This window comes from Marimonas lutisalis, assembly GCF_005434965.1.
GTDB classification, from domain to species: Bacteria; Pseudomonadota; Alphaproteobacteria; order Rhodobacterales; family Rhodobacteraceae; genus Marimonas_A; species Marimonas_A lutisalis.
In genome coordinates this window covers 333,168-390,838 of sequence record NZ_SKCI01000004.1, presented here as the reverse complement: position 1 = coordinate 390,838, position 57,671 = coordinate 333,168, and the positions used below count along the sequence as shown (strand labels likewise).

Here is a 57,671-nt window from a genome sequence, read left to right as displayed (position 1 = left end):
GCCGGGAGGCGGGCGAGAGCGTGCGCGCGGCGGTGAAAGGGCTGGGCGAGGACGAGGTTTCGGCCGATCTGCCCTTCCTGAATATCCATTACGGCATTGCCGCGACGGTGATGCGGGGCGCGGACGTGGGCGGCGGGTTCGAATACCCGGGGCAGAGCTATGCCGGGCGGTTTGCCCATGTGCCAAGCGCCAGCAGCTGCACCGCCTGCCACGATCCGCATGACACGCAGGTCGCGCCCGAGCCCTGCATGGCCTGCCACCGCGGGGTGGAAGAGTTGAGCGATATCCGCATGCGGCCCGGGGATTACGATGGCGACGGGCAGAACGCGGGCGGCATCGCCGAGGAGATCCACGGCCTGCACGCGCGGCTGGACCGCGCGATCATGGTCTATGCCGCCGAGGTGACCGGCAAGCCCATCGGATATACCGCCGATGCCTATCCCTATTTCTTCAATGACAGCGATGGCAGCGGGGCAATCGAAGCCGCCGAGGCGGTGTATCCCAATGCCTACAAGAGCTGGACGCCGCGCCTGTTGAAAGCGGCCTATAACTTCCAGGCGGTGAAAAAGGACCCGGGGGCCTATGCCCACAACCCGGCCTATGCGCTGCAACTGCTGCATGACAGCCTGGTCAGCCTGGGCGAGCGGGTGAGTGTTGATCTGTCGGGGATTGCCCGGCCCTGAGGGGACGCCACCGGCAAATGCTTGATTGCCCGGGGTTTTGGGGGGAGACTGGCCGCAGATTCTGCGGAGCCGGGCGTCTGCCGGCAGGGCAACAGGGAGAAAACCATGTCTTGGATGAAACTTGGCGCGGCCAGCGCGCTGGCACTGATGGTGGCCGGCGGGGCCTGGGCGAAAACCGATATCGTGGTGGCGATGCAGCTGGAGCCGCCGCATCTGGACCCCACAAGCGCCGCGGCGGGGGCGATTGACAGCGTGCTTTATTCCAACGTGTTCGAGGGGCTGACGCGGTTTGCCTCGGACGGGTCGATCGTGCCGGGGCTGGCGAAAAGCTGGGACATTTCCGAGGACGGTCTGAGCTATACCTTCCACCTGGCCGAGGGGGTGACGTTTCACGATGGCACGACGATGGATGCCGAGGACGTGAAATTCAGCCTGGACCGGGCACGCGCCGAGGACAGCGCCAACGCGCAGAAGGCGCTGTTTGGGGCGATTTCGGAGGTCGAGGTGGTGGACCCGGCGACAGTGAAGGTGACGCTGAGCGAACCCAACGGCAATTTCCTTTTCAACATGGCGTGGGGCGATGCGGTGATCGTGGCGCCCGAGAGCATCGAGAACATCAAGCAGGCGCCGGTGGGCACCGGTGCGTTCAAGTTTTCCAACTGGGTGCAGGGCGACAACATCACGCTGGAGAAGAACCCCGATTACTGGGGCACGCCTGCGCAACTGGAGAACGTGACCTTCAAGTTCATTTCCGACCCGACCGCGGCCTTTGCCGCGGTGATGGCCGAGGACGTGGACGTGTTCGCCGGGTTCCCGGCGCCCGAGAACCTGCCGCAGTTCGAGGCCGATCCGCGCTTCCAGGTGATCGTGGGCAATACCGAGGGCGAAACCATCCTGTCGACCAACAACAAGATGCCGCCGCTGGACAATGAGAAGGTGCGTGAGGCGATTGCCCATGCGATCGACCGGCAGGCGATCATCGACGGCGCGATGTTTGGCCTGGGCACGCCGATTGGCACGCATTTCGCGCCGCACAATCCCGACTATCTGAATCTGACAGGCAATTCCGCCTACGACCCGGAGAAAGCCAAGGCGCTTCTGGCCGAGGCCGGGTTCCCGGACGGATTCAAGACCACGCTGAAACTGCCGCCGCCCTCTTACGCGCGGCGCGGCGGCGAGATCATCGCGGCGCAACTGCGTGCTGTGGGCATCGAGACTGAAATCTCGAACCTGGAATGGGCGCAGTGGCTGGAGCAGGTGTTCCGCGGCAAGGATTACGGGCTGACCATCGTCAGCCATACCGAGCCCTTCGATATCGGTATCTATGCCCGGCCCGACTATTACTTCCAGTATGACAATCCCGAGTTCCAGGCGCTGATGGAAGAGCTGAACCGCACCACCGATCCGGCCAAGCGGACCGAGATGCTGCACAAGGCGCAGACGATCATCAGCGAGGACTACGTGAACGGTTACCTGTTCCAGCTGGCGACGGCGACGGTGGCCAAGGCCGGCGTGCGCGGCCTGTGGAAGGACGCGCCCACGCAGGCGACCGACCTGACGGCGGTGTACTGGGAAGAATGACCTGCGGTGGCGCGCCGGGTCGGCGCGCCCCGAACATCCGGGGTAAGTGGTTTGAAGCAGATGTATTGGACTGTCGGAACTATGGCCCGCGTTTTCGCGGGCCTTCTCCTTTTGGCGGGCCTGGCTCCGACGGCGCGGGCCGAGGCGGTCTGGCCGGTCGAGACGGCGCGCGAGGTGTTCGATTTTTGTGTGACGCCGGAGTTGGGGCTTGAGGACCGGGATAATATCCTGCGCAATGCGGGATGGGTGCCGTTCGAGCCGGTTGCGCCGCACGAGCGGGGCAACGGGCCTTGGGATGCGCGCGATCCGGCCGATCTTGCCATCCTGGGCATCGTGGTGAGCTTTCCGTATCTGGGTTTTGACCATGATGAAAAGATGTTTCGCGAAGCCTTCGAGGCCCATGTCATGACCTCCGGAAGCATGAAATCATGGACGTTCAGATCGGATGCGCGGACCTATCTGCGCGATGGCCGGCTGTTGAGCCTGGGGCCGATGACGCGGTCGAACCGCAAGGCGAACGGGCGCTGGCGGGTTCAATGCCTGTTCATCGCACCGGCCGATGCAGACAGCACGGAATTGCGGGTTCTGCCCGGCAAACTGATCGATACACCCGGCACCCGGTTCTTGTTGGATATGCGCGAGGTCGAGGGGTTCAAGGGGCTGGCGGACGAGTTCATTGGTTCAGTCATCATCGCCAAGGGCAAGATGCTGAGCCGGTTCATGGAGAGCGACCTGCCCGATATCGTGACGTTCAAAACCAATCTCATCTTCGCAGAGTGAGAAGGGGGTTTTCATTGCGCTGGACCGGGGGCGGACCCTGTCCTAACGTCGGCGCATGCTGCGCTATGCTCTCAAACGCCTGGTCTCGCTGGCCCTGTCGCTGATCGTGGCGAGCGTGGTGATCTTTTCCATGGTCGAGGTCGTGCCGGGCGATCCGGCGGCTTACATGCTGGGCATCAACGCGACTGAGGACACGCTGGCGGCGCTGCGCGATCAGCTGGGACTGAACGGAACGCTGATCGAGCGCTACCTGTCCTGGGTGGGCGGCATGCTGAGGGGCGATTTCGGCACCTCCTATACCTATCGCACGCCCGTGGCCGAGATGATCGGCGAGCGGTTGTGGATTTCGCTGCCGCTCGCGCTTTATGCGCTGACGCTGTCGACGCTGATAGCCTTTCCGGCCGGCATCTGGGCGGCATCGCGGCGCGGCAAGCTGGCTGATGTGAGCGTGATGGGGATCACGCAGCTGGGTGTGGCGATCCCGAATTTCTGGTTCGCGATGCTGATGGTGCTGGTCTTTGCCATCAACCTGCGCTGGTTCAGCGCGGGCGGTTTTGCTGGCTGGGAGAAGGGGGTGTTCCCGGCGATGAAGAGCCTGACCCTGCCGGCGATCGCGCTGGCGCTGCCGCAGGCGAGTATCCTGGCGCGGGTCATGCGATCCTCGCTTCTGGACACGCTGGGCGAGGATTTCATCCGCACGGCGCGGGCCAAGGGGCTGTCGAAGCGGCAGGCGCTGTGGCGGCACGCGCTGCGAAATGCGCTGATCCCGGTTCTGACGATCATCGGGTTGCAGTTTTCGTTTCTGATGGCGGGGGCGATCATCATTGAGAACGTCTTTTTCCTGCCCGGGCTGGGGCGGCTGGTGTTCCAGTCGATCAGCGCGCGGGACCTGATCGTGGTGGAATCGGTGGTGATGCTGCTGGTTTTCGCCGTGGTGGTGGTGAATTTCGCCGTCGACCTGGCCTATGCGGTGGTTGATCCGCGGCTGAGGGTGCGGACATGACGGAAGAGGGCATCTGGCAGGCGGCGCTGCGGTCGCGCAACCTGGTGCTGGGGGCGTGCCTGACGCTGGTGTTCGTGGGTGCAGCGCTCTTGAGTTTTCTGTGGGTGCCCTATGACGTGACGGTGATGGATATCCCGAACAAGATGCAGGGCCCAGCGGGTGCGCACCCGCTGGGCACCGATCATTTCGGGCGCGATATCCTGAGCATGATCATGGTGGGCGCGCGGACCTCGATCGCGGTGGCGCTGGTGGCGGTGGGCATCGGCATGGGGCTGGGCGTGCCGCTGGGGCTGGCGGCGGCGGCGAAGAAAGGCAGCCTGCTGGACGAGGTGATCATGCGCGGCAATGACCTGGTCTTTGCCTTTCCGAGCCTGCTGATCGCGATCATGATCACGGCGGTGTTCGGGGCGAGCGCGCTGAACGCGATCATCGCCATCGGGATTTTCAACATCCCCGTTTTCGCGCGGCTGGTGAGGGGCGCGGCGCTGAGCCTGTGGACGCGCGATTATGTCATGGCGGCGCGGGTGGCGGGCAAGGGGGCAACGCGGATCAGTTTCGAGCATATCCTGCCCAACGTGACCAACCTGTTGATCGTGCAGGGCACGATCCAGTTCTCGCTGGGGATCCTGGCCGAGGCGGGGCTGAGTTATGTGGGGCTGGGCGCGCAGCCGCCGATCCCGAGCTGGGGCAGGATGCTGGCCGACAGCCAGACGATGATTTCCTTTGCGCCGCATATGGCGATGTTTCCGGGGCTGGCCATCCTGTTGACGGTGCTGGGGCTGAACCTGATGGGCGATGGGCTGCGCGATCTTTTCGATCCGCGGATCCGGAGGGGGACGCGATGAGCCGGCGGGTGTCCCCGGATTGCATGGGCGGGAGTGGGGGCCAGCCCCGTCGCCATTGGACACTCGGACCAATGGCGCATCCAATGGCTACCCCCCGGGATATTTGGGGCAAGATGAAGGAGCCGGACCTTGGTTGGGCCGAGAGGGGGCGTGCGCGATGAGCCTGCTGGAGATCGAGGGGCTGGACCTGGACATTCATGGAACGCCGATCCTGAAGGGTGTCTCGTTGAACGTGGCGCCGGGGCAGATCGTGGGGGTGATCGGCGAGAGCGGTAGTGGCAAGTCGATGACCGCGTTCGCGGTGATGCAGCTGTTGCCGGACGGATCGATGTGCCGGGGGCGGGTGGAGCTGAATGGCCATGACATGCTGGGCCTGCCCGAGCGCAGCCTGTGCCGGCTGAGGGGCAACGAGGTGGGCATGGTCTTCCAGGAGCCGATGACCGCGCTGAACCCGATCAAGACCATCGGCGAGCAGGTGGCCGAGACGATCCTGATCCACGAGGATGTATCGAGGCCCGAGGCGATGAAGCGGGCGCGCGAGGCGCTGAACCGCTGTGAACTGCCCGAGGCGCGTTTCCCGATGAGCCGCTATCCGCATGAGTTATCGGGCGGGCAGCGGCAGCGGGTGGTGATCGCGATGGCGATTGCGCTTCGGCCGAAGCTGCTGATCGCGGATGAGCCGACAACGGCGCTGGACGTGACCACGCAGGCGCAGATTCTGCGTCTGCTGAAACGGCTGGTGCAGGAGGATGGCATGGGCTGCATGCTGATCACCCATGACCTGGCGGTTGTCGCGGACATGGCCGACGAGATCGTCATCATGCGGCGCGGCGAGGTGGTGGAGGCGGGGCCGACGGCGCAGGTGTTCGCCGAGATGCGCCACCCCTATACCCGCGCGCTGTTCGAGGCGTCGGGGCACCAGCTGGAGCGCGGCGGCGCGGCGAAGGGCGCGCCGCTTCTGCAAGTGCGCGGGGTGGTGCGCGATTACGCGCTGCCACGCACGAAGCTCTTTGCGCCGCAGGCACATTTCCGCGCCGTGAACGGCGTGAGTTTCGAGATCGAGCGGGGCGAGAGCCTGGGACTGGTGGGCGAATCGGGCTGCGGGAAATCGACCCTGACCCGCGCCATCCTGGGGCTGGAAGAGGTGCAGGGCGGCGAGATCCTGCTGGATGGCGAGCCGGTTTTCACCGGGCACAAGCCCAACCGCGATGTGCGGCGGCGGATGCAGGTGGTGTTCCAGGACCCCTATGGCAGTTTCAACCCGCGCTGGAAGGTGGGCCGGCTGGTGGCCGAGCCGTTTCACCTGCTGGACGATGCGCCCGCGGGCGCCGCGCGGGAGGCGGCGATTGCCGAGGCGTTGGAAAGCGTGGGGTTATCTGCGCAGGACCGGTTGAAATACATTCACGAGTTCAGCGGCGGGCAGCGGCAGCGGATCGCGATCGCGCGGGCGCTGATCATCAAACCCGAGCTTATCATTCTTGACGAGGCGGTAAGCGCTCTGGATGTCAGCATCCGGGCGCAGATCCTGGACCTGCTGGCGGATCTGAGCGCACGGTTCGGGTTGACTTATCTGTTCATCAGCCATGATCTGAGCGTCGTGCGGTCGATCACCGACCGGGTGCTGGTGATGCGCGCCGGCCAAATCGTGGAAGAGGGGCCGACGGCGCAGGTCTTTGACAGCCCGCGGCATGACTATACCAAGACGTTGATCGCGGCGGCGCCGGTTCTGCCCGAGCGCGGCGCGGCATGAGGGAGGACAAGATGAGCCTGGATGACTTGTGGTTTGATCCGTCGAAATGCCTGATCGGGGGCGAGTGGATTGCCCCGGCGGGCGGTGAGACGCTGCCGTTGATGAACCCGTCGACCGGCGAACAGATCGGCGAGATCGCACGGGGGCGGCAGGCCGACGTGGATGCGGCGGTGGCGGCGGCGCGGAAAGCATACGATAGCGTATGGTCGCGCACGCCGGCGGCGGAACGGGGCCGCATCCTGATGCGGCTGCAACGGCTGGTCGAGGAGAAGGTGGACGCGCTGGCGCGGATCGAGGCGCTGGACGTGGGCAAGCCGCTGAAACAGGCGCGGGCCGACGCGGTGGCGCTGGCGCGATACATGGAATTCTATGGCGGGGCGGCGGACAAGCTGATGGGGGACACGATTCCCTATCTGGATGGTTATACCGTCTACACCCTGCGCGAGCCGCACGGGGTGACGGCGCATATCGTGCCGTGGAACTATCCGATGCAGATCATCGGGCGCAGCGTGGGCGCGGCGCTGGCCGCCGGAAACACCTGTGTTCTGAAACCGGCCGAGGACGCCTGCCTGACCGCGCTGGCCTTTGCCGATCTCGCCAAGGCGGCGGGGCTGCCGGACGGGGTGCTGAACGTGGTGCCGGGGCTGGGCAGCGAGGCCGGCGCGGCGCTGAGTGAGCATCCGGGCATCGACCATGTGAGCTTTACCGGGTCGGTCGCCACCGGCGCGATGATCCAGGCGGCGGCGGCCAAGAACGTGGTGCCGGTGACGCTGGAACTGGGCGGGAAAAGCCCGCAGGTGGTGTTCGATGACGCCGATATCGATGCGGCGCTGCCGTTCCTGGTGAATGCGGGCGTGCAGAACGCGGGGCAGACCTGCTCGGCCAGCTCGCGCATTCTGGTGCAGCGGGGCATCTATGACGAGGTGGTGGGCCGCATGGCCGAGCGCTATGGCCAGTTGCGCGTGGGCCCGGCGATGGATGACCTGGACGTGGGTCCGTTGATCAGCGCCAAGCAGAAGGGAATTGTCAGTGGCTTCCTGGGGCAGGGGGCGGACCTGGAGACGGCGGCGCAGGGGCAGCTGGTGGAGGCGCCGGAGGGTGGCAACTATGTGGTGCCGACGCTGTTTTCGGGGGTGCCGGCGGCGCATGCCCTGGCCCGGGACGAGATTTTCGGGCCTGTGCAGGTGGCTATCCCGTTCGACGAGGAGGAAGAGGCCATCGCGATTGCCAATGGCACCGATTACGGGCTGGTGGCGAGTGTCTGGAGCCAGAACGGCGCACGGCAGATGCGCATGGCCCGGGCAATCCGCGCGGGGCAGGTTTTCATCAATAACTACGGCGCGGGGGGCGGTGTGGAACTGCCCTTTGGCGGCATGGGCAAATCGGGCCACGGGCGCGAAAAGGGCTTCGAGGCGCTGTATGGCTTTACCGTGCTGAAAACGGTGGCGGCGTATCATGGGTAACGGGAGGACACGGCATGAGATTTGACGGACGGTTCAGCGGGCGGCGGGCAATCGTAACCGGGGGCGCCTCGGGCATCGGGATGGCCTGCGCGGCGCGGATGCGCGACGAGGGCGCCGAGGTGACGGTGTGGGACGTGGACCCGGCCGCGCTGGGCAAGGTCGCCGGGATGCGCGCCACGCAGGTGGACGTGACCGACCCGGCCGCGGTGGAGGCGGCGATGAAAGCCGATGCCGAGGCGATGGGCGGGCTGGACGTGCTGGTGTGTTCGGCGGGGATAACCGGGCCCAACGTGACCACGTGGGACTATCCGCTGGAGGAGTGGCGCCGGGTCTATGACGTGAACGTGCACGGGGTCTATTATTGCAACCGGGTCGCGGCGCCGATGATGAAGGCGGCGGGTTATGGCCGGATCGTCAATATCGCCTCGATCGCGGGGAAAGAAGGCAACCCCAACGCGCCGGCCTATTCCAGCAGCAAGGCGGCGGTGATCGCGCTGACCAAATCGCTGGGCAAGGAACTGGCGGATACGGCCGTGACGGTGAACTGCGTCGCGCCGGCGGCGGTGGAAAGCCCGATCTTTGACCAGATGACCGAGGAATTCATCGCCTACATGAAGTCGAAGATCCCGATGAACCGGTTCGGCACCACGGACGAGATCGCCGCGATGGTGACCTGGATCGCGAGCGAGGAGGCGGCGTTTTCCACCGGGGCCTGTTTCGACGTGAGCGGGGGAAGGGCCACCTATTGAGCGAGGCGGCGCAGAGACTGGAGGCGCTGGTGCGCGAGGTGCGCGCGTTTCTTGAGTCGCACTGGGCGGCGTGGCACCAGCACGCCGGAGCGCCCGAGGGGCGGCGGACGCTGTCGGAGGGCACCTGCGGGCGGTCGTCGATGTTCCTGGTGCAGGTGCTGCGCGATGCGGGGTTCCAGGCCGAGGCGGCCTTTGGATCACCGGTGGAAGGCGATTGCGGGTTTCGCACCGGCAAGGGCTGGAAAGGGCATGGCTGGGTCATCGTAAAGGCGCCGGCGCGGATCGTGGACATTACCGCGGATCAGTTCGGCGATTGCCCGGTGATCGTGACCGGGCCGGATGATCCGCGGTATTGCGCAGGCCAAGACGTGGCCGGGCAGGGCTGGATCGCCGAGCGGCAGCGGGTGGCGCGGGAGCTGATGCAGCTGTGGCGCGCCAGGGGGCTTGCCGCCGGGGGCGGTTCGGCGTCAGATGGCATGGATCAAGGATTGGGAGAGAGATGATGAGACTGGAAGGCAAGACGGCGATCGTGACCGGCGCGGCCAGCGGCTTTGGCGCTGGGATCGCGCGCAAGTTCGTGGCCGAGGGCGCGCAGGTGATGGTAGTGGATATCGATCATGACGGCGCGATGGACATGGCCGAGGAGCTGGGCCAGGGATCGTTCGGGCATGTCGCCAACGTGGCGCAGGGCGCCGAGGTGGACGCGCTGGTGGAAGAGGCGCGCCGCGTCTTCGGAGAGGTCGACATCCTGGTGAACAATGCCGGCGTGACCCATCTGCCCGCGCCGATGGAAGAGGTTTCGGAAGACGATTTCGATCGGGTCTTCGCGGTGAACTGCAAATCGATCTACCTGTTCGCCCGCGCGTTGGTGCCGCATATGAAGGCGCGCGGCGCGGGGGCGATTTTGAACGTTTCGTCCACGGCGGGGCTGTCGCCCCGGCCCAACCTGAACTGGTACAACTCGTCCAAGGGCTGGGTGAACACGGCCACCAAGGCGATGGCGGTGGAGCTGGCCCCCAAGGGCGTGCGGGTGAACGCGATCAACCCGGTGGCGGGCGAAACGCCGCTATTGGCCAGCTTCATGGGCGAGGATACGCCCGAGCGGCGCGCGGCGTTCCTGTCGACGATCCCGCTGGGCCGGTTTTCGACGCCCGAGGACATGGGCAACGCCGCGGCGTTCCTGTGCAGCGAAGAGGCCAGCATGATCACCGGCGTCTGCATGGAAGTGGACGGCGGGCGCTGTATCTGACCCTAGCGCCGGGGCAGGCCCCGCGCGCCGCGCAGACGTTTCTGCGCGGCGATGCGGAAGGGCGCGTTGGGCGCGCCGAAGCCCTGGTAGCCGGTCCCGCGCTGCACGATTTCGAAGAAGAGCCCGCCGGCGAAGGCGCGTGAGTAGCACTGGAAGAACGCCCCGGCATCGTCCTGGTCGTAAAGCACGTTGGCCGCGCGCATCTTGTCGATCAGGCCTTCGGGGAAATCAAAGCGCGCGGCGAGGTCATCGTAGTAGTTCGGTGAAATCGGCAGCGGCTCGAACCCGCGCGCGCTGAGCCGGTCGAGCGTGGCGAAGATATCGTCGGTGGCCAGCGCCACATGCTGGACCGAGCCGCCGAAGGAATCGGCCAGGAACGAGCCGGCCAGCGTGCGGTGACTGTCGGCGCCGTTGAGCGTGATCCGGAGCGCGCCGCCCGGCGCCTCGACCACCTGGCTGCGCACAAGCCCGTCGGGGTCGATCACGTCGACCATGGGCGATTTTTGCATGTCCAGAAGCGAGGTGTAGAACAGCGTCCAGCTGAGCATGTCGTCATAGCTCATCGTCTGGGCCAGGTGGTCGATATGGGTCAGGCCCGCGCCCGGGGGTGGCTGGGTGGCGTCGAATTCGATTTCCCAGACCTTGCCGAGGCCGGTCTGGTCATCGATGAAGTGCAGGACAGACCCGGAAAGGCCGCGAATGGCGGGAATGTCGATTTCGCCCGGGCCGAGCGGCTGCGAGAAGGGTTCGGCGCCAAGCTGCGTGGCGCGGGCGATCGTATCGCTGGCCGAGGCGACACGCAGGCCGATATCGCAGACGGTGGTGCCACGCGCGTTCCAGCTGTGCCCGGCATGGCCGGTGGTTTCGGAATTCACGACGATGCGGATATCGCCCTGCTGCCAGAGCGCGACGGATTTGTTGCGGTGCTGGCCCGTGCGGGTGAAGCCCAGCGAGGTGAGCAGCGTATCAAGCGCCTGCGCCTCGTCGCCCTGGCTCGCGAATTCGATGAAGGAGACGCCGTGTGTGGTGACGCGGGCGGGCATTTCGGGCAGGGCGACGGGCACCGTGGGCTCGGCCCGGCGCACATCGTCGAGCAATGCGACGAGTGAGCGGTAGCCATCGCGCGCAAGCGAGCGCGTGTTGCCGCCGCGGAACTGGTCGTTGAAAATTTCCAGGCTGACCGGCCCGGTATAGCCGGTGGCGAGAACGGCGCGCATGAAACCGGTGACATCGAGGTCGCCTTCGCCCGGCATGTTGCGGAAATGGCGGGACCAGTAGAGCAGGTCCATGTCGATCTGCGGCGCGTCGGCCAGTTGCACGAAAAAGATCCTGTCGCCGGGGATGCGGCGGATGGTGTCGGGGTCGATCCCGCGGCCCAGGGTGTGAAAGCTGTCGACGATGAGGCCGATACTGGGGTGATCGGCACGGCGCACGATTTCCCAGGCATCGCGGTGATCGTTGACATGACGGCCCCAGGCCAGCGCTTCGTAGCCCACGCGCAGGCCGCGTTTGGCGGCGCGTTCACCCAGTTCGTGCAGATCGCCGGCCGCACGGTCGATCCCGCCCAGGGCCTGCGGGTGCAGAGAGGAACAGATCAGAACAAGATCGGTGCCCAGGTCCTGCATCACGTCGAATTTGCGCTCGGCCCGGTCGAAGGCCTTGGCGCGGAGCGGTTCGGGCAGGCCTTCGAAATCTCGAAAGGGCTGAAACAGGGTGATATCGAGCCCATGATCGCGCACCATGTTGCCGACATCGCGGGGGCTGCCCGGATCGGCGATGAAATCCTGCTCGAAGATCTCGATCCCGTCGAAGCCCGCGGCGGCGATCGCTTCGAGCTTTTCGCGCAGGTTGCCCGAGATCGAGACGGTGGCGATCGAGGTTTTCATGAGCGGTCTTTCCCCTGGGCACCGGGTTCATCGAAGGCGGCGAAGCTGGCCTGCATCCGGGCGATATCGGGCGCGTGGCCGGTGAAGAGGTCGAACGCGCGCACGGCCTGGAAGACGGCCATGCCGGCGCCGCTGATGCAGGTGCAGCCACGCGCCCGCGCGGCGGCAAGCAGCGCGGTTTCCAGCGGGAAATAGACGATATCGGCAACCCAGTGGCGTGGTTGCAGGAGCGCGGTGTCGATGGCGGTGCCGGGCAGTTTGGCCATGCCCATCGGCGTGGCGTTGACGATGCCGTCGGCGGCCTCTGCGGCCTGCGCCAGATCGGTGCAGGGGGTTCCGCCCGTCGCGGTCGCGAGGGCCTGCGCGGAGGCCGGATCGGTGTCGGAGATCAGAAGCTGCCGGACGCCCAGCGATTTCAGCGCGTGTCCCACCGCGCCACCCGCCCCGCCCGCGCCGAGCAGCAGCACCGTGCCAAAGGGCCCGTTGGGAAGGGCGCGGCGCAGGCTTTCGGCGAAGCCCCAGAAATCGGTGTTATGGCCCATGCGACGGCCATTGCCGAACACCACGGTGTTGACGGCGCCGACGTTTTGCGCGGCCTCGGACAGCTCATCAAGGTGGGCCATTACCGCCTTTTTATAGGGGTAGGTGACGTTGAGCCCGGAAAAGCCGGCCGCCTCGATCCGGTCGAGCATCTCGGCAATGGAGGGTTCCGGTCCGTCCCAGAGCTCGGGGTCGAAACGCAGGTAGAGCATGTCGAGCCCCTGGGCGTGGGCCTCGTCCATGTGCATCGAGGGGGTGCGCGACAGCTGGATGCCCTTGCCGATGAGGCCGGTCAGGATCGTGCCCTTGCCGGCGCTGCGCAGGGCCTCGGCGATTTGGTCGGTCAGACTATGAAACACGCGATTCCGGGCCGGGATTGTTGAGGTGTCGCCGTGATACCACGTGGGTGGGGCGGAGTCATGGAAATTTGGTATACCATTTTTCGGAGAGATCGGGGCTTGCGCCCGTGCGGAACCCGTGCCACCCGGTTTTGCGGGAGGACGGAAATTGCGCGCCGATCTTATTCTACTGACATTCGCCTACGTTCTGAGCCAGTTCTACCGGATGTTCCTGGCGGTTCTGACCGAGGTGTTGGAACGCGATATCGGGGCGAGCGCCGAGGCACTGGCCACGGCCTCGGGCTTCTGGTTCCTGTCCTTTGCGCTGATGCAGATCCCGGTGGGCTGGGCGCTGGACCGGGTGGGGCCGCGCCTGACGGCGAGCGTGCTTTTGCTGATCGGCGGCGGGGGCGGCGCGGCGGTGTTCGCGCTGGCGCAGAGCCCGGCCCATGTGAGCGCGGCGATGCTGTTGATCGGGATCGGTTGCTCGCCGGTCCTTATGGCCTCTTACTATATTTTCGCGCGGGTGTATTCGCCGCATGTTTTCGCCACGCTGGCGGCGATGCTGCTGGGCGTGGGCTCGCTCGGAAACCTGGCGAGCGCGCTGCCCACCACGCTGGCGATCGAGGCGATCGGATGGCGTGCGATGATGTGGGGCATGGCCGGGGTAAGCGCGATCACCGCGCTGGGCCTTTATGCGATGGTGCAGGACCCCGAGAAGCTGGGCGGGAACGAAAAGGGCTCGGTTCTGGACCTGCTGAAGATGCCGGCGCTGTGGTTGATCCTGCCGCTGGCGTTCTTTCACTATGCCCCGTCCGCTGGGCTGCGGGGCCTTTGGATCGGGCCGTATTTCACCGACGTTTTTGCAGCAGATCCGGAAATGGTGGGCAACGTGACGCTGATCATGGGTGTCGCGATGATCGCCGGCACGTTCACCTATGGGCCGCTTGACCGGATCCTGGGCACGCGGAAATGGGTGATCTTCGCGGGTAGCCTGATCGGGGCGGGCTGTATGGCGATTCTGGCGATGCTGCCGCCGAGCGGGGTGTGGACGGCGGTGGCGATCTGTGCGGCGGCAGGGTTCTTCGGCGCGTCCTACCCGGTGCTGATGGCGCACGGGCGCAGTTTCTATCCCCCGCACCTTGTCGGGCGCGGCGTGACGCTGATGAACCTTTTCGCCATTGGCGGGGTGGGTGTGATTCAGATGGTGACCGGGCGGCTTTACACCGTGGCTGAGGCGGCGGAGCGGGGCGCTGCCTACCCCTACCAAGTGTTGTTCGGTTTCTTCGCGGTGACGGTTTTGGCGGGGCTGGTGATCTACCTGTTCTGCGAGGATCGGGTGGGATAGCACGAGCACGCTCTACGGCGCAGGCAGGTGGCGGCGCAGAAACCCCGACACCTCGGCCCGGAGCCGTTCGGAATGACCCAGCAACAGGTGTCCGCCCGAAGGCAGGGCGATGAACGTGGCCCCGGCGATCGACTGCGCGGTATGTTCGCCGATGGCAAACGGGTTGATCCCGTCGTCGCGGGCATGCACGACGAGGGTGGGCGCGGTGATTTTCGACAGGTCGTAGCGGGTGTCGCGATCAATCGCCGCGCCTTCGTTGCGCAACCCGTCCAGCCGCGCGGTGACCGGTAGGAAGGTTTCGGTGAGCCCGTTGACGAAGGCGAGATCCGCATCGCCGAGCGTGGCGCGGGTGCCCGGGGGGATATCGAAGAACGGATCGAGCAGCGATGGCGCGGCTTTGACGATGGCCCAGAACACGAAATCCGAGCCGAAGAGCCACTGGTAGAGCCAGGCGGGCAGGGCCCGGTCCGCATCGGGTGCGGTGAAGGGCGTGTACGGTGCCGAGGAGAGTAGCACCAGGGCCGCAGTACGTTCGGGGTAATGCTGGGCGAATTGCAGCGCGGGCGGCACACCGCCCGACATGGCAAGGATGCCAACCCGTTCGAGCCCGAGCCGGTCGAGCAGCTCGGCGAAGGCCCGGGCCTGGGCGGTGGTCGAGCCGTTGGCCGGCAGGGGCGAGTCGAGATAGCCAAAGCGCGATACGGAAATCCAGCGAACCCCCGGTTGTCCGAACGCTTGTGGCAGGAGCCGGCCCTGATCGAAGCCACCGCCGGCCCCGTGAATGACAAGCACTGCCGGACCGCTGCCCCAATCGGCATATTGCATCGGGCCCTGTGGCAGGGGGACAATACGCGATTGCGCATCGAGGCGGCTGTAGAGCTGCGCCATGTCACGCGAATAGAGCCAGTGGATGGCCAGCGCCGCGGCAACAAGGGCGGCGAGTGCAAGAAGCAGGAGACGGCACGCGGCCGAGTGGGTGCCGGACATGTCGGGCGAGCCTTGAACCGGATGGAAACCTGACCATGTGTAAGGCCGGCCGGGACCGCGCGAAATGACCGCTGTCAACGTGGGCGAAACGCGCCCGAGTCAGCGCAGCCCCTTTCAACCGCCTTCACGCTGCTGTATGACCCGCGACGTTGATTCAAAGGAGACCCCGCAATGGGCTATAATGTCGTCGTTGTCGGTGCCACAGGAAACGTGGGCCGCGAAATGCTGAACATCCTGGCGGAACGCGAGTTCCCGGTGGACAAGATCGCCGCGCTGGCCAGCCGGCGGAGCCTCGGGACCGAGGTGAGTTTCGGCGACAAGACCCTGACCACCGAGGACCTGGACCAGTTCGATTTTACCGGCTGGGACATGGCGCTGTTTGCCGTGGGATCGGAGGCGACGAAGATCTATGCGCCCAAGGCCGCCAAGGCGGGTTGCGTGGTGATCGATAACAGCTCGCTTTATCGCTATGACAACGACATTCCGTTGATCGTGCCGGAAGTGAACCCGCAGGCGATTCACGGCTACGCCAAGAAAAACATCATCGCGAATCCCAACTGCTCGACCGCGCAGATGGTGGTGGCGCTGAAGCCGCTGCACGACCGCGCCAGGATCAAGCGGGTGGTGGTGAGCACCTACCAGTCGGTCTCGGGCGCGGGCAAGGAAGGCATCGACGAGCTGTGGGATCAGACCAAGTCGATGTACAACCCCACCGACGAAAAGCCGCCGAAGAAGTTCACCAAGCAGATCGCCTTCAACGTGATCCCGCATATCGACGTCTTCATGGACTCGGGCGAGACCAAGGAAGAGTGGAAGATGGTGGCGGAGACCAAGAAGATCGTGGACCCCGCGATCAAGGTGACGGCGACCTGCGTGCGGGTGCCGGTTTTCGTCGGCCACTCGGAAGCGGTGAACATCGAGTTCGAAGAATTCCTGGACGAGGATGAAGCGCGCGACATCCTGCGCGAGAGCCCCGGCATCATGGTGATCGACAAGCGCGAGGATGGCGGATACGTCACCCCGGTGGAATGCGTGGGCGATTTCGCCACTTTCATCAGCCGCATCCGGCAGGATTCGACGATCGAGAACGGCCTGAACCTGTGGTGCGTGTCCGACAACCTGCGCAAGGGTGCGGCGCTGAACGCGGTGCAGATCGCCGAGCTCCTGGGCCGCGAGGTTCTGAAAAAGGGCTGAAACCCGCCCAAGGATTGATGAATGAGGGGCGTCCCAAGTGGGCGCCCCTTTTCATTGCAGGTGCGATGGGATTTGATCGGGCGCAGGATATGAGGAGATTTTCCATGCGTGCCCTTCCCCTGATTTTCGCCTTTTTCCCAAGCCTCGTGCTGGCGGATGAGATCAGCCTGACCAGCCGGGTCACCGATGTGACGCTGTTTCCCTATGGCGCCAGGATCGTGCGGCAGGTGCCGTTCGAGGCGCCCGCGGGCGAGCACGAGCTGCGCCTGATCGACCTGCCGCAGGGCACGCCCATGGAAACGCTGCGGGTGAAGGTGACGGGCGCGGTGATGGGCACCGTGTCGACGCGCGAGGATTTCGTGCCGCCGCGTGGCGACCGGGAAAGCGATGCCGTCAGGGCGGCGCGGGACGAGGTGGAGCGGCTCGAAGAGGCTGTGCGCGCCAAGGCCGACGAGGCCGAGGCGATCCGCGCGGCGCGCGAGGCGGCGGATACGCGTATCACCTTCCTGCGCCAGTTGGGCCAGGGTGATGCGCTGAGTGGCGCGACGCCCGAGAGCCTGCGCGAGGTTTCGCGCATGGTGGGCGAGGAGACGCTGGCCGCGCGCCAGGCGATGCTTGAGGCCGAGGGCCGCGCGCGGGTGGTGGACCGCGAGGTGAAGGAGCTGCGCGAGGATCTGGACGAAGCCCGCCAGGCGCTGGCGGCGCTGGTGCCCGAGGACGAGGCGCGCAACCTGGTCACCGTGGGGATCAGTGCCGAGGGCGACACCAAGGGCACGCTGGAGATCACCTATTACCACGACGCGGCGCATTGGCGCCCTGTCTACGATGCCTATCTGGACCGCGATGCCGGGCAGATCATGCTGAAACGCGCGGCACTGGTCAGCCAGGACACCGGCGAGAACTGGCAGGGGGTGGCGCTGACCCTGTCGACCAACGAGCCGAGCGGCGAAGTGGCGCCGGGTGAGCTGTGGCCCGATCTGCGGCGTATTACCGACCCCGAGGAGCCGCGCCCGGTGTTCAGGTCGCAGGCGGACGCCGCCGGTGCGGCGCTGAGCCCGCCGATGGTCGAGCCGATGGTGGCGGAAGAACAGGCCGTCGCCGATATCAGCGGACTGAGCGTGACCTATGGCTATCCCGGCGCGGTCGATCTGGCGACGGGCGCAGACGAGGTGCGGCTGGCGCTGGGCGATCTGAGCCTTGACGCCGAAGTGCTGGCCTGGGGTGTGCCCAAGCGCGACGAGACCGCGTTCCTGGTGGCGGAGTTCACCAATACGACGGGCGAGATGATCCTGCCCAGTGCGGCGACCCAGCTGTACCGCGATGGCGAATACGTGGGCGAGGCGCGCGGCGAGATGATCCCGGCCGGGGGCGAGGCGCGGTTGAGTTTCGGCCCGATCGAGGGTTTGCGCCTGAAACGGCTGGTCGAGCGCAACGAAGGCGACCGGGGCGTGTTGAGCCGGTCGACCGAGCTGAGCGAGCGGATCACGATCGAAGCCGAGAACCTGACCGGCGAGGCCTGGCCCCTGCGCGTGCTGGACCAGGTGCCCTATTCAGAGCAGGAGGACCTGGAGATTACCTGGAATGCCGCACCGCGCCCCACCGAGGTGGACGTGGACGACAAGACCGGTGTTCTTGGCTGGGACCTGCAGATCGGCGCGGGTGAGACGCAGGTGATCCGGCTGAATTACAGCCTGCAGTGGCCCGAGGGCAAAGTCCTGCGCTGAGCGGGAGCTGCGCCGCGCCGGTTTTCCGGCGCGGCGGCGCCATCATTCGATCCCGATGATGATGTTGTACTCGGCGGGCGCGTTGCCGCGGTTGATCACCTCGATCGCGTGATCGCCCGATTGCCAGAGCTGGCCGCGGTATTCCTGCGCCGGGTCCATGGCCTCGAGCAGGAAGCTGCGGTCGGGGTTGAAGATCTGGTAGGAGAGCCCCGGGCCACGCGCGGCGACGCGCACGTAGAGGAACTGGTTCTTGCCGGCCCCGATCAGGTAGCGGCGCGATTCGCCGGGCGCCAGCGCGCCGGTAAGCTCGGTCCCGGTGGTGCCAGCGGCGAAGCGGACGCGCACATCCGAAGAGCCGCCGGCCTGGCCTGCGGTGTGATGCTGGGTTTGCGCCGGCGCGCTGGCCTGGGCGCTGCCCTCGACCAGGAAGTCACCGGCAACCCAGCCTTCCGATCCCGGGTCGGCCAGGGTGGCGACGCGACACCAGCGGCGGCCTTCGGCCATGCGGCAGCCGAGATTGCGCAGGTTGGTGCCATTGGCCACCTGCGTGACCACGCCCGAGCCCGACGAAGGTGCCGCGCGCATGTTGAGGCCTCCGCCCGACGTGTTCACGCGCCAGTAATCGGGGCCGCCCTGAAGCCCGTCGGCGTAATCGGATTGCACGGTCGCGCCTGTGGCGCCGGTGATCGAGACGTCGAGCGTGTAATCGGACACCTCGTTCCGGCGCGCGGCCGAGCGCATCATGTAGACCGAGATCGTGTATTCGCCGGACGTGGGCAGCGTGCCTTCGTAGCGGTTGAGCACGGGCGTCATCGACCCGTTGGCAAGCGCCTGGTCGCCCGGGCCGCTGCCGGGGGCGTAGACGTTGAAATAGGTGGCGAGGTTGCTGGGGGCGAGCGAAACGCTCAGCGTCTGACCGGCCTCGGCGCCGAGCTTGTAGGAGACGGATTCATAACCGGTGATCCGATCCTTGATGCTGGTCCCGGACGCGCCGGCGGCAAAGCGCACGGTTTCGGTGCGGATTTCGTCCTGCGCCAGAGCGGGACTGGCTATGGCCAACATGGACAGGGCGGTGAGGGTATGTATCAGGGTTCTCATTGCGCAGTACTCCTTTGCGTATGTGAATTACCAGTCCCCTGAGAAAATCCTAGGAGGTCGACCCGATTCATGCAACTTCGGAAAACCGACGCCTTGACGCTGCGCGCAGCGCGGGCGTTCGTTTGGCGCGGAAATAAATTTAGAGAGTTCGTTCTCAGACCGGCTGGAAGGTCTTCTGATCGGGCAGGTATTGTTCAACCGTGCCTTCTCCGATGTCATTCCACAGGCCGTGAATGGACAGCCGGCCGCTTTCGACCTCGGATTTGACGAAAGGGAAGGTCATCAGGTTTTCGAGCGAGACCAGCACCGCCTGCTTTTCCAGCGCGCGGGCGCGTTCGGCCTCGGGCGAGGATTTCACCCGCTCGTAGCCCGGGCGCAGGATGTCCATCCAGCGGCCGACGAAGCTGGATTTCTCTTCCAGCTCGGGCGCGTTGCCCGAGCACATGTCGAGGCAGCCCTGCACGCCTCCGCAGTTGGAATGGCCCATGACGATGACATGGGCGACCTTGAGCGCGGTAACCGCGTATTCGACCGCCGCCGAGGTGCCGTGCTGGAGCCCGTCGGGTTTGTGCGGCGGCACCAGGTTGGCAATGTTGCGGTGAATGAAGAACTCGCCCTGGTCGGCACCGAAGATCGAGGTGACATGTACCCGGGAATCGCAGCACGAGATGATCATCGCGCGCGGATGCTGACCTTCGTCGGCGAGGCGACGATACCAGGCCTCGTTGTCCTTGTAGGTCGTCGCTTTCCAGCCGTGATAACGCTGGATCAGGTAGGACGGCAGCGGCTTGGCGTTTTGCAAATTGTCCCTCTTCGGTCTGGGCCGGTTTTCGGGATTGAATACCGGGTATTCGCCAAGAATTCGAGAGAAAACGCGCGCTCGGATAAACCTTTTGGGAAGGGCGCGGGGTGATAGTCCCGACACGCCGTGGGGGCGTGAAGCAATGAGGGTGAGATGTTGGAAGAGGTTGCCGTTCTGGCCCAGAACGAAGCGGTTGAGGTGGATGCCGGCAAGCTGGAAGACCTGTACCGGCAGTTGGGTGATTCCGCGGCCGAGGATGTCGTCTGCCGCGCGATGGAGGAGTTGGCCATCAGGCTTGCGCATACCGAGAAACTGTATCGTCAGCACCGGCGCGAAGAGATGCGCAAGAGTGCGCGGTCGATCGGGGCGATCGCCGAACAGGTGGGCATGCAGTTGCTGGCTGATGTCGCGCGCGACGTGATCGCCTGCCTGGATCATTGCGACGACATCGCGCTGGCCGCCGTTCTGGCGCGGCTGGTGCGGATCGGGGAACGCTCGCTGACGGAGATCTGGGATTTGCAGGATCTTTCGATCTGAGCCGCGTTGCAGGCTTGCAGGCGGCGCGGAAGGGGCTAGGCTGACGGCGGAACACCCAGCCAAGGAGAGCCGCCCGGATGCCGATGAGTTTTGCCCAAGCGAGCGCGGATGCCATTCCGCTTTACCTGGTTGAAAGCAGCGCGCTGGAGGAATGGATCGCCGATCAGCCGGAACGCGTGGCGGCCTGGGTGCGCGCCGCCGGTTTCGAGGCCAAGCTGGGTGAGGCGCTGATCCTGCCGAACGAGGCCGGAGGCATCGGCGCGGCGCTGGCGGGCTATGGCGATGCGGCGGCGCGGGCGCGCGGGCGGTTTCACCTGGCAGGCGCCGCGGCGAAGCTGCCCGAGGGGCGCTATCGCCTTGAGGCCGACCTGGATGAGGACACACTGAGCGCCGAGGCGCTGGGTTGGCTTCTGGGCACCTACACGTTCGACCGCTATGCCAAGGGCAACGGCATCAAGGCGCGGCTTGTGGCGCCCGAAGGCGTGGATGCGGGCCGGATCGAGACCATCGCCGAGGGCGAGGCCCTGACCCGCGACCTGATCAACACGCCGGCCAGCGATATGGGGCCGGTGGCGCTGGAAGCGGCCTGTGTTGACCTGGCGGGCAAGCATGGCGCGCAGATCGAGGTGATCCGGGGCGAGGCCCTGCTGGAACAGAATTTCCCGATGATCCACGCGGTGGGCCGCGCCAGTGACCAGGCGCCGCGATTGATCGACATGCGCTGGGGCGATGCGGGGCCGAAGCTGACCCTTGTCGGCAAGGGCGTGTGTTTCGACACCGGGGGGCTGAACCTGAAGCCGGGCGCGTCGATGGGGCTGATGAAGAAGGACATGGGCGGCGCGGCCACGGTGATGGGGCTGGCGCAGATGATCATGGCGCAGGCGCTGCCGGTGCAGCTGCGCGTGCTGATCCCGGCGGTGGAAAATTCGGTGAGTGGCAACGCATTTCGCCCCGGCGATATCCTGACCAGCCGCAAGGGGTTGACGGTTGAGATCAACAACACCGATGCCGAGGGGCGGCTGGTGCTGGCCGACGCGCTGACGCTGGGCGCCGAGGAGGCGCCGGACCTGATGATTTCCATGGCGACGCTGACAGGCGCGGCGCGGGTGGCCGTGGGGCCCGACCTGTCGCCCTACTACAGTGATGACGCCGGTGTGGTTGCCGCGCTCGAGGCCGGCGCGGCCAAGGTGGCCGACCCGATCTGGCGGATGCCGTTCTGGGCGCCCTATGAAAAGATGATCGAACCCGGGATCGCCGATCTGGACAACGCGCCCAAGGGCGGTTTTGCAGGGTCGATCACCGCGGCGCTGTTCCTGCGCCGCTTTGCCGGCGACACCACGCGCTATACCCATTTCGACATCTATGGCTGGAACCCGACGGCGGCCCCCGGCCGGCCCAAGGGCGGCGTCGGCATGGGCGCGCGCGCGCTGTTCGAGGCGCTGCCGCAGGCGCTGGATCTGTGAGCGACCGCCGCCTCACCCCGGCCAATGGCCGCGTGGCCGCGGCGCATTTGCGCGGGCGGGTCGAGGCCGCGCAGTATGTTAGGGGTGAGGCGCGACAGGTGGACGTGCCAGTGGCCGACCTGCTGGACGCCCCCGGCGGACGCAGGGAACGGCAGCTGGTGGCGGGCGCGGACGTGACGGTTTACGAGACGCGGCAGGGCTGGGCCTTTGTGCAGGCCGCGGCGGATGGATATGTGGGCTATCTGCCAGACGCGGCGCTGCGCGCGCCCGAGGCGGTGACCCACCGCGTTGCCGTGCGCAGCACGCATCTTTACCCCAAGCCCGATTTCAAGACGCACGAGACAGGCACGCTGAGCCTTGGCAGCCGGCTGCAGGTGGTGGGCGAGTTCGGCCGGTTCCTGGAAACCACGCGGGGTTTCGTGCCCAAGGTGCACCTGGCGCCGGTGGACCGGCGCGAAACCGATCCGGTGGACGTGGCCGAGCGCTTCCTGGGCACGCCCTATCTGTGGGGCGGCAATTCGGGCTTTGGCATCGATTGTTCGGGGCTGGTGCAGGTGGCCTGCCTGGCCTGCGGTATCGCCTGCCCCGGGGACAGCGACATGCAGGAGGCCGGACTGGGCCGGACGCTTGCCCCCGACGCACCCTTACAACGCGGCGACCTGCTCTTCTGGAAGGGGCATGTGGCCTGGGTTGTCGATCACGTGATGATCCTGCACGCCAATGCCCATCACATGGCGGTGGCTTTTGAGGGGCTGGAGGAGGCCATTGCGCGGATCGCGGCGCAGGGCGACGGGCCGGTCACCGCGCGCAAACGATTGGAGGATTGGCCATGAGCGACGCGTTTTTTCACCCGGTGAGCGGGTTCGACCTGCCCCGCTTTGCCGGTGTGCCGGCGTTCATGCGGCTGCCCTATGTGCCGCCCGGTCACGAAAGGTTTTCCGAGGTGGACATCGGCCTGATCGGCGTGCCGTGGGATTCGGGCACGACCAATCGCCCCGGTCCGCGCCACGGACCGCGGCAACTGCGCGATGCCTCGACCATGATCCGGGCCGAGCACCCGGTGAGCGGCGTGCGCCCCTTCGAGGCGATGAACTGCGCCGATCTGGGTGACGTGGGTCCGAACCCGGCCGACATCGCCGATTCGATGGAGCGGATCACGGAATTCTACGCGCGGGTCATCGGCGCGGGCATCCGGCCGCTGACGGCCGGGGGCGATCACCTGTCATCGCTGCCGATCCTGCGCGCCGTGGCGGCGGGTGGCCCCGTGGGCATGGTGCATTTCGACAGCCATACCGACCTTTACCATTCGTATTTCGGCGGCACGATGTACACCCATGGCACACCGTTCCGCCGCGCGGTCGAGGAAGGCCTGCTGGATCCGAAACGTGTGGTGCAGATTGGCATCCGTGGCACGCAATATGACAGCGAGGACCGCGATTTCGCCCGATCAGAGGGTATCCGCATCATCCCGATCGAAGAGTTCCATGCCCGCGGACCCGAGGACGTGATGGCCGAGGCGCGCGACATCGTGGGAGACTTGGACACCTATGTTTCCTACGACATCGATTTCGTAGATCCCACCTTTGCCCCCGGCACCGGCACACCCGAGGTCGGCGGCCCCAACTCCTACCAGGCGCTGCAGGTGGTGCGCGGGCTTGAGGGTGTCCGGATCGTCGGCGCCGACATGGTCGAGGTGTCGCCCCCGTTCGACCCGTCGGGTGGCACAGCCTTCCTGGGCGTGTCGATCATGTTCGAACTGCTCTGCCAGATGGTGACGGGGGCGCCAGATTGATACCGCGCCCGCCCGGCGGAACGCCCACCCACCCGCCCCGTTCCGCCGGGCGACGCGCGTATGCGCGGCGCAAAACCTGATATGTCGCAATCGGGCTGACATTTGCCGGACGCCGAGGTTAGGCTCACCACAGTCCAGACCATCAGCCGGGAGCCCTGTGCCCATGTCGACCGATCCCCTGTTGCAGCCCTACCGGCTCAAGCACCTCACGCTGAGAAACCGGATCATGACCACCGCGCACGAGCCGGCCTATCCGGAAGAGGGCATGCCCAAGGACCGTTACAGGGCTTATCACGAGGCAAGGGCGAAGGGCGGTGTCGCGCTTGCGCTGACCGCCGGGTCCGCGGCGGTGTCGAAGGATAGCCCGCCGGCCTTCAACAATGTTCTCGCCTACAAGGACGAGGTCGTACCCTGGATCCGGCGCCTGACCGATGCGCTGCGCGAACACGGCTGCGCGGCGATGATCCAGCTGACCCATCTTGGCCGGAGAACGGGCTGGGACAAGGGCGACTGGCTGCCTTCGGTCAGCTCGACCCATGACCGCGAACCGGCGCACCGGTCCTTTCCGAAGCGCGCCGAGCCGTGGGATATCGAGCGCATCATCGGCGATTTCGCCGATGCGGCCGAGCGGATGAAAGCGGGCGGCATGGACGGGGTCGAGATCATTGCCCACGGGCACCTGCTGGACCAGTTCATGTCACCACTGACCAACCGGCTGGAGGGGCCTTATGGTGGCGAAGCGCTGGAAGACAGGTTGCGGCTGACCCTGGACGTCCTGGGCAAAGTACGGGAGCGGGTTGGCGACGAGTTTGTCCTGGGGATCAGGATGGGCGCGGACGAGGCCGAGGCGGGCGGGATCACGCCTGAGGAGGGACTGGAGATCGCCAGGGTGCTGAAAGCGAGCGGGCTGGTGGACTATTTCAACGTCAACCGGGGCCGCATCCATACCGACCCGGCGATGACCGACATGATCCCGGTGCAGGGGATGCGCAGCGCGCCGCATCTTGACCTGGCCGGCGCGGTGCGTGCGGAAACCGGCATGCCGGTGTTTCATGCCGCGCGCATCCCCGACGTCGCGACGGCGCGGCATGCGGTGGCGAACGGATTGGTGGACATGGTTGGCATGACGAGGGCCCACATGGCGGACCCGCTGATCGTGCAGAAGATCAAGGAGGGGCGCGAGGATGATATCCGGCCCTGTGTCGGCGCGACCTATTGCCTGGATAGGATCTATGGCGCGGGTGAGGCGCTTTGCATTCATAACCCGGTCACCGGGCGTGAGTTGAGCCTGCCGCATGAGATCACGCCCGCCGGCGCGCAGAAGCGCGTGGTGATCGTGGGCGCCGGCCCCGGAGGACTGGAAGCCGCGCGGGTGGCGGCAGAGCGCGGCCATCGCGTGACGGTCTTCGAGGCCCAGCCCGATCCGGGTGGCCAGGTGCGATTGACGGCGCAGAATGCCCGGCGGCGCGAGATGATCGGCATCATCGACTGGCGCATGGCGCAATGTGCCGCGCGGGATGTGGAGTTCCGTTTCAACAGCTGGGCCGAGGCGGCGGACGTGACCGCGCTGAGCCCCGATGTGGTGATCGTCGCGACGGGCGGCCTGCCGAACCTGACGTTGCACGAGCAGAAGGGAGAGGCCGAGCATGTGGTCAGCGCCTGGGATCTGATCGCTGGCGATGTGACGCCGGGGGAAAACGTACTGATTTATGACGAAGCGGGCGATCATCCGGCGCTGATGGCGGCGGAGGTGGTGGCCGAGGCAGGCGCCAGGGCCGAGGTGATGACGCCCGACCGGACTTTCGCCCCGGCGATCATGGGCATGAACCTGGTGCCCTACATGCGCGCGCTGCAGGGGCGTGACGTGACATTCACGGTGACCCGGCGCCTGATCGCGGTGGAGCGCGATGGCAACCGTTTGCGGGCGCGGATCGGCACGGATTACTCGGACCTGGTCGAGGACCGGTACTATAACCAGGTCGTGGTCAACTATGGCACGATGCCGCTGGACGATCTCTATTTCGATCTGCTGCCGATTAGCCGCAACCTGGGCGAGGTGGACTACGAGGCGCTGATCGCCGGACGGCCGCAAAAGGTGGAGCGCAACCCGGACGGTGCATTCATGCTTTACCGGATCGGTGATGCGGTGAGCGCCCGCAATACCCATGCGGCAATCCATGATGCGCTGCGGCTGATGAAGGACATCTGATGCGGATCGGGGTGATCGGCACGGGCGCCATCGCCGCTGCGGTGGTCGAGGGGATCGCGGGCGACGGGCATGACATCATCGTCTCGGAGCGTTCGCGCGATGTGTCGGCGCGGCTGGCCGATACGTTCGCCAATGTGCGGGTGGGCACGAATGCAGCGGTGATCGAGGACAGCGACGTGGTTTTCGTCGCGCTGATGGCCGAGGTGGCGGAAGAGGTGTTGCGCCAGCTTCCATTCCGCAGGGGGCAGCGGGTTGTTTCGTTCATGGCCGGGGTTTCGCGGCAGTCCCTGGCGGATATGGTCGCCCCGGCGCGGGCCGAGGCGGTGGTGATCCCCTTCCCAGCGATCGCACATGGTGGTTCACCGGTTTTGTGCTGCCCGGGTTCGGCCTTGGTAGAGACTGTATTCGGCGTTGCGAACGAGGTGATCGTACTGGAGCAAGAGGCGGACCTGGCGGCGTTCATGGCAGTGCAGGCGATGTTGTCGCCAGTGGTGAAGATGCTGGCCGAAGGCGCCGAATGGACCGCGGCACGCACCGGTGACAGGGCCGGGGCCGAGCGGTTTCTGCGGCTTCTGATTGGCGGCGGCCTGATGGCCGAGCCGATCGGAAGCGAGGGTGTCCTGGATGGAATGCTGGCCGCGCTCAACACACCGGGAGGATTGAACGCCGAACTGCGCGAGCATTTGGGCGAAGCGGGGTGCTATGAGGCGCTGCGCGCCGGGCTGGACCGGCTGGTGCGGCGCCTGGGCGAGGTTTGAGCCGATCAGTTTGCCAGGGGGAAATGGGTTTCGAACCCGGCCCGTCCGTCATCTGAAAACGATATCACCCGGCTGTTCTGTAGGCGCTGCGCCCAGCGCCGGGCCTGAAGGTTTGCGAGGATCGCCGCGCCGAGACTGCCCGCCAGGTGGGTGCGCCGCTCGCTCCAGTCGAGGCAGGTGCGGCAGAGCGGCCGACGAGCGGATTCGAGCGGGGCGAGATCGATGCCGAAGGCGGTGGCCCAGGCGCGCCCCGGACCGGTGAGGGAGACCCCCGTGCCTCCGAGTTCGAGCAGGCCACGCCCCAGCAGACTGTCGAAGATGCGTACGCCTGCAGTGCCGGCCATGTGATCGTAGCAGACACGCGCCGCACGCAGATCGGGATCACGCGGGCCAATGCGGCTGCGCAGGTGCCCGCGCTCGGCCGCCAGGCCCATCAACGTCTCGAGCGCGTGGGCCACTTCGTCCCCGGCGAGGGTGAAGTAGCGGTGCCGGCCCTGTTTGCGCGGGAGGATCAGGCCCGACTCTTCCAGTTTGCGCAGGTGGCCCGAAGCCGTCGCCGGGGTAATCCCGGCCTCGTAGGCAAGCTCGCCTGCGGTCAGGGCCTTGCCGCTCATCAGCGCGGTCAGGATGTTGGCGCGCGCCGGATCGCCCAGCATGGCGCCGATGCGGGATATGTCAGGGCCTTCTTTCATGGTGCGATGCTGCGGCCCCATGGCAGCGGCGGTCAATCTCGGATGCTTCGGCCCCGGCCGAAACATCCGCGCGGATCTTTGTGGCAGACCGGCAGGCGTAGGTGCCGCGCAGGCGCATCACCCGAGGAGGCCCCCATGATCACCTGTTTCATCCGCTATCACATCGAGCCCACACAGAAGGCCGACTTCGAAACCTATGCCCGCAACTGGGGAGAGGCGATCCCGCGGTGCGGGGCTGACCTGATCGGATATTTCGCGCCGCACGAAGGTTCGCCCACATTGGCCTATGGGGTCTATTCGCTGCCGTCGCTGGCCGAGTACGAGGCCTATCGCGCGCGGTTGGCCGCCGATCCGCTGGGCCGCGAGAATTTCGCCTTCGCCCAGGAGAGGAAGTTCATCTTGCGCGAGGACCGGACATTCCTGAAACTGGCGTCGGCACAGGTGGGAGAGATGACATGATTGCCGTGATTTTCGAGGTTTGGCCGGCTGAGGGCCAGAAACCGGGCTATCTTGAGATAGCAGCCGCGCTGCGCACCGAGTTGGAGGGGCATGACGGGTTCATCTCGGTCGAGCGGTTCGAGAGCATCACGACGCCCGGAAAGATGCTTTCGCTTTCGTTTTTCCGCGACGAGGAAAGCCTGGCCGCCTGGCGCAACCGGGTACCCCATCGCCAGGCGCAGAGCGCAGGGCGCGGCGGCATGTTCGCCGATTACCGCCTGCGCGTGGCCCATGTGCTGCGCGACTATGGCATGGACGACCGGGCCGAAGCACCAGAGGACAGCCGCGCCGCCCACGACGCGGAATGAAAAAGCCCGATCACAGTGCATTGGCGCCCTTGCCAAAGGGGGATTCGTTCGGTAATGCGCTGCTTCACGGTCGGAGTGTAGCTCAGCCTGGTAGAGCACTGTCTTCGGGAGGCAGGGGCCGGAGGTTCGAATCCTCTCACTCCGACCAATTTCACGGCACAGATATGGACATTGCGCACCGCAGGGTGGTGACGTGAGAGGCGTGCCGGGTTCTCATCCGGAAATTGCATTGCGGCGCGCGCTGCGATACTTGAACCGAAGGTTGGGTTCAAAAGGAGCTTCCGAATGAAATCTTCGGCGATCAGTGGTCTCAGTGGACTTTTTTTGTTGAACGGTGAGCTATTCGCGAAGGTTGATCCGTCTCTGTTGGAGAATCCTCTGGAGCTTGTTACCGGGACGGCATCCTTGTCCTTCGAACCGGTGGGTGAAGCGCCATTTGGCGCGGAAACCTATCTTGACCTGTCCGACCTCGCCGACGCCTCGAGTTGGGCGTTGTCCGAGGAGGCCGACGGTGAGCCTTATTCCCTTTTTCTGAATGAACTGAGTGACTGGGCGTTGCCGGGCTACCAGACGGTTCAACTGATGATCCGCGAACCGGAAAGTCATCAGGAGATCGCCTTTGAGAAGGCGATTGCGTGCGATGCCTCGGACGAACCGCTGTTTTTCTCGGCGAAGCTTGCATGTCACCGGGCCAGGGCGCTTCTGCACGTGACCTTTCACAATCCGTATAGCGACACCGAGAAGACCAAGACGGTGGCTTTCGATCCGTCCTGCAAGGGCGGGCATTACGTGGGGGACTACCAGATCGTCAGTGTGCCGGTTCCGCGCAGCATGGAACAGTGCGAAGTGAAACTGACGATTGAATATCAGGGCTATACGAACGACGGGAGCGACGGAGCGCCGTTCCTGTTCCTGTCCGACATCAAGGTGTCGGCGGCACGAGAAAAAGACCGCGTTTCGGTGGCTGAAACCCTTGTGCAAGGGGATATGGGCCAGCACGGCATCTGGGTGAGTGCGCCCCTTCCCGTGGGTGCGGCCCCCGGCGATGGACGGCTGAGCCTCGCGAGTGGGAATGACAAGATCGCCCTGCCCCTCAAAATGCATCCCGAGATCAGTCTTGTGGATGCGCATAACAACATTCTGGTCGTGCGCTCGACCGAGCCTCAGGACGTGGTGCTGTGTGTTGACGACACGATGGTGCTGCGGCACCGGATCGGTGATACCGACACCACCGTACGAATTCCGAGGGCTTTCCTGAATGGCATGACGCGGCATGTCAGCCTGAAGGACGCGACGGGTTCGATCATCCTGTTCGAAGCGATGCTGCCACTGCCGGCGATCTCGACGCCGGCGGATTTGATGCAGCGAGAAAGCACGGCGCCGTTTCCGTCCTCTTTGTTGCCGCAGACGCCGCACCGGTACGAGGCGCTCAAGCAATCGCTGGCCAATGCAGACAAATCCACCGACCTGGTTCAGTTGGCCTATGCCATGTCCGTGCTCGAGGGTGGTTACAAGAACGTGAAGCTGAAACCTCTGGCGTTTCCGAAGGTCGCAAAGCCGGATGTGTCGATTGTCATTCCGGCGCATAACAAGGTCGAGGTGACCTATCTGGCGCTGTGTTCTCTGCTGGTCGCGCACAATAACGCGAGTTTCGAGGTGATCGTGGTCGATGATGCCTCGACCGATGAAACCGCCCAGCTGGAAGATATCGTTTCCGGCATCACGGTGATCCACAATGCCGATGCGCAGCGTTTCATCCGAGCCTGCAATGCCGGCGCGGAAAAGGCCAAGGGCGACTATATTGTCCTTCTCAACAACGACGTCGAAGTGACGGCAGGTTGGCTGGACGAGTTGATCGCGGCGTTTTCGCGGTTCGACAAAGTCGGACTGGTCGGGGCGAAGCTGCTGTATCCCAATGGGCAATTGCAGGATGCCGGCGGTATTATCTGGGGATCGGGCAACCCGTGGAATTACGGCAACGGCCAGAACGCGATGGAGCCGAGATTCTCTTATGCGCGGCAGGCTGACTATCTGTCGGGGGCGGCGATGATGGTGCCCGCGAATGTCTGGAAAGAAGTGGGCGGGCTGTCGTCCTATCTGGAGCCGATGTATTTTGAGGACACCGATTTCGCGTTCAAGGTGCGGGACGCCGGTTACACGACCTGGTTCGTGCCTTCGTCGGTTGTCTATCACTACGAAGGCATGACTGCGGGCACCGACACCGCGTCGGGATACAAGAAATACCAGGAGCTGAACCGCCCGAAGTTCAAGCGCCATTGGGCCAAGGCCTATGCGGGGTTCGGCAAGCAGGGCGAGGCGCCGGACCTGGAGAAGGACCGCGGGATCGTGGGCCGGGTTCTGTTCGTCGATTATGCGACCCCGCGGCCGGATCAGGATGCGGGCTCCTATGCCGCGCTGCAGGAAATCAAGCTGGTTCAATCCCTGGGGTACAAGGTGTCGTTCATGCCGATGAACATGGCGCATCTGGGCCGGTACACCGAGGAACTGCAGAAGATCGGTGTCGAGATGATCTATGCGCCGTTCTATTCAAACCCGGCCGAGTATTTCGAAAGACACGGCCGCGAATTCGACGCGGTCTATATTACGCGCTACTACGTGGCAAAGGACATCCTGGGCCACCTGCGCAACCATGCCCCGCAAAGCAAGATCATCTTCAACAATGCCGATCTGCACTTCCTGCGCGAGATCCGCGCGGCCAGAGCCGAGAATGACGACGCCCGCCTGGAACGTGCCCGCCGCACCCGTGAAGAGGAGTTGCAGGTGATTGAAGAGGTCGATGTCGTTCTGTCCTACAACGAGGTCGAGCATTCGGTGATCCAGGCCTATACCGATGGCGATGCCAAGGTGATGAAATGCCCCTGGGTGGTGGATGTCGAAGCCGACATTCCCGGCTTCGACGATCGCAAGGGCATGTCCTTCCTCGGCAGTTACCTGCACCATCCGAACAAGGAAGGTATCATCTGGTTCGTCCGCGAGATCATGCCGCTGGTCGTCAGCAAGGCCGGAAAAATGCAGTTGTCGATCTACGGCTCGAAAATGGATGACGAGCTGCGGGCCCTGAAAAACGACCTGGTCGATCCAGTGGGTTTCGTCCAGGAGATATCGGATGCCTATAACAGCCACCGCGTGTTCATCGCGCCGTTGCGGTCGGGGGCGGGGATCAAGGGCAAGGTGCTGAGCGCGCTGGCCCACGGCATTCCCTGCGTACTATCGCCGACGGCGGCCGAGGGCATCGGGCTGCGATCGGGGCATGACTGTTTTATCGCCGAAACACCGGAAGACTGGGCCGAGGCCATCGCCAAGCTGGAAAAAGACAAGGCGGTTTGGGAGAAGATCTCGCGGAACGCGCAAAGCTATATGGCCGAAGCCTTTTCGTTCAAGCGGGGCCGGATGCAGATGAGAGAGGCCTTTGAAGCCGCCGACCTGTTTCAGTCTCTGGATTGAGCGCGCCGGATGTGACATTCCTTGACGCAGGCGCCGAACAAGCTTGGGGATGATGAATGCGCACAGTGGTCCTGCACTACCACCTGTTCAAGAACGCGGGCACCTCGATAGACCGAATTCTGCAGAAGAATTTCGGCGACAAATGGGTGACCCGCGAATTTGCCGCCAATGGCGGCGACAACAGCGCCGAGGTTGCCGAGTGGATCGCCTCGACCCCCGAGGCGATCGCCTATTCATCGCACACGATGCTGGGGCCGGTGCCCGAGGTCGCGGGAGTGGAGATCATCCCGGTTCTTCTTCTGCGCAACCCGATCGACCGGATCAAATCGGCCTACCGGTTCGAGCGCAAGCAGGAGGCGGACACCTGGGGCGCGCAACTGGCCAAAGAACATGACCTCGAGGGCTATGTCCGTGCGCGTCTGGCCCGGCCGGGCGACCGGCAATGCCGCAACTTCCAGACCGACCGCCTGGCCCGCATGTGTCCGGGGGACGGGCCGGAACTGGAGCGGGCATTGGGGGCGTTGGAGTTCCTGAAAACCCACGGTGTTTTGGGCAGGGTCGAAGCCTTTGATGATGCTATGCAGCGCCTCTCGAATTGCCTGAAGCACCGCTACCCCGACTTCAAATGGGAAAGTACACGCGCCAATGTGACGGAAAAAAGCAAGGCTCATAATGACGCCGTGGAGTTCGATGAAGAATTGGCGCGAAATAACAGCGAAGATTTGATCCTTTGGAATTCCTTGTCCCCAGAGATGTCGCGATGATCTGCGTCACACGGGAAAAACGCTTTGCTCGTAGCTGCAAAGCCTGGAAGTGCCCCGCTAGTTCGCATAGCGATGCTTGAAAGATTAAATGATTTATTATGCCATCCAATCTCACGGGTCCACCGAAACGCTTGAATACTTGCTGCGTTATCTGAGTCCGTCTCGTGAGCGGTTCGATGTTTCTCTCGATATGGCAGATCAGGAGGTTATAGATGCGAGCTCAAGATTCCGGAAATTGGTCGACAAAAAAATACGAGTTTCGGGTTGCGGTCCACTGTCCTGGGGAGGGGCAACTTTAACACGTGAGATGATAAACGCGCTAACAAGATCTTTGGAACACGATGATTGGCAGTGGTTCGTGAATCTTAGCGGCTCGTGTATGCCCCTGAGGCCGGTAGACAAAATATTTCGAATATTGGAAAACCGCAGGAGAAATAGCGGAAAAATAGCGTTTTGTACTGGGTTCCAGTCCAAGAAAGAGCCATTGAATATACCCTACAGGCCGTTTTCTCCGGAAAAGGTCACCTCGTATTTTCGTGTGAAGTTCATTTCGGATGCCGAGTTGTCCAACGAGATCAGTGAAGGGCGTCTGGATCCGGCCAGAAATGTAAATCACAGGCGTTCTTTGAAATATGTCGAGGTGGAGAAGAACGTATTTGAGCTGCATCGGATAAAGGAAAATAAAAAAGATCTCCGTTGGAAGCCTTGGTTCGGCCGCCAGTGGGTTGCACTCCATCGCGAGGTTGTCGAGAGGATAGTAAAATCTCCGGTTACGACCGAAGTGTTCAAGAATCTGGAAAACTCCTTCATCTCAGATGAAAGCTTTTTTCAAGAATTGCTGTTCTCGGATCGTTTATCCCTTTCGTCAGGAACCTCAAACGGAAACGTTCACTTTCAGGGCGGTGGATCGAAGCAGTTGGATGAAACGATGATTTCTCAAGCTTTGAAGACGAGGTCGCTTTTTGCAAGAAAAGTCACGCCAAACAGGGCGAAAAGTCTATATGATTTGGTTGAGGAGGCATGCAGATGACTCCGTCTGAATTGTTCCGCAGGAACCGAAACAGGTGGGATTACGCCACCTGGTTCAGCTTGGACAAAGGATTCTTTTATGTCGAGACTCCGAAAGTTGCATGCACAAAGATAAAGCTGACACTTCAGGAGATTTCCGGATTTCCGATTCCGAGAGACAAGCAGCAAATACACTACCGCAGAGAGGGACGTTTCGTCGGAAGCATCGTCGGGCACCTCGATACCTGTGATGAAATTTTGGCTAGCGGAATGGTGTACAGTTTTTCTTTTGTTAGAAATCCTGTCGATAGGCTGGTCTCGGCCTATAAAGACAAGATAGTCCGTTCTCGGGGACCATTCTGGGAGAAATACCGGATGCAAATTCGTAATATGCTTGAATTGGACGCGCTTCAGGATGTGCGTTTCGAGCATTTCCTGAATTGGGTAGAGGAAACTCCGGACAATATGCGCGACATTCATTGGAGATCGCAGTATAACTTACTAAAACCAGATATCATTTCGTATGACAAAATCGGCAAGCAAGAAAACTTTAACTCGGATTTTCTTGAAGTCATGAGTGCGATTGGCGTTCGAAATGCAGATGTATTGATTGACGGCCGGGAAAACGCAACGCATGAGATTTTGGATATGAATTTCAATGAATCAATTCGGCGGAGAATTCAATCTGTTTATGCAAAAGATTTCGAGTTTTTCAATTATTGACTTTGGGCGCTGTGAGCCGCTTTTCTTAGATTCTGGTGCGCTGCCATATGTGGGGAATCAGTTTCCGAAAAATTTTGAATTCGGATTGTAAAAGCAATCGGTGTGGTTTCTTCTCACCTCTTTTTGAGCCGATCTCGTCGGCATGAAAAGCCCAGAAACTGCCGGCTCTTGTGCCAGACTAGTTGCTGGGCTTTTCTCCTCTGCTAAGAAGTTCTATTTTGCCAGTTGATGATTTTGGGCAATTTCTTCTGCGATAATTTGTAGAAAGAGAATAGTGAAGGTCATCAGTCTTGGTTTTGTTCGCTCAGAAGTTTGAAAACATCTTCCGGGTTCATTGTCTTGGGAATTCTGACTCTGCCGAGGCCGGGGATCGTGACGGCTTCGTATTCGGTTTTTTTGCTCATTTCATTTCCCCAAAGTGGCCATCGTAAACAGGCGGTTAGTCCCAAGGCGGTTCTCGATGTACATGCGGCGGATGCCGTTGTCATTCTCGATCGAGAGGTTCACGGCGCCGTCGGTGCCTGTCGTGCCCGTGAGGGGACCATTGTAAAAGTTCAGCTTGCCCGGCGGGTTCATGAACATCTCTGCGAAATTCTGGGCGCCGCCCATCGAGCCCGTGATGGAAAACAGGAAATGGTGCCCGGTGATGTTCACCGCCAGCCACATCAGGATGCGCGCCGGGTTGGACCAGGGAATTTCGAAGGCATAGGCACTGTCATCCAGAATGAAGACATCATTGAAATAGGTCTGACCCGAAGGCGTGCGCAGGGCGCCGTTATCGGCGTCGATTGTGAGTGCTTCCCGCCAGGTGGTTCCGTCCATGCTAACCTTGATGGCGAAATCATCGGAGCCGGTCGTGCCCATTTCCGCCCGACCCGACCACCCGGTCTCGAACAGCAGGCTGGCGGTATCGGTCGCGGCGGCCTTGTTGACCTTGAGCTGGTGGCCGGCGCCTTCGTTGGTCAGGAGCGTGGCCGGGGAGGCCACGGCGAGGCGGTTCATGCTGTCGGCAGTGGTGTTTACGCCCAGTTCGGGCAGGTGCTGAAGCAAGGGTGCGGTGGAGCTCCAGGCACTGCCATCGAAGCGCAGTTGATCGCCGGTCACGACGACATCCGCACGCCAGCCGGATTTCGGCGCAACGAAGAACCACGCATCTCCGTCGCGCACGGCGATCTCATTGTCGTGGCCTGCCCATTCGCCGGTTGCGCCTGAGGCGATCACGTACCGTTGCCCGGTTTCCGCAATGGCCGGCGGCGTTGTGGCGGGCGGGGTTTCGACACTGAGCTGGACGACGGCATCGAGCAGGCGCAGAGCCTCGTTGCGCGTCACGTGCTTTTGTGCCTGAGAGGGCATGATATAGGGTAGGCCGAAGGCAGGCGATGTATCGGTCATGGAACATCCTTCATGGTTTACACCTTGTTTCGGTGAAGGATTGTCACGAAAGATTAACGAGTTTCGACCAGACCGGCCGCTCTCGCGCTCGGATGGTTTGCAAGGCGGCCACGGGCCTGCGCCGACTCGCGTTGAATGGGTTTCCCTGTCCTGTGGTTCTGGTATTAGATGAAAACAGACGCATCCCGATCGTAGAGAGTGTATTTTCATGATGCAGGTCATTCCTGTTCTGCTTGCCGGCGGGTCCGGCACCCGTCTTTGGCCATTGTCGCGCAAGGCGTTTCCCAAGCAGTTTGCGCCCTTGGTGGATCAGACCAGCCTGTTCCGGGCGTCAGTGCGGCGCCTGACGGGGCCGCAATTCGGTGCGCCGCTGGTAATCACAGGGTCCGATTTCAGGTTCATCGTTACCGAGCAGTTGCAGGACGAAGGAATCGACGGTGCGACCGTTCTGATTGAGCCCGAGGGGCGCAACACGGCGCCGGCCGTTCTAGCCGCCGCAATCTGGCTGGAGCGTACGGCACCGGATGCGATGATGCTGGTCGCACCGTCCGATCACAGCATCCCCGATGCAGGCGCCTTTGGCCGCGCGGTTGATATCGGCCGCGCGGCGGCGGCAGATGGGCAACTGGTGACCTTCGGAATCACGCCGACCCGGCCCGAGACGGGTTATGGCTATCTCGAATTGGCGGAGGCGGCAGGCGGTGGTGTCGCCCCTCTGCAGCGGTTTGTCGAGAAGCCCGATCTGGCCACGGCGCAGAGACTAATGGAAAGCGGCAACCATCTGTGGAACGCGGGTATCTTCCTGTTCACGGTCACCGCGATCCTGCAAGCCTATGCCAAGCACGCGCCGGGAATGATCGACGCTGTGCGCCAGGCCGTCGAAAAGGCCGAGAGCGATCTGAGTTTTCAGAGGATCGACCCCGCAGCCTGGAGCCAGGTCGAGGATATCTCGATCGACTATGCGGTCATGGAAAAGGCCGACAACCTGGCCGTTGTGCCGTTTTCCGGGGGCTGGACCGATCTGGGCGACTGGGAATCGGTCAGCCGCGAAATGCAGCGCGATGGCGCGGGTAACAGCGTGACCGGTGGCGCAACGGTGCTGGATTGCGAGAACACGCTGCTGAGGGCCGAACAGGACGGTATGGCGGTTGTCGGCCTGGGCTTGAAGGACCTGGTTGTTGTGTCGACGCGGGATGCGGTTCTGGTAGCCGACAAGAGCCGGGCACAGGACGTGAAGAATGTCGTCGGGGTTCTGAAAGAGCAAGGCGCCCCGCAGGCGGCGGATTTTCAGTGGGACAGGCGGCCATGGGGCATGTTCGAGACGCTGGCGCGTGGCGACCGGTTCCAGGTCAAGCGGATCGTGGTCAAGCCGGGAGGTATCCTGAGCCTGCAAAGCCATCACCACCGGGCCGAACATTGGATCGTCGTACAGGGCACGGCGAAGGTCACGATCGACGAAGAGGTCAAGCTCGTGTCCGAAAACGAGTCCGTCTACGTGCCGCTGGGTTCGGTTCATCGGATGGAAAACCCGGGCAAGGTGCCGATGGTTCTGATCGAGGTTCAGACCGGCAGCTATCTGGGCGAAGACGACATCGTGCGGCTGGAAGACGTTTATGACCGCGGTCAGGGCGCCAAGGGCTGAACCCGTCAGGCGCGTCGCGGGAAGCGCAGCGTGACGCGCAAGCCGGGGTGATTGTCCGCCAGGGAAAGCTCGGCCTCGTGCAGGGAGGCGATAGCCGAGACGAGGGCAAGGCCGAGGCCGTTGCCGGAAGTGGTGCGGCTTCGCTCCAGCCGGTAGAGGCGGCGCAGCACATTGGCGCGTTCAGCTTCGGGGATGCCGGGGCCGGTATCGCCCACCGTCAGGTCTGCGGCAGGCCCGTCCGAAGTGACCGAGATTGTCAGCGTACCGCCGGCGGGCGCATGGCGCAGGGCGTTTTCAACAAGATTGGCGAGCGCCTGCCCCAGAAGGCCGGCATCACCGGTAATCATCACGGGGAGATCGGGAAGATCAAGCACGAGTTGATCGCCGCGTTCGTCTGCCGTGGGCGCGTAGAGTTCAGCGATCTGGCGGGCGGTGGCCACAAGATCGACCGGGCCAAATCGCGAGGCGGGTTCGCCACCTTCGATCTGGGCAATGTGGAGAAGCGCGCGAAAGACATCGGTGGCGCGTTCGGTTTCACCGCGCGCGCTGTTTGCCAGATCGCTGGCCGGGCCGTCCGCCGGCAGGTGGCTGCGCAGGTCGTCCAGAAGCACCGAGAGGCGCTGAAGGGGCGTGCGCAGATCGTGGGCGATGTCGGTGGTGACCTGGCGGAGCGCCTCGGTCGCGGTTTGCTGTTTGCCGGCCATGCGGTTGATGCCCTGGCCGATGCGCGAGATATCGTCGCCCGACCGGTCGCACGTGTCGTAACGCGCCGCAAGGTTGCCGCCTGCAATATCGTCGAGCGTGGCTTCGATTCTGGCAACACGCCGCGCGCTGCGGCGCGCGATCAGAACGCCGAGGCCCAGCGAGACAAGAATTGTGGGGCCCAGGCTGAAAGCCAGCAGTGACAGGAACGTATCGGTTAGCCGGGCGATGGGGGCGAGGCTTTCGGCGACGATCAGCACGCCGCCCGAGAGGCGCTCGATTTCGTGCAGATACCCCGCGTCTCCCAGCGGGCGCGACGCATCGAGGGCAGACAGGCGGACCTGGCCACCGGTTAGAACGGCGCGGGCATTGCCCGCGTAACGACCGTCATTGCCCAGAAAGGCATAGACGGTTTCCGCCGGATCGGTCACGCGGGCGCGGGCCGCGACAAGCGTGGCCAGCGCGCCCGGCGTGGCCGAGACATCGAAGGCGGCCAGTTCCTGCCTGAGATCGTTGTGTATGGCGCGGGCCGTGTCGCTGCGCATCTTCAGATACGCGGCACCGAGCGAGGTGAGCGTGAGCAGCGCAACGACGAGCACCAGCAAGAGCGCCTGCCGCACCGGGGTGGAGCGCCAGAGGCGCATGGTGGGCCCCTGCGCCATCATTCAGCGATCCGGTAGCCGGCGCCGCGGACGGTGGTGATCAGTTCGCGCTCGAACGGCTTGTCGACCTTGGCGCGCAGGCGGCTGATATGGGTTTCGACCACGTTGGTTTGCGGGTCGAAATGGATGTCCCAGACCGCTTCGAGCAGCATGGTGCGCGTCTGCACCCGGCCCTTGTTCCGCAGAAGGTGTTCCAGAAGGGAAAACTCACGCGGAAGCAGGTCGATTTCCTTCCCCGCGCGGATGACACGGCGGCGGATCAGGTCCATTTCCAGATCACCGGCGTGCAGCGTGGTTTCCGCTTCGCGCAGGGGCGGGCGGCGGCCAAGTGCCGAAACGCGGGCCGACAATTCGCCAAAGGCGAAGGGTTTGACGAGGTAGTCATCGCCGCCGGCCTTGAGCCCTTCGATCCGGTCATCGACGCCGCCCAGCGAGGTAAGAAAGATTGCGGGGGTTTCGACATGCGCGGCGCGCAGTGCCCGCAAGAGCGAGAGGCCATCGAGATCGGGCAGCATCCGGTCGATCACCAACACATCGTAAGCGGAGGCGCTGGCCTGCGCCAGCGCCTCGCGTCCCGAGGCGAGGCAATCGACGGAATGTCCTTCGTCCGAGAAACTTCGGGCGATGAAATCGGCGGTGGTTTTGTCATCTTCGACGACGAGAAGTTTCATGGCCATGCGCTGAGTGGTTCTGCAACTGACTGTTGAATATGGGGTTTGCCCCTATGAGCCTTCAAGCGCGAGGGGATTTCACCCCAACGTGAAGCGGATTGCAGATTTGCAATCTTCCCGCCGGGTGTCTGTAAGGCACGCGTCCTACCTGTGGGCAGGAAAGCGGGGCGCGTTGCCCCGTCAGGCAAGACAGGAGACGAAAAGATGACGATGACATTTCGCAAAACAGGCACGGCGCTGTCCGCGATCGCGCTGGCGGCGATGATCGGCGCGGCGGGGATGTCGCCCGGGGCGACCACCGCGGCCCCGTATCAACCCGGCGGCTACGTCGAGCTGGTCGAGCGTGTCGCGCCGGCAGTTGTTACCATCGAAGTGGAACAGAAAGCACAGCTGATGAGCGACGCGCAGGGGGCAATGCCGCGCGATTTTCCGTTCGAGGAATTCTACAAGCGGTTCGGCCTGCCGGCGCCCGAGTTCGACCATGGCCCGCGCGGCGAAATGCCGGTGCGCAAGGGGGCCGGGACCGGGTTCATCATTTCCGAAAACGGCCAGATCGTGACCAATGCCCACGTGGTGCATGGCGCCGACACGGTGCGCGTGACGCTGGAGGATGGCCGCAGTTACGAGGCCGAGGTCGTGGGCGAGGATACCGCCACCGATCTTGCCGTTCTCAAGATCGAGGCCCAGGGCCTGACGGCGGTTGCATTTGGCGATTCCGATGCGCTGAAAGTGGGGGAAAACGTGGTGGCGATGGGCAATCCGTTCGGCCTTGGCAACACCGTGACCACGGGCATCGTTTCGGCGGTCGGGCGGGATATCAATGCAGGCCTCTTCGACAATTTCATCCAGACCGATGCGGCGATCAACCGGGGCAATTCAGGCGGGCCGCTTTTCAACGAGGCGGGTGAAGTCGTGGGGATCAACACCGCCATCGTGTCGCCCAGCGGCGGGTCGGTGGGCATCGGGTTTTCGGTGCCTGCGAACATGGCCAAGGCGGTGGTCGAGGACCTGACCGATGACGGGCAGGTTGCGCGCGGCTGGCTGGGCGTGCAGATCCAGCCGGTGAGCGAGGATGTGGCTACGGCATTGGGGCTGGAGGCCGCGCAAGGTGCGATGATCGCGCGGGTGGTCGAAGATACGCCGGCCCAGAAGGCGGGCCTGGAAAAGGGCGATATCGTGCTGGCGGTCGGGGATGCTCCGGTGGAAAGCCCGCGCGATCTGACCCGGCTGATCGCCGGTGACAGCCCGGGCGACACCGTGATGCTGAAGGTGTTGCGCAAGGGGCAGGCACAGGAACTGAGCGTAACGCTGGGTAGCCGCGCGGATCAGCCGGCCTGAGCGTTAACAACACCTTAACGCATCGTTGCGCCGGGGACCGTCTGGTTGCCCGGCGTTTTCTTGCGCGCCGAAACGAATCTTTGGAGAATTCGCCGGGCGGGATAAACTGAATGGAAACAAACAAGACCAACCAACACGGGAGTAACTTGACCATGAAAAGGTTAATTGCTGTTTCAACCATCGCACTGAGCGCCGCTGTGGCCTCGGCCGCGGGGGCGGAAAATGTGAAGATCGGGGTGCTGCTGGGCTTTACCGGGCCGGTGGAAACGCTGGCCCCGCCAGTGGCCGACGCGGCCGAGTTCGCCTTTGCCGAGGCGACGGCCAGCGGCAAGTTCCTGAATGGCGCGACCATCGTTTCGGTGCGGGGTGACTCGACCTGCATTGACTCGGGCGCGGCGGTGGCCGCGGCCGAGCGTGTCGTGACCAGTGATGGGGTGAAGGGCATCGTCGGCGCGGCCTGTTCGGGCGCCACTGGCGCGATCCTGTCGAACGTGGCGGTGCCCAACGGCATCGTGCAGATCTCGCCCTCGGCCACGAGCCCAGCACTGTCGACCGCCGAGGACAACGGCCTGTTCTTCCGCACAGCGCCGAGCGATGCGCGACAGGGCGAGGTGATGACCGAAATCCTGATGGACGACGGTGTGAAAACCGTGGCCGTGACCTATACGAATAACGACTATGGCAAGGGACTGGCAGACAGTTTCGAGGCCGCGTTCACATCTGCGGGGGGCACCGTGACGATCAACGCCGCGCATGAGGACGGCAAGGCCGACTACGCGTCGGAAGTGGCGGCACTTGCCTCGGCCGGGGGCGATCTGCTGGTGGTGATCGGCTATCTGGACCAGGGCGGTGCGGGGATCATCCAGGCCGCGCTGGACAGTGGCGCGTTCGAGCGTTTCCACATGGCCGACGGCATGATCGGCACATCGCTGACCGACAAGTTCGGGACGGCGCTGGATGGGTCGACGGGGCAGCATCCGGGGTCGGACAGCGAGGGGGCGAAGATCCTGGCGGATATGGCAGAGGGCAAGTTCGATGCCTCGTCGCCCTATGCGCTGGAAGGTTATGACGCGAGTGCGCTGATCCTGCTGGCGATGCAGGCGGCGGGCACGTCGGACCCGGCGGCCTACAAGGACAAGGTGATGGACGTGGCCAATGCGCCGGGCGAGAAGATCAACCCCGGAGAACTGGGTAAGGCCCTGGAAATACTGGCAAATGGCGGCGATGTTGATTTCGTTGGCGCGACCAATGTGGAGCTGATCGGCCCGGGTGAGGCCGCCGGTTCCTACCGCGTGGTCAAGATCGAAGGCGGGGAATTCAAGACCGCCGGATACCGGTAAGACAGGGGGCGCGGCGGGTGCCCGCCGCGCCTTTCACCAGGGGACCGTCCCGGGCGGTTAACACGATTTTTCGGCGAAAAATCCGGGGGGGTGACACGCGTGCACCCCCCCGGCTGACATCCGGCTGCCGGGCAAAAATTGCTGATTGGTTAACGAAAGTGATTAACGCGGCGTGCGCTGCCGCATGATCAGCCCTTGGGCGTGATGTTGCGAATAAGCCCCTCTTGCGCGACATCGGCCACCAGCCGGCCATCACGGGTGAAGATGCGGCCCCGGTTGAAACCGCGCGCGCCGCCCGACCAGGGGCTGTCCATGGTGTAGAGCAGCCAGTCGTCGGCGCGGAACGGCCCGTGAATCCACAGCGCGTGATCGAGCGAGGCGAATTGCATGTCGGGATCGGCGAAGGCCTTGCCATGCGCGAACGCCGAGGTGCCCAGAAGCCCGAAATCGGAGGCATAGGCCAGCGCGGCGCGGTGCAGGTTGGGATCGTCGCCGATATGGCCGGTGACGCGGAACCAGTAGGTCTGTTCAGCGCTGGGTTCGCGGGTAAAGGGTGGGCGCGGCGTGATGTGGCGCATTTCGATCGGGCGCGGGATGGAGAGCCATTTGAGAAACATCTCGGGCAGCTCGCCCTTGTGCGCGGCGGCGAGTTCTTGTTCGTTCTTGAGTTCTTCGGGCGCGGGCACGTCGGGCATCGGATCCTGATGCGTGAGGCCCGGCTCCTCGACCTGGAATGAGGCCGCGAGGTTGAGGATGGGTTTGCCGCTTTGCACCGCGATCACCCGGCGGGTGGCAAAGCTGCGGCCGTCGCGGTCGCGCTCGACCTGGTAGAGCACGGGCTTGGTGGCGTCGCCGGGGCGCATGAAATAGCCGTGCAGCGAATGCGCGGGGCGATCGGCATCGACGGTGCGGATCGCGGCCATCAGCGCCTGGGCGATGACCTGCCCGCCAAAGCTGCGGCCGCTGCCGCCCGGCGTGGCGATGCCGCGAAAGAAGTTTTCCTCGATCGGTTCGACATCGAGCACCGACACGAGGCTATCGGCCAGTTCCTGCGGGGTGGGGCGGGGTTTGGAATCGCTCATCGGTATCTTTCGTCAGTGGCCGATCTGCGGGGCGCTGGTGCAGGCCTCGGCCCGGGTTTCGAGTTCAAGCACAGAATGGCTGAGCGCGAAGCGGGTCTGCAACAGTGACTTGAGGTCGCGTCGGACGATTTCATGCGCGGCGCCGGGGCTGAGCACGACATGCGCTTCGAGCGCGGCGTCGTGTTCGTCCATGTACCAGAGGTGGACGTGGTGGATGCTGTCGACGCCCGGTGTCGCCTCCATCGCGGCGATGAGTGCGGGCAGATCGGTCTCTTCCGGTGCGCCGAGCATGAGCACGCGGATCACCGGGCGGATGCCCTGGCCTGCGTGCCACAGGATGTAGCCGGCGATGAAAAGGGTAACGATCGGGTCGATCAGGCGCCAGTCGTAGAGCAGGATGAGCGTGCCCGCGACGATCACGGCGACCGATCCCATTGCATCGGCGAGGTTGTGCAGGAAGGCCGCGCGCATGTTCATCGAATGCTTCGAGAGCTGGAAGATGAGCAGCGCGGTGATCGTGTCGATCACCAGAGCGATGCCGGCGACGACGACAACGATCCAGCCTTCGACCGCGACCGGATTTAAGAGCCGTTCGACCCCTTGCGCGGCGAGGTAGAGCGCGATGACGATAAGCGTGGTGTAATTGACCATGGCCGCCACCACCTCGGCCCGGGCATAGCCGAAGGTCATTGAGGCATCGGCGGGGCGGCGGCCGATGCGGCGGGCATAGAAGGCGATGACGAGCGACAGCGCATCGGAGAGGTTGTGGATCGCGTCGGCGATGAGCGCGAGACTGCCCGAGATCACGCCTGCGACGATCTGGGCCAGCGTCAGCAGGATGTTGACCGCGACGGCCAGCCCGACGCGCCGGTCGCCTGCCAGATCGGCGTGATGGTGATGGTGGTGATCGTGCGGCATGGGCCGAGTTAGGGCCAGACGCGGGCGAACCGCAAGGGGGCGACGCCGCAGCGTTTAGTTGCGCACGACATAGACCGAGCATTCGGCGTGCGACACGACATGGCTGGCCGTGGTGCCGAGCAGGTAATCCTGGATCCGGGGGTTGGCCGCCTCGATCACGATGAGATCAACCTGTTCCTCGTGCGCGAGTTTCACGATCTGGCGGTGCACCGCGCCCTTGCGCACGGTGGTGGTGATCTCGACCCCTTCGGCGGGGTGGGCGGCGAGGAATTTGTCGAGTTCGCCCGACCAGTATTTGACCGAGTCGTAGATGTTCAGATTGCGCTCGATCTCGGGGGCGACGGTGGCGACGATCAGGCGCGCGCCGCGGCGGCGGGCCATTTCGACGGCTTCGTCATAGGCGGCGGTGTCGATCTTGGCGTGGCGCAGATTGACAGGGCAGAGGATGGTTTTCGTTTCGCGCGTCATGGGACCTCCTTTCCGGGTAGGGTACCCGGAGATGGCGGATTCGCGAAATCGGGGCGGCGCGCGCGGCGATTTGGGTGCTTCATGCGGCGGCGGGCGCGTCAGTCCTCGGGCAGGCCGGCCTTGCGAAAGCCATTTGCAAAATGGTCGCGATAGGCAGGATCATGGATCGAGGCCGAGGCGAGTAGAGCAGACACGGTGGCGGTGCGGCCGAGAGAGTCATACTCCATCGCCATCCATTCTGCTTCGTCCAGGTTTCCCATCTGGCCGTAGGTCGCGATCAAGAAGCGATACGGGAACGGAGCCGTCGGGTTGCGATCGCGTGCGGTGACGAGCGCGGCCTCGGCGGTTTGGTAGTTGGCGAGGAAGTAGTTGGCCATGCCTTCGGCAAGGAAATACCAGTATGGCGGGATCGGGTTTCGCTCGAACGCGCTGGCAATCAGGGGCAACGCATCGTCAGCGCGCCCGTCGAAGATGTAAATGTTGGCCAGGAACACATAGGCATCGACATAGTTGGGATCGAGCCGAATGGCGGTTTCATAGGCCTGGGTGGCTTTGTTCACGTCAGTGGCAAAACTGCGCGTATAGAGCCGTCCGAGCGAAAACCAGGCAAAGGGCAGGTCCGGGTCGAGGTCAACAGCGCGCTGGGCCGCCTGGAAGGCAAGCGCGATGTATTTGTCGCGTTCGTTGGTCCAGTTGTTTTCCACCCGGAAGCTGAAGACCTGGGCCAGGTGGGCATGGGCCAGGGCGAAATCGGGGTCGTGACGCAGGGCCGTCATCAGGGCTTCTTCGGCGGCGATGTTGGTATCTCGGGTGTAGAGGTTTTCAAGCGCGCGACCGCGCAGATAGGCATCGTGGGCTTCGATGCTGGTGGTGCCGCGGACGCCGAGGCGCGCGCGTTCGGTGGCTGAGAGGCGGACCGAGAGTACCCGGACCAGCTCATCCAGCACGCTGTCCTGAAACGCGAAGATATCGCTGACAGAACCTTCGTAACGTTCCGCCCAGACGTTGCGCCCGGTGGTGCCGTCGACCAGAGAGGCCGACAGGCGCAGATCAGTCGCGACACGGCGCACACTGCCATCGAGCACGTAATCGGCATTGAGCGCGCTGGCGATATCGCGGGGGTCGCGTCCGTTTGCCTGTTGCGAGAAGGCTGTCCCGCGCGAGATCACCCGAAGATCGGAGATGTTCGACAGGCTGATGATCAGGTCTTCTGCGACGCCGTTCGAGAAATAGGCTTGGTCGTCTTCGCCGCTCATGTTGCGGAAGGGCATGACGGCGATGGTGATGGGGTCGGAGTTTTCGGGCGCCGGATTTCGCAGGAACCAATAGCCCGTCGCAGCGGCACCCAGGGCGAGGATCAGAACGAAGATGGCAATTCGCGAAAACAGGCGGGGGCGTTGCGCGGCCACCCTGGCCGGTTCAGTGGGAACCAGACGATAGCCCTTTTTCGGGACGGTGGCGAGATAGGTGCTGTCGGATCCCAGTGCTTTGCGGATCTCCGATACGCACTGGACCAGGCTGTCATCGGTCACATGAGTGCCGGCCCAGACGGTTTCCATCAGGACCTGTTTGGAGACGACAGAACCGGCGTTGTCGCAGAGTATCTCGAGCACGCGCGCTGTCTGGGCGCGAAGAGCGATGACTTTACCGCTCGCATCGGCGACCTCGCCAATTACGGGGTCGAAACTGTGATCGCCAATTCGGATGTTTTTCGTCATTTCTTCGGCCCGGTTTCGGGACATTGCGGTCCGGTCTCGTCTTCACTTTACAGGCCGCCGGCGGTCTCACCAAGAAAGATGCCTCGACGGCCGGAAAGCAATACTCGGATTAAAATACTCGGACTAAACGGAGGACAAAATGTTCAAGTTCGCAGCCATTACCGCCCTTACCACAATGATTGCCGGAGCCGGGCAGGCCGGGCAAGACGTGACTTACAAGGTCGGAGGCGAAACATTCGAGGGTTATTTTGCCGAGGCAGAGAATGCGTCGGCGACAGTCGTGATCTTGCCAACCTGGAACGGGATATCGGATTACGAGAAGGACCGTGCACAGATGCTGATGAAGCAGGGATACAATGCCCTGGCCGCAGATGTGCACGGCGTGGACGCGTTGCCGCGTTCGATGGAAGAGAAGCAGGCGGCCTACGAGGCGTTCTTTCGCGACCAGGAGCGGCTGCAAGCGCTGCTGCGCGAAATCGTCGAGGTCGCGTCCGAGCGTGGTGACGGCGATGTTTTCGTGATGGGCTATTCGATGGGTGGCGGTGCGACGATGGAGCTGGCGCGCTCGGGGCTCGGCAATGCGCTGGGTGTGGACGGCTATGCCGTCTTCTCGGGTCGGGTTTCGGATCCGCAGGGGCGGATGATGCCCGACGGCACGGCGCCGATCTTTGTCGCCCACGGTGAAAAAGATGCCCGCGTGCCGGTCAGCGGCCTGACCAATTTCGAGGATGATCTCGACCTTGCCGGGATCACGTATGACATCCACATCTACCCCGGGGCGGGGCATCTTTTTTCGGCCATGGGGTTTCCGAACTACAACGCGGCGGCGGATGCCGACAGCTGGGCCGCTTACCTTGAGTTCCTGGGCGGACGGCCGGACAGCTGAGGCATTGGACGGGGATCCCGGCGCGGGTCCGCGCCGGGCGGCTCACTGCGCTGTCAGGATCACCTGCGCCAGCCGCCGCGCGATGGCATCGGAGGCCTTGAGCGAGGGGTGGATGCGGTCGACCGCGTGGAAGGACAGATCGCCCTCGGGCACCAGATCGGTGAGGGAATGGAAGTGCACGTTTGGGTCGATCTCGGCCAGGCGGGCGATGCGGGCTTCGAGCTCGTCGCCTTCGTCCTTGCAGGATTCGATGGGCGAGGAGAAGCCGGGGCTGCGCAGGTAACCAACGATCAGGATGCGGGCGCCGGAGCTGCGGCGGATTTTCTGCACCAGCGAGGGGATCGAGCCGCGGCGGCCGTTTTCGGCGATCAGGCGGTCGAGCTTGTGATCGCAGGCGTGGCAGCCACAGCCAAGCCACAGGTCATTTCCGCCGCCATTCATCACCACCCAGTCCCAATCGCCCTTGCGGTATTGCCTGGGGATGGAAAGGCCCATCGCGCCGGTGAGCGGCAGGTTGTAGATCATCCGGGCGCCGGCGACAGCGTGATCGTCGACCTGCGCGCGCAGGTAGCGGGCCAGCCGGCTGCCGACATTGCGTTCCGAAATGCGGTGCGAGGCGAGAAGGGAATCGCCGATGACAAGGATGCGCGGGCCGGGCTGATCGCTCGCCTGAACGGCGGCGGGCAGGGCCAGGAATGCGATCGCGGCGATCAGGGCGCGCAGGGTTGTCATGCGGGTTACCTCCGGTCTTCCTGCGCGGAGCATAGCGGCGCAGGGTTCAATCTTGGTGAACGCGGGCCGCGAGATCAAGCAGCGCTGTTTCCCATGTGGAAACAGTTGCGGGCAATTCGAAGGATTGTGTCAGTGCGCCTCGGCCCAGTTGGCGCCCTGGCCGGCATCGACGGTCAGCGGGATATCGAGATGCACGGCCGGATCGGAGGCGCCTTCCATCACGTCGCGGGCGACCTCTATCAGCTTGTCGACCGCATCGTCCTCGACCTCGAAGAGAAGTTCGTCATGCACCTGCAGGAGCATCTTCGCTGGAAGGTTGCTGATCGCGTCTGGCATGCGGATCATGGCGCGGCGGATGACGTCGGCAGCGGTGCCCTGGATCGGGGCGTTGATCGCGGCGCGGCGGGCAAACCCGGCGCGAGGGCCCTTGGCCGAGATCTCGGGGGTGTGGATCTTGCGGCCGAAGAGGGTCTGGACAAAACCGTGTTCCTTGGCGAAGTCCACGGTTTCATCCATGTAGGCGCGGATGCCCGGGTAACGCTCGAAATACTCGTCGATGAAGGCCTGCGCTTCGCCGCGGGGGATGCGCAGGTTGCGGGCGAGGCCGAAGCCGGAAATGCCGTAGATCACGCCGAAATTGATCGCCTTGGCACGGCGGCGGATTTCTGGGGTCATTTCATCGAGCGGCACGTCGAACATCTCGCTTGCCGTCATGGCGTGGATGTCCTGGCCATCGCGGAAGGCCTGTTTCATCGTGCCGATATCGGCGACATGGGCGAGGATGCGCAGCTCGATCTGGGAATAATCGAGCGAGACGAGGCGGGTGCCCTGAGGCGCGACGAAGGCTTCGCGGATGCGGCGGCCTTCCTCGGTGCGCACGGGGATGTTCTGCAGGTTCGGATCGGTCGAGGCGAGGCGCCCGGTGGAGGCGCCCGTCTGCACGTAGGAGGTATGCACGCGGCCGGTTTCGGGGTTGATGTGATCCTGCAGCGCGTCGGTATAGGTGGATTTCAGTTTCGACAGCTGGCGCCAGTCGAGCACGCGGGCGGGCAGTTCGTGTTCGGTGGCCAGGTCCTCGAGCACGTCGGCGCCGGTGGCATAGGCGCCGGTCTTGCCCTTCTTGCCGCCTTCGAGACCCATCTTGTCGAACAGGATCTCGCCCAGCTGTTTTGGCGAGCCGACGTTGAATTTCTCGCCTGCGAGTTCGTGAATCTCGTCTTCGAGCGCGGCCATTTTCTGGGCAAAGGCATTGGACATGCGCGAGAGCGTATCGCGGTCGACCTGGATGCCGTTCATCTCCATCCGGGCGAGCACGGGCACGAGCGGGCGTTCCAGCGTTTCATAGACGGTGGTCACACGTTCGCGGTGCAACTGCGGTTTGAACAGGTGCCAGAGCCGCAGAGTGATATCGGCGTCTTCGGCGGCGTATTTCACCGCCTCGTCAATCGGCACGCGATCGAAGGTGATGGCTGATTTGCCCGAGCCGATCAGCTCTTTGATCGGGATCGGGCTGTGGCCGAGATAACGTTCCGAGAGCGCGTCCATGCCGTGGCCGTGCAGGCCGGAATACATGGCATAGGACATCAGCATGGTATCGTCGATCGGTGCAACGGTGATGCCGTGGCGGGCAAAGATCTTGGCATCGTATTTCATGTTCTGCCCGATCTTCAGCACCGCGTCGTCCTGAAGCACGGGTTTCAGCAGTTTCAGCGCCTCGTCCGCGTCCATCTGCCCTTCGGCCAGATCATCCGAGCCGAAGAGGTCGTCGGAATTGCCGGCCTTGTGGGCAAGCGGGATGTAACATGCCTCGCCGGGGATGACCGAAAGCGAGATGCCGACAAGCTCGGCCTGCATTTCATCGAGCGAGGTGGTTTCGGTGTCGACGGCGACATAGCCGCGCTGGTGGATCAGGTCGATCCAGCGTTGCAGCGCCGCGGCGTCCTGCACGTGTTCGTATTTCGACGGGTCGACCGGTGGGAACTCGGGCGCGGGATCGTTTCCATCGGCGGTTTTGACCGGGGTGTCCTCGATGATCGGGGGTTCGACGCCCATCTTGTCGGCGATGCGCTTGCTGAGCGTGCGGAATTCCATCGAGGCGAGGAACGGCAGGAGCTGTTCGGGGTCGGGGTCTTTCACCTCGAGATCGTCGATGGTGAAATCGAGCGGGGTGTCGTTCTTGAGCTGGACCAGATCGCGTGACATGCGGATCTGGTCGGCTTTATCGATCAGGGTTTCGCGGCGCTTGGGCTGCTTGATCTCGTCGGCGCGTTCGAGAAGTGTCTCGAGATCGCCGTATTCGTTGATCAGCAGCGCCGCCGTCTTGATGCCGATGCCCGGCGCGCCGGGCACGTTATCGACGCTGTCGCCAGCGAGCGCCTGCACATCGACCACACGTTCGGGGGGCACGCCGAATTTCTCGACCACGCCGTCGCGGTCGATGCGGCGGTTTTTCATCGCGTCGAGCATTTCGACGCCGCCGCCGACAAGCTGCATCAGGTCCTTGTCGGAGGAAATGATGGTGACGCGCCCGCCCAGATCGCGCGCCTGCGTGGCGAGCGTGGCGATGATATCGTCGGCCTCATAGCCTTCGATTTCCTTGCAGGCGATGTTGAACGCGCGGGTCGCCTCGCGCGTCAGCGGGAATTGCGGCACCAGGTCCTCGGGTGCGGGGGGCCGGTTGGCCTTGTAGTCGGGGTAGATGTCGTTGCGGAAGCTCTTGCCCGAGTAGTCGAAGATCACCGCGACATGGGTGGGCGCATCATCGCCGGTGGCCTCTTCGACATATTTCTGCAGCATGTTGCAGAAGCCCGAGACCGCGCCAATGGGCAGCCCATCGGATTTGCGGGTGAGCGGCGGAAGGGCGTGATAGGCGCGGAAGATGAAGGCCGAGCCGTCGATGAGATGCAGGTGGCAGCCTTTGCCGAATGACATATGCGGTTCCCCCGGGTTTGGTTCTTGTTTCGCACAAGGGGCGGGGTGGGGCCAGAGGGTTTGGCGACAAAGTCAGTCTTGTTGTGGCCGGAACCAATCTGCGGCCTGATCGGCCAGCGCCATGCAGGATTTCAAAAGGTCTTCGCGAGCATGGGCTTTCAGGGTTTCGAAGTCTTCTTCAAGCTCGCCGATGTTTGGGAGCACGGGAAGATCAGACCAGTCCCGCATACGCACCTCACCCAACCGCGAAACAAGGTAGCTATTGTAGTTACTTCGTTCCCGGAAGCTCTGAGCCTCCTCCTTGGTGATCCGAAAGGCCCTGCGAAAACGCGAATGTTCGTTCGCGAGCGACGATAACCTGTTGTAGCTGAGAAGAGGTTGACCCAGATAGTTCGCGGCCGCCTTGAAAAACAGGAGATTCCCGCCGATCGAAGGGTTTATTTCGCGTTTAGGAACAACGAGCGTATCCCTCAGGTGGCCAAGCCCGGTCCGTTCAAGGAAATCGTCGCGAATATCCCCGTTGACGAGGCGATCGCGATCAAACCAAGCAAGCGTAAGCGCACCTTGCTGTTCCCACATTTCGACAAATCTGACGATATCAAAAACCCGGCGGTCTTTCCGGCCGAATTTTTCGAAATCCGTCTTGTTGTGAATTTTTTGGCGGTATGACGACACTGCATAGTCCAAAAGCTCACGGACATAGCAGATTATCTGAACCGCATCATGTGGGATCAGGCTGAGAAACATGCCGACCCGTTCAAGGCTGGGAAGGTTTTGCAGGCCTTCACTGGAAAGAATCAGGGTGTGATGGTGATCCTTGATTTCCGCAAGGGTTTCGGACGCAAGTTCTGGGTTCCACTCGGGTGTTTTTCTGGGGTGCAGTTCGTTTGCGAGCCTGTGATGGGCGACGCCGCGGAAACGGCCGGCCAGCGGATACAGAACTCCGGCGCTATCAAGAGCTTTCCGGCTCAGGTGCAGGCTTTGCTGAAGAGCGCTGGTACCTGACTTGTGCCTTCCGATGTGAAGTATGACTTTTTGAATGGCCATGAAGGCAACCTTTTCAGGGGCACAAATACTTTCACAACGAAAAAGTCGGCTGCGTGGAACAGATCGAAGGCGGCGCCCGGCTTACGCCTGCTCGACCTTGCCTTCGAAGTCCTTGTGGATGATTTTCGCATCGCAATAGGGACATTCGACAAAGCCGGTCTCGTGCGGGATCTGCAGCCAGACGCGGGGATGGCCAAGGGCACCTTCGCCGCCATCGCAGGAAACGCGCCACTGATCGACGATGCGGGTTTCTGGGGCCTGTGTGACCATCACTGTCATTCCTCTGGAAGTGTCGAATTCGCGGGCGAATATGGGCGATCGCAACGCGGGGGGCAAGGGATCAATCGGCGAAGAGGTAATCGGTTTTCGCGATTTCCAGCGCCTTGTCATGGCCGACGGCCAGGAAGTTCTGAAGCGCTTCGGCATTGGCCTCGGCGTCTTCGGCCTCGCGCATGCGGTAGTGGTTGTCGAAGCCCGCGTCGCGGATCTGGTCGATCTCGAACTGGATATCGCCGCGGATTGTCGGCAGGAGCCGGTCGAGCGTTTCCTGCGGGGTCTTTTCACCTGCCAGCCCGACCCGCATGGCGTGACCGATCAGGTAGTCATCGGAGAAGACGCAATCAAGCTCGAGCAGGCGGGTGACCGAACGGTCGGCGCAGAAATCATTGAGCAGGTCTATGTTGTTGGGATCGAGGCAGATGATCAGCCGGTCGGTATCGTAGTAGTCGAACAGCATGCGCATCAGCGCCCGGCGGTGGCGGTGGCGTTTGCCCATGGTCGACTGGATGCCGCCCAGATCCGGCAGCTGGCAGCCCTCTTCGTTGAAGAGATACTCGATGCAGGGGATGTTGGTCATTGTGCGGATGCGTTCGACTAGGCGCTTGGCGACGTGCCATTTCTTGCAGACGACGATCAGCAGTTCGCGTTCCCGCCCGAGCGTCGATTCCGTTTCCCAGAAGCGGGTGGCGAAGCGGCGGCCGATACGGCCGCGGCCGGTGAGGAACTTGAAGAGCGACCGGCCTTCGTTGGAGATTTTGAAATCCCAGCCGCGTGTGGCGTAGAGAAGGCCGAGGCGGCGTTTGAGCTCTTTCGCCTCGGGCGAGATTTTCCGCGCGAAGAGGAAATCCTGCGAAAGCAGCAGGTCGTAGTGATCGTTGTAGAACGTCACCGGCATGCCGTAATCGGTGAACATCAGGAAGGTCAGCGTACGCGACCGGATTTCCTTTTCCGGCACGAGGTGGCGCACCAGCGTCTGGAAGAAGGTTTCATCAGGAATCCAGGTGGTGCGGAAAAAACGCATCACGTCGGGGCGTTCGCGGGTGAAATCGAGGATCCATTCGATCGTGCGGCGGCGCAGGCACCACCATTGCGAGCCGATCATGACCTGGATGTCCTGGGGAATCTCGCGGGTGATCCCCAGCCGTTTCTGCAACTGGAACATCGCGTAGAAGCGGCGTTTCTGCGTGCGTTCGTTGAACCATTGGCGATAGATCAGTCGCTCTTCTTTCCAGCCGGTCTTGATCCAGTCGGATTCGAAATAGTCGAAGCTTTCGATATAGTCCGCATCGTCGCGGTCGAGAAACTCATGGGCGTATTCGGCGGATTTGATCGCCATGCAATCGCCCGAGAGCATGTAGAAATGCGTGGCACGGGGAAAAGCCTCGACCGCGGCTTCGACGGCGTGCAGCGTGGCCTTCACGAGGCTCCATTCGCCCCAGCCACACTTGATGCGCTTTTGCGCGAAGGTGACATTGGGGTTGCCGTCGAGCGCGCTTCGGATCTCATCATAGTATTCGGGTTTGGCGCTGGCGTCGAAATGGATCGACATGTAATCGCCCACGGCCGTGAGCCGTTCGGCCTGCTTAATGATGGCCTCGGGGTCTTTGTGGCACAGTAATATGAAGGCTATTCTTGCCATTCAGGAAACGGTCCAATGGTTATGCCCCGGCATTGTTAACCTAATAGAGGTGAATGGTGTTTGAATAAACCGGGTTTGGAGAGTTTTTTCCGCCCGTATTCCCCCGGAGGTCGATTGAGTCCGTGCGGACACAGCGCCGTGAGCTGCGGAAAACATCATTTGTTTAGGAATTTGCGAATGATATAAAGGCGACAAAGAACAAGAACGATATGTTTGGAGGCAGTGCGTCATGGGGTTTCCGGGAACCTGGATGACCGAGAGTGAAAGTGTGGTTTACCGGGTGGTGCCGAAATGTGCCTGCTCGACCATCGGGCAGATCATGTATTTCTCGGACCACGGCGCGTTTTTCGACGGCGACATCCATGACGCGACAGATGGTCTGCACAAGTGGGCGCGCGAGGCTAGCCAGCTGCTGATCAACGCGAATGTGAAGACGCACAGTTCCTACGCGTTCACCTGCGTACGCAACCCCTATACCCGTATCCTGTCGTCGTTCTTCGACAAGATCTGCGGCATCCAGCGCAACGGCAAGCGCTATCGCGGGAACCTGGTGCCGCTGCTGATCCAGAAATACGGGATAGAGGTGGGCGACCCGGAGAACGGGTTCGAGTTCGACCAGATCAAATCGTTCCGGCGCTTCCTGCTGTTCGCGCGCGACACGATCCGATGGCGCCGTCCGATGGAGCCCGACATTCACTGGAGTGCGATGTCGGGCCATGTGAGCACCTTCATCGTGAACGGGGGGCGCTATGACAAGATTTTCTGGACGGAAGCGTTCAACGACGGCATGCAGGATGTGCTGGACCACATCGAGACGCCGGTGAAAGTGAAGCTGGACAAGGTGCCGCGGTTCAACGAGAGCGAAGGCCACGGGCCCAAGCGGGCGCATCCGGTGGAGGACTATTTCGACGATCTGTCGATGCACCTGATCTATGAGATTTATCACCGCGATTTCGACCTGTTCAAATACGACTTCGAAGACCCGTCGAACAAGATGCCGGTGGGCGAGATCGACCTTGACGAGGTGCACGCCAAGCTGGGCGAGTGAGGCCGGCGGGGTGACGCTCGTTCCGGGCGAGCCCGGAACATCGCCCCACCCGCCGTCCCGCAGGGCGCGGATCGGCCGCGGGCTGGCCCGCAGAGGCAGATGTGAGTATTTGTGCCAAGAAAGACGCGCAGGCGCCGGGTCCGGTCACTCGGGTGGGGCTGTCAACTGGCTGATGCGGGCGCGGGCAGAGTTGGAGCGGGGTTGCCAGAGGCCGCGGTCTATCGCCTCTTGTAGGCGATCCGCAATCTCGCGCAGGGCAGGGGCGTTGTGATCCGCGATGAACTGGCGGGTTTCGTCATCTTCGAGAAAAGCCGCCTCGACCATGTCGAAATGGTGGTTCTTCACGGTCCCCGTGGTGGCGGCGAAGGCGAAGAGGTAATCCACCGTCGCGGCGATTTCGAAGGCGCCCTTGTAGCCGTGGCGCCTGACCCCCTCGATCCATTTCGGATTGACCACGCGGTAGCGCACGACGCGGGCGATTTCATCGTCGAGCGTGCGGATGAGCGGGCGTTCAGGGCGGGAGTGATCGTTGTGATAGATCGGACGGTCCTGCCCCTGCAGCGTGCTGACCGCCGCCGCGGCACCGCCCTCGAACTGGTAATAGTCGTCGCTGTCGAGAATGTCGTGTTCGCGGTTGTCCTGGTTCTGGACGATGGCGTCGACCGTGGAGAGGCGGGCCTCGAACCCGGCGCGGTCGCGGGTGCCCTCGAGCCCGGCGCCGTAGGCATAGGACCCCCATTCGAGATAGGCATTGGCCAGGTCGGATTTGTCGGACCAGAGGCGTTCGTCGATCATCGCCTGCAGGCCCGCGCCGTAGGCGCCGGGCTTGGAGCCGAAGACGCGCGGCTGCGCGCCGTCGGCGCGGGCGCGCGCGGCGGCGGGGTTCACATCCTCGGGCTCATCAAGCTGCTGTACCGCGCGGGCGGCGCTGTCGACCAGCGCGATGAGTTGCGGGAAGGCATCGCGGAAAAAGCCCGAGATGCGCAGGGTGACGTCGACGCGGGGGCGGCCCAGGGCGGTGTGGGGGATGATCTCGAACCCGGTGACGCGGCGGTTGGCGGCATCCCATTTCGGTTTCACCCCCATCAGCGCCAGCGCCTGGGCGATGTCATCGCCGCCGGTGCGCATGTTGGCGGTGCCCCAGGCGGTGACGAGCAGGGCGCGGGGCCAGTCGCCATGGGTTTGCAAGTGTTTCTCGATCAGCAGGTTCGCGGATTTCCAGCCCAACGCCCAGGCCGTTGGGGTAGGCACGGCACGGCTGTCGACCGAAAAGAAATTGCGGCCCGTGGGCAACGTGTCGAGCCGGCCGCGGGTGGGGGCGCCGGAGGGGGCAGGCGGCACGAAGCGGCCATCGAGCGCGGTGAGCAGGCCTGTGCCTTCGTCGGGGCCGCAGGCGCGCAGGGTGGGGCGAATGGTGGTTTCGATCGCATCCAGCACGGCGCTGCTTGCCGGCCCGGGCGCGCGCGTCTGGCCGGTGAGGAGCTGTTGCGCGAGGGTTTCCAGCCGCTCGATCGTGTCGCCGGTGGAGCGCCACGGACCTGGCTGGGTTTCAAGGGCCTCGGGACGCGGGCCTGTCCACGGCGCGGCCATGTCGGCATCGAGCGGATCGAACCCGAGCGCGAAATCGTTGGCCAATGCGCGGATGAGCGAGGCATCGGCGCCGGTGCCGTCGCCGCGCGGCACGCGGGTGAGCGCGATCAGCAGGTCGGTTTCCTGCCGGCCCGTCGGCGACTGGCCGAAGATGTGCAACCCGTCGCGGATCTGGGCCTCTTTCAACTCGCACAGATAGGCGTCGAGTTTTGCCAGATCGGTTTCTTCATCCGCGCCGGTCATACCGACATCGGCATCGAGGCCGGTGGCCGCCGAGAGCGACAGGATTTCGCGGCGCAGGTGGTCGATGCGGCGGGGATCGACGCCGGCGGCCTCGTAATACTCGTCCACCAGCGCTTCGAGATCGCGGAGCGGGCCGTAGGTTTCGGCGCGGGTGAGCGGTGGGGTGAGGTGATCGACGATCACCGCCTGCGCGCGGCGCTTGGCCTGCGTGCCTTCGCCGGGGTCGTTGACGATGAAGGGATAGACATGCGGCGTGGGGCCGAACACGGCCTCGGGCCAGCAGGAGGCGGACAGCGCCAGCGCCTTGCCGGGCAGCCATTCGAGATTGCCGTGCTTGCCCATGTGCACGATGGCCTGTGCCGCGTGGACATGGCGCAGCCAGAAATAGAAGGCGAGGTAGTTGTGCGGCGGGACGAGATCGGGGGAGTGATAGGTATCGGTCGGGTCGATATTGTAGCCGCGGGCGGGCTGGATGCCGACGACGACATTGCCGAATTGCAGGATCGAGAGCGAGAAAAACCCGCCGTCGCCTGTGTCCGGGGAATAGAGGGGATCGTCTTCGGGTTTGCCCCAGCGGCTCTCGATCGCCTCGCGCAGGTCCCAGGGCAATTGCGCGTAGTCGGTTTGATAGTCGGCCAAGGGCATCTGCACGCCGCCTGTGCGATGCGCGCGGTCGGTGAGCCAGTTGGTGGGCCCGGCGAGAATGGCCTGCATCAGCGCATCGCTGTCGGCGGGGGCGTTTTCGATGCGATAGCCCGCGTTGGCCAGTAGGGAAAGCGTGTGCACCGTGGCAGCGGGCGTATCGAGCCCGACGCCGTTGGCCAGCCGGCCGTCCTTGTTGGGATAGTTGGCCAGCACCAGTGCGATGCGGCGGTCGGCGGCGGCGCTGTGGCGCAAAGTGGCCCAGTTGGCGGCAAGGCGGGCCACGAAATCGATGCGGTCGCCCTGGGCGCGGTAGGTGGCGATTGGGCATTCGGTGGCGTCGTCGAAGAATGCTTCGCCCTTGAAGCTGATCGCGCGGGTCAGCACGCGGCCGTCAACCTCGGGCAGGGCCACGTTCATCGCGATGTCGCGGGCCGAAAGACCGGTGAGGCCGGTGGCCCAGG

49 protein-coding genes and 1 tRNA gene (2 of these 50 cut by a window edge) are annotated in these 57,671 nt (G+C 63.7%); 31 read left to right on the top strand and 19 right to left on the bottom strand.

Annotation, left to right across the window (positions count from 1 at the left end; all coding sequences use genetic code 11):
* From E0501_RS17715 to E0501_RS17670, 10 genes are all read left to right on the top strand, one after another.
* Window positions 1-683: the 3' portion of a polyheme membrane-associated cytochrome C gene (locus E0501_RS17715; RefSeq protein ID WP_137702724.1), read on the top strand. 397 nt of this gene lie to the left of the window's left edge; 683 of the gene's 1,080 nt are visible here — the last part of the coding sequence; the start codon falls outside the window, past its left edge; its stop codon occupies window positions 681-683.
* A 105-nt stretch (window positions 684-788) separates the two neighbouring features.
* Window positions 789-2,264: an ABC transporter substrate-binding protein gene (locus E0501_RS17710; RefSeq protein ID WP_137702723.1), complete on the top strand. Its 1,476-nt coding sequence runs from the start codon at window positions 789-791 to the stop codon at window positions 2,262-2,264.
* An 81-nt stretch (window positions 2,265-2,345) separates the two neighbouring features.
* A complete protein-coding gene (locus E0501_RS17705; protein WP_137702722.1) occupies window positions 2,346-3,044 on the top strand; it encodes a hypothetical protein in 699 nt (232 codons plus the stop codon).
* Between the two features lie 55 nt (window positions 3,045-3,099).
* Window positions 3,100-4,047, top strand: a complete 948-nt coding sequence (locus tag E0501_RS17700; protein ID WP_137702721.1) for an ABC transporter permease — start codon at window positions 3,100-3,102, stop codon at window positions 4,045-4,047.
* On the top strand, window positions 4,044-4,892 hold the full coding sequence (locus E0501_RS17695; RefSeq protein WP_137702720.1) for an ABC transporter permease: 849 nt from the start codon (window positions 4,044-4,046) through the stop codon (window positions 4,890-4,892). Before E0501_RS17700 ends, E0501_RS17695 begins: the two co-directional genes overlap by 4 nt.
* A 157-nt stretch (window positions 4,893-5,049) precedes the next feature.
* Complete coding sequence (locus tag E0501_RS17690; RefSeq protein ID WP_137702719.1) at window positions 5,050-6,642, top strand: ABC transporter ATP-binding protein; 1,593 nt, start codon at window positions 5,050-5,052, stop codon at window positions 6,640-6,642.
* Between the two features lie 11 nt (window positions 6,643-6,653).
* Complete coding sequence (locus E0501_RS17685; protein WP_137702718.1) at window positions 6,654-8,105, top strand: aldehyde dehydrogenase family protein; 1,452 nt, start codon at window positions 6,654-6,656, stop codon at window positions 8,103-8,105.
* Between the two features lie 14 nt (window positions 8,106-8,119).
* Entirely contained in the window at window positions 8,120-8,854 is a 735-nt protein-coding gene (locus E0501_RS17680) for an SDR family NAD(P)-dependent oxidoreductase (RefSeq protein WP_137702717.1), read from the top strand.
* Window positions 8,851-9,357 carry a hypothetical protein gene (locus tag E0501_RS17675; RefSeq protein WP_137702716.1) on the top strand — a complete coding sequence of 169 codons (507 nt, stop codon included), beginning with the start codon at window positions 8,851-8,853 and terminating at the stop codon, window positions 9,355-9,357. The genes E0501_RS17680 and E0501_RS17675 overlap by 4 nt, the downstream gene beginning before the upstream one ends.
* Complete coding sequence (locus E0501_RS17670) at window positions 9,357-10,103, top strand: SDR family oxidoreductase (protein WP_137702715.1); 747 nt, start codon at window positions 9,357-9,359, stop codon at window positions 10,101-10,103. The genes E0501_RS17675 and E0501_RS17670 overlap by 1 nt, the downstream gene beginning before the upstream one ends.
* A gap of 2 nt (window positions 10,104-10,105) precedes the next feature.
* On the opposite strand, the gene E0501_RS17665 is transcribed toward E0501_RS17670, so the two are convergent.
* Both E0501_RS17665 and E0501_RS17660 read right to left on the bottom strand, forming a co-directional pair.
* Window positions 10,106-11,989: a bifunctional sugar phosphate isomerase/epimerase/4-hydroxyphenylpyruvate dioxygenase family protein gene (locus E0501_RS17665; RefSeq protein WP_137702714.1), complete on the bottom strand. Its 1,884-nt coding sequence runs from the start codon at window positions 11,987-11,989 to the stop codon at window positions 10,106-10,108.
* Window positions 11,986-12,888, bottom strand: a complete 903-nt coding sequence (locus tag E0501_RS17660) for a shikimate dehydrogenase (RefSeq protein ID WP_235857896.1) — start codon at window positions 12,886-12,888, stop codon at window positions 11,986-11,988. Before E0501_RS17660 ends, E0501_RS17665 begins: the two co-directional genes overlap by 4 nt.
* A gap of 148 nt (window positions 12,889-13,036) precedes the next feature.
* Between E0501_RS17660 and E0501_RS17655 the strand changes: the two genes are divergently transcribed.
* Window positions 13,037-14,215, top strand: coding sequence for an MFS transporter (locus E0501_RS17655; RefSeq protein WP_137702713.1), 1,179 nt, complete (start codon window positions 13,037-13,039; stop codon window positions 14,213-14,215).
* A gap of 12 nt (window positions 14,216-14,227) precedes the next feature.
* Here E0501_RS17655 and E0501_RS17650 read toward each other — a convergent pair whose 3' ends face one another.
* Entirely contained in the window at window positions 14,228-15,202 is a 975-nt protein-coding gene (locus E0501_RS17650) for an alpha/beta fold hydrolase (RefSeq protein WP_137702712.1), read from the bottom strand.
* Window positions 15,203-15,373: 171 nt separating this feature from the next.
* On the opposite strand from E0501_RS17650, the gene E0501_RS17645 reads away from it, so the two are divergent.
* Together E0501_RS17645 and E0501_RS17640 are read left to right on the top strand one after the other, a co-directional pair.
* Entirely contained in the window at window positions 15,374-16,396 is a 1,023-nt protein-coding gene (locus E0501_RS17645; protein ID WP_137702711.1) for an aspartate-semialdehyde dehydrogenase, read from the top strand.
* Window positions 16,397-16,500: 104 nt separating this feature from the next.
* Window positions 16,501-18,120, top strand: a complete 1,620-nt coding sequence (locus E0501_RS17640; RefSeq protein WP_137702710.1) for a DUF4139 domain-containing protein — start codon at window positions 16,501-16,503, stop codon at window positions 18,118-18,120.
* 42 nt (window positions 18,121-18,162) lie between these two features.
* Here the strand turns inward: E0501_RS17640 and E0501_RS21190 are convergent, their stop codons facing one another.
* Both E0501_RS21190 and E0501_RS17630 read right to left on the bottom strand, forming a co-directional pair.
* A complete protein-coding gene (locus E0501_RS21190) occupies window positions 18,163-19,218 on the bottom strand; it encodes an SH3 domain-containing protein (protein ID WP_161594656.1) in 1,056 nt (351 codons plus the stop codon).
* Window positions 19,219-19,372: 154 nt separating this feature from the next.
* Window positions 19,373-20,020, bottom strand: coding sequence for a carbonic anhydrase (locus E0501_RS17630; protein ID WP_137702709.1), 648 nt, complete (start codon window positions 20,018-20,020; stop codon window positions 19,373-19,375).
* Between the two features lie 153 nt (window positions 20,021-20,173).
* On the opposite strand from E0501_RS17630, the gene E0501_RS17625 reads away from it, so the two are divergent.
* The 6 genes from E0501_RS17625 to E0501_RS17600 all read left to right on the top strand — a co-directional run bounded on the left by E0501_RS17625 (window position 20,174) and on the right by E0501_RS17600 (window position 26,779).
* Window positions 20,174-20,557, top strand: a complete 384-nt coding sequence (locus E0501_RS17625) for a hypothetical protein (RefSeq protein ID WP_137702708.1) — start codon at window positions 20,174-20,176, stop codon at window positions 20,555-20,557.
* Between the two features lie 77 nt (window positions 20,558-20,634).
* Window positions 20,635-22,020 carry a leucyl aminopeptidase family protein gene (locus E0501_RS17620; RefSeq protein WP_137702707.1) on the top strand — a complete coding sequence of 462 codons (1,386 nt, stop codon included), beginning with the start codon at window positions 20,635-20,637 and terminating at the stop codon, window positions 22,018-22,020.
* Window positions 22,017-22,853 (top strand): C40 family peptidase, encoded by an 837-nt coding sequence (locus tag E0501_RS17615; protein WP_137702706.1) that lies wholly within the window; start codon window positions 22,017-22,019, stop codon window positions 22,851-22,853. The genes E0501_RS17620 and E0501_RS17615 overlap by 4 nt, the downstream gene beginning before the upstream one ends.
* Window positions 22,850-23,812 carry an agmatinase gene (speB, locus tag E0501_RS17610; RefSeq protein ID WP_137702705.1) on the top strand — a complete coding sequence of 321 codons (963 nt, stop codon included), beginning with the start codon at window positions 22,850-22,852 and terminating at the stop codon, window positions 23,810-23,812. The genes E0501_RS17615 and speB overlap by 4 nt, the downstream gene beginning before the upstream one ends.
* Before the next feature lie 163 nt (window positions 23,813-23,975).
* A complete protein-coding gene (locus E0501_RS17605; RefSeq protein WP_137702704.1) occupies window positions 23,976-26,021 on the top strand; it encodes an NADH:flavin oxidoreductase in 2,046 nt (681 codons plus the stop codon).
* Window positions 26,021-26,779 carry an NAD(P)-binding domain-containing protein gene (locus E0501_RS17600; protein WP_137702703.1) on the top strand — a complete coding sequence of 253 codons (759 nt, stop codon included), beginning with the start codon at window positions 26,021-26,023 and terminating at the stop codon, window positions 26,777-26,779. Before E0501_RS17605 ends, E0501_RS17600 begins: the two co-directional genes overlap by 1 nt.
* Window positions 26,780-26,784: 5 nt before the next feature.
* Here E0501_RS17600 and E0501_RS17595 read toward each other — a convergent pair whose 3' ends face one another.
* Complete coding sequence (locus E0501_RS17595; RefSeq protein WP_137702702.1) at window positions 26,785-27,471, bottom strand: ArsR/SmtB family transcription factor; 687 nt, start codon at window positions 27,469-27,471, stop codon at window positions 26,785-26,787.
* Window positions 27,472-27,606: 135 nt separating this feature from the next.
* On the opposite strand from E0501_RS17595, the gene E0501_RS17590 reads away from it, so the two are divergent.
* From E0501_RS17590 to E0501_RS17560, 7 genes are all read left to right on the top strand, one after another.
* Window positions 27,607-27,930, top strand: coding sequence for an NIPSNAP family protein (locus E0501_RS17590; protein ID WP_137702701.1), 324 nt, complete (start codon window positions 27,607-27,609; stop codon window positions 27,928-27,930).
* The gene (locus E0501_RS17585) at window positions 27,927-28,277 is read left to right on the top strand and encodes an antibiotic biosynthesis monooxygenase family protein (protein WP_137702700.1); all 351 of its coding nucleotides are present in this window, start codon (window positions 27,927-27,929) and stop codon (window positions 28,275-28,277) included. The genes E0501_RS17590 and E0501_RS17585 overlap by 4 nt, the downstream gene beginning before the upstream one ends.
* 71 nt (window positions 28,278-28,348) lie before the next feature.
* A tRNA-Pro gene (locus E0501_RS17580) sits at window positions 28,349-28,425 on the top strand.
* Between the two features lie 257 nt (window positions 28,426-28,682).
* A complete protein-coding gene (locus E0501_RS17575; protein ID WP_161594655.1) occupies window positions 28,683-31,742 on the top strand; it encodes a glycosyltransferase in 3,060 nt (1,019 codons plus the stop codon).
* A gap of 56 nt (window positions 31,743-31,798) precedes the next feature.
* Entirely contained in the window at window positions 31,799-32,506 is a 708-nt protein-coding gene (locus E0501_RS17570; protein ID WP_137702698.1) for a sulfotransferase family 2 domain-containing protein, read from the top strand.
* A gap of 88 nt (window positions 32,507-32,594) precedes the next feature.
* A complete protein-coding gene (locus E0501_RS17565; RefSeq protein WP_137702697.1) occupies window positions 32,595-33,536 on the top strand; it encodes a beta-1,6-N-acetylglucosaminyltransferase in 942 nt (313 codons plus the stop codon).
* Window positions 33,533-34,237 (top strand): sulfotransferase family protein, encoded by a 705-nt coding sequence (locus tag E0501_RS17560; protein WP_161594654.1) that lies wholly within the window; start codon window positions 33,533-33,535, stop codon window positions 34,235-34,237. Before E0501_RS17565 ends, E0501_RS17560 begins: the two co-directional genes overlap by 4 nt.
* 405 nt (window positions 34,238-34,642) lie before the next feature.
* Here E0501_RS17560 and E0501_RS17555 read toward each other — a convergent pair whose 3' ends face one another.
* Window positions 34,643-35,629, bottom strand: a complete 987-nt coding sequence (locus tag E0501_RS17555) for a DUF2793 domain-containing protein (RefSeq protein WP_137702695.1) — start codon at window positions 35,627-35,629, stop codon at window positions 34,643-34,645.
* 211 nt (window positions 35,630-35,840) lie between these two features.
* Between E0501_RS17555 and E0501_RS17550 the strand changes: the two genes are divergently transcribed.
* On the top strand, window positions 35,841-37,271 hold the full coding sequence (locus tag E0501_RS17550) for a mannose-1-phosphate guanylyltransferase/mannose-6-phosphate isomerase (RefSeq protein ID WP_137702873.1): 1,431 nt from the start codon (window positions 35,841-35,843) through the stop codon (window positions 37,269-37,271).
* A gap of 5 nt (window positions 37,272-37,276) precedes the next feature.
* On the opposite strand, the gene E0501_RS17545 is transcribed toward E0501_RS17550, so the two are convergent.
* Both E0501_RS17545 and E0501_RS17540 read right to left on the bottom strand, forming a co-directional pair.
* Window positions 37,277-38,617, bottom strand: coding sequence for a sensor histidine kinase (locus E0501_RS17545; protein WP_161594653.1), 1,341 nt, complete (start codon window positions 38,615-38,617; stop codon window positions 37,277-37,279).
* Window positions 38,618-38,634: 17 nt separating this feature from the next.
* A complete protein-coding gene (locus E0501_RS17540) occupies window positions 38,635-39,306 on the bottom strand; it encodes a winged helix-turn-helix domain-containing protein (RefSeq protein WP_137702872.1) in 672 nt (223 codons plus the stop codon).
* A gap of 204 nt (window positions 39,307-39,510) precedes the next feature.
* Between E0501_RS17540 and E0501_RS17535 the strand changes: the two genes are divergently transcribed.
* Together E0501_RS17535 and E0501_RS17530 are read left to right on the top strand one after the other, a co-directional pair.
* Entirely contained in the window at window positions 39,511-40,644 is a 1,134-nt protein-coding gene (locus E0501_RS17535) for a S1C family serine protease (protein ID WP_137702693.1), read from the top strand.
* A 152-nt stretch (window positions 40,645-40,796) separates the two neighbouring features.
* Complete coding sequence (locus E0501_RS17530; RefSeq protein WP_137702692.1) at window positions 40,797-41,984, top strand: ABC transporter substrate-binding protein; 1,188 nt, start codon at window positions 40,797-40,799, stop codon at window positions 41,982-41,984.
* A 188-nt stretch (window positions 41,985-42,172) separates the two neighbouring features.
* Here the strand turns inward: E0501_RS17530 and E0501_RS17525 are convergent, their stop codons facing one another.
* From E0501_RS17525 to E0501_RS17510, 4 genes are all read right to left on the bottom strand, one after another.
* Window positions 42,173-43,066, bottom strand: coding sequence for an acyl-CoA thioesterase (locus E0501_RS17525; RefSeq protein WP_137702691.1), 894 nt, complete (start codon window positions 43,064-43,066; stop codon window positions 42,173-42,175).
* 12 nt (window positions 43,067-43,078) lie between these two features.
* Window positions 43,079-43,984 carry a cation diffusion facilitator family transporter gene (locus tag E0501_RS17520; RefSeq protein WP_137702690.1) on the bottom strand — a complete coding sequence of 302 codons (906 nt, stop codon included), beginning with the start codon at window positions 43,982-43,984 and terminating at the stop codon, window positions 43,079-43,081.
* 54 nt (window positions 43,985-44,038) lie between these two features.
* Entirely contained in the window at window positions 44,039-44,452 is a 414-nt protein-coding gene (locus E0501_RS17515; RefSeq protein WP_137702689.1) for a universal stress protein, read from the bottom strand.
* Between the two features lie 98 nt (window positions 44,453-44,550).
* Window positions 44,551-46,170 carry a winged helix-turn-helix domain-containing protein gene (locus tag E0501_RS17510; RefSeq protein ID WP_161594652.1) on the bottom strand — a complete coding sequence of 540 codons (1,620 nt, stop codon included), beginning with the start codon at window positions 46,168-46,170 and terminating at the stop codon, window positions 44,551-44,553.
* 139 nt (window positions 46,171-46,309) lie between these two features.
* On the opposite strand from E0501_RS17510, the gene E0501_RS17505 reads away from it, so the two are divergent.
* Window positions 46,310-47,056, top strand: coding sequence for a dienelactone hydrolase family protein (locus E0501_RS17505; protein WP_137702687.1), 747 nt, complete (start codon window positions 46,310-46,312; stop codon window positions 47,054-47,056).
* A 42-nt stretch (window positions 47,057-47,098) separates the two neighbouring features.
* Here the strand turns inward: E0501_RS17505 and E0501_RS17500 are convergent, their stop codons facing one another.
* From E0501_RS17500 to E0501_RS17480, 5 genes are all read right to left on the bottom strand, one after another.
* Complete coding sequence (locus E0501_RS17500) at window positions 47,099-47,788, bottom strand: SGNH/GDSL hydrolase family protein (RefSeq protein ID WP_235857895.1); 690 nt, start codon at window positions 47,786-47,788, stop codon at window positions 47,099-47,101.
* Between the two features lie 129 nt (window positions 47,789-47,917).
* Window positions 47,918-50,719 (bottom strand): DNA polymerase I, encoded by a 2,802-nt coding sequence (polA, locus tag E0501_RS17495; RefSeq protein ID WP_137702686.1) that lies wholly within the window; start codon window positions 50,717-50,719, stop codon window positions 47,918-47,920.
* A gap of 72 nt (window positions 50,720-50,791) precedes the next feature.
* Window positions 50,792-51,766 carry a hypothetical protein gene (locus E0501_RS17490; RefSeq protein WP_137702685.1) on the bottom strand — a complete coding sequence of 325 codons (975 nt, stop codon included), beginning with the start codon at window positions 51,764-51,766 and terminating at the stop codon, window positions 50,792-50,794.
* Between the two features lie 81 nt (window positions 51,767-51,847).
* The gene (locus E0501_RS17485; protein WP_137702684.1) at window positions 51,848-52,036 is read right to left on the bottom strand and encodes a zinc-finger domain-containing protein; all 189 of its coding nucleotides are present in this window, start codon (window positions 52,034-52,036) and stop codon (window positions 51,848-51,850) included.
* A gap of 70 nt (window positions 52,037-52,106) precedes the next feature.
* Window positions 52,107-53,684: a DUF5928 domain-containing protein gene (locus E0501_RS17480; protein WP_137702683.1), complete on the bottom strand. Its 1,578-nt coding sequence runs from the start codon at window positions 53,682-53,684 to the stop codon at window positions 52,107-52,109.
* A gap of 229 nt (window positions 53,685-53,913) precedes the next feature.
* Here E0501_RS17480 and E0501_RS17475 point away from each other — a divergent pair, with 229 nt between their 5' ends.
* Window positions 53,914-54,732, top strand: coding sequence for a sulfotransferase family protein (locus tag E0501_RS17475; RefSeq protein ID WP_137702682.1), 819 nt, complete (start codon window positions 53,914-53,916; stop codon window positions 54,730-54,732).
* Window positions 54,733-54,876: 144 nt separating this feature from the next.
* Here E0501_RS17475 and cobN read toward each other — a convergent pair whose 3' ends face one another.
* Window positions 54,877-57,671: the 3' portion of a cobaltochelatase subunit CobN gene (gene cobN, locus E0501_RS17470; protein ID WP_137702681.1), read on the bottom strand. The gene runs 913 nt beyond the window's last position; only the last 2,795 of its 3,708 coding nucleotides appear in the window; its start codon lies off the right edge, out of view — the gene reads right to left on this strand; its stop codon occupies window positions 54,877-54,879.

Coding starts and splice junctions, on each gene's coding strand:
- E0501_RS17700 (WP_137702721.1), top strand. CDS start 3,100: ATGCTGCGCTATGCTCTCAAACGCCTGGTCTCGCTGGCCCTGTCGCTG.
- E0501_RS17625 (WP_137702708.1), top strand. CDS start 20,174: ATGTTGGAAGAGGTTGCCGTTCTGGCCCAGAACGAAGCGGTTGAGGTG.
- E0501_RS17685 (WP_137702718.1), top strand. CDS start 6,654: ATGAGCCTGGATGACTTGTGGTTTGATCCGTCGAAATGCCTGATCGGG.
- E0501_RS17485 (WP_137702684.1), bottom strand. CDS start 52,036: ATGGTCACACAGGCCCCAGAAACCCGCATCGTCGATCAGTGGCGCGTT.
- E0501_RS17665 (WP_137702714.1), bottom strand. CDS start 11,989: ATGAAAACCTCGATCGCCACCGTCTCGATCTCGGGCAACCTGCGCGAA.
- E0501_RS17570 (WP_137702698.1), top strand. CDS start 31,799: ATGCGCACAGTGGTCCTGCACTACCACCTGTTCAAGAACGCGGGCACC.
- E0501_RS17710 (WP_137702723.1), top strand. CDS start 789: ATGTCTTGGATGAAACTTGGCGCGGCCAGCGCGCTGGCACTGATGGTG.
- E0501_RS17560 (WP_161594654.1), top strand. CDS start 33,533: ATGACTCCGTCTGAATTGTTCCGCAGGAACCGAAACAGGTGGGATTAC.
- E0501_RS17605 (WP_137702704.1), top strand. CDS start 23,976: ATGTCGACCGATCCCCTGTTGCAGCCCTACCGGCTCAAGCACCTCACG.
- E0501_RS17500 (WP_235857895.1), bottom strand. CDS start 47,788: ATGACAACCCTGCGCGCCCTGATCGCCGCGATCGCATTCCTGGCCCTG.
- E0501_RS17585 (WP_137702700.1), top strand. CDS start 27,927: ATGATTGCCGTGATTTTCGAGGTTTGGCCGGCTGAGGGCCAGAAACCG.
- E0501_RS17525 (WP_137702691.1), bottom strand. CDS start 43,066: ATGAGCGATTCCAAACCCCGCCCCACCCCGCAGGAACTGGCCGATAGC.
- E0501_RS21190 (WP_161594656.1), bottom strand. CDS start 19,218: ATGAGAACCCTGATACATACCCTCACCGCCCTGTCCATGTTGGCCATA.
- E0501_RS17555 (WP_137702695.1), bottom strand. CDS start 35,629: ATGACCGATACATCGCCTGCCTTCGGCCTACCCTATATCATGCCCTCT.
- E0501_RS17650 (WP_137702712.1), bottom strand. CDS start 15,202: ATGTCCGGCACCCACTCGGCCGCGTGCCGTCTCCTGCTTCTTGCACTC.
- polA (WP_137702686.1), bottom strand. CDS start 50,719: ATGTCATTCGGCAAAGGCTGCCACCTGCATCTCATCGACGGCTCGGCC.
- E0501_RS17515 (WP_137702689.1), bottom strand. CDS start 44,452: ATGACGCGCGAAACGAAAACCATCCTCTGCCCTGTCAATCTGCGCCAC.
- E0501_RS17695 (WP_137702720.1), top strand. CDS start 4,044: ATGACGGAAGAGGGCATCTGGCAGGCGGCGCTGCGGTCGCGCAACCTG.
- E0501_RS17680 (WP_137702717.1), top strand. CDS start 8,120: ATGAGATTTGACGGACGGTTCAGCGGGCGGCGGGCAATCGTAACCGGG.
- E0501_RS17475 (WP_137702682.1), top strand. CDS start 53,914: ATGGGGTTTCCGGGAACCTGGATGACCGAGAGTGAAAGTGTGGTTTAC.
- E0501_RS17480 (WP_137702683.1), bottom strand. CDS start 53,684: ATGGCAAGAATAGCCTTCATATTACTGTGCCACAAAGACCCCGAGGCC.
- E0501_RS17520 (WP_137702690.1), bottom strand. CDS start 43,984: ATGCCGCACGATCACCACCATCACCATCACGCCGATCTGGCAGGCGAC.
- E0501_RS17620 (WP_137702707.1), top strand. CDS start 20,635: ATGCCGATGAGTTTTGCCCAAGCGAGCGCGGATGCCATTCCGCTTTAC.
- E0501_RS17535 (WP_137702693.1), top strand. CDS start 39,511: ATGACGATGACATTTCGCAAAACAGGCACGGCGCTGTCCGCGATCGCG.
- E0501_RS17690 (WP_137702719.1), top strand. CDS start 5,050: ATGAGCCTGCTGGAGATCGAGGGGCTGGACCTGGACATTCATGGAACG.
- E0501_RS17670 (WP_137702715.1), top strand. CDS start 9,357: ATGAGACTGGAAGGCAAGACGGCGATCGTGACCGGCGCGGCCAGCGGC.
- E0501_RS17645 (WP_137702711.1), top strand. CDS start 15,374: ATGGGCTATAATGTCGTCGTTGTCGGTGCCACAGGAAACGTGGGCCGC.
- E0501_RS17510 (WP_161594652.1), bottom strand. CDS start 46,170: ATGACGAAAAACATCCGAATTGGCGATCACAGTTTCGACCCCGTAATT.
- E0501_RS17550 (WP_137702873.1), top strand. CDS start 35,841: ATGCAGGTCATTCCTGTTCTGCTTGCCGGCGGGTCCGGCACCCGTCTT.
- E0501_RS17705 (WP_137702722.1), top strand. CDS start 2,346: ATGGCCCGCGTTTTCGCGGGCCTTCTCCTTTTGGCGGGCCTGGCTCCG.
- E0501_RS17540 (WP_137702872.1), bottom strand. CDS start 39,306: ATGAAACTTCTCGTCGTCGAAGATGACAAAACCACCGCCGATTTCATC.
- E0501_RS17530 (WP_137702692.1), top strand. CDS start 40,797: ATGAAAAGGTTAATTGCTGTTTCAACCATCGCACTGAGCGCCGCTGTG.
- E0501_RS17505 (WP_137702687.1), top strand. CDS start 46,310: ATGTTCAAGTTCGCAGCCATTACCGCCCTTACCACAATGATTGCCGGA.
- E0501_RS17545 (WP_161594653.1), bottom strand. CDS start 38,617: ATGCGCCTCTGGCGCTCCACCCCGGTGCGGCAGGCGCTCTTGCTGGTG.
- E0501_RS17600 (WP_137702703.1), top strand. CDS start 26,021: ATGCGGATCGGGGTGATCGGCACGGGCGCCATCGCCGCTGCGGTGGTC.
- E0501_RS17490 (WP_137702685.1), bottom strand. CDS start 51,766: ATGGCCATTCAAAAAGTCATACTTCACATCGGAAGGCACAAGTCAGGT.
- E0501_RS17595 (WP_137702702.1), bottom strand. CDS start 27,471: ATGAAAGAAGGCCCTGACATATCCCGCATCGGCGCCATGCTGGGCGAT.
- E0501_RS17590 (WP_137702701.1), top strand. CDS start 27,607: ATGATCACCTGTTTCATCCGCTATCACATCGAGCCCACACAGAAGGCC.
- E0501_RS17565 (WP_137702697.1), top strand. CDS start 32,595: ATGATTTATTATGCCATCCAATCTCACGGGTCCACCGAAACGCTTGAA.
- speB (WP_137702705.1), top strand. CDS start 22,850: ATGAGCGACGCGTTTTTTCACCCGGTGAGCGGGTTCGACCTGCCCCGC.
- E0501_RS17640 (WP_137702710.1), top strand. CDS start 16,501: ATGCGTGCCCTTCCCCTGATTTTCGCCTTTTTCCCAAGCCTCGTGCTG.